The 54,417-nt window shown below is 72.5% G+C and carries 55 protein-coding genes and 6 pseudogenes (1 of these 61 only partly in view); 31 read left to right on the forward strand and 30 right to left on the reverse strand.

Annotated elements, in window-relative coordinates:
- From ACWC9T_RS13600 to ACWC9T_RS13610, 3 genes are all read left to right on the forward strand, one after another.
- Positions 1–495: TetR family transcriptional regulator C-terminal domain-containing protein (locus ACWC9T_RS13600; protein ID WP_449821208.1), on the forward strand; the 495-nt coding region annotated here is incomplete at its 5' end.
- 36 nt (positions 496–531) lie between these two features.
- Complete coding sequence (locus ACWC9T_RS13605; protein ID WP_449821209.1) at positions 532–1,578, forward strand: TIGR03617 family F420-dependent LLM class oxidoreductase; 1,047 nt, start codon at positions 532–534, stop codon at positions 1,576–1,578.
- 578 nt (positions 1,579–2,156) lie between these two features.
- Positions 2,157–2,354, forward strand: a complete 198-nt coding sequence (locus ACWC9T_RS13610) for a hypothetical protein (protein WP_449821210.1) — start codon at positions 2,157–2,159, stop codon at positions 2,352–2,354.
- A 113-nt stretch (positions 2,355–2,467) separates the two neighbouring features.
- On the opposite strand, the gene ACWC9T_RS13615 is transcribed toward ACWC9T_RS13610, so the two are convergent.
- Both ACWC9T_RS13615 and ACWC9T_RS13620 read right to left on the reverse strand, forming a co-directional pair.
- Positions 2,468–3,343 carry a class I SAM-dependent methyltransferase gene (locus ACWC9T_RS13615; protein ID WP_449821211.1) on the reverse strand — a complete coding sequence of 292 codons (876 nt, stop codon included), beginning with the start codon at positions 3,341–3,343 and terminating at the stop codon, positions 2,468–2,470.
- 222 nt (positions 3,344–3,565) lie between these two features.
- Complete coding sequence (locus ACWC9T_RS13620; RefSeq protein ID WP_449821212.1) at positions 3,566–4,093, reverse strand: PadR family transcriptional regulator; 528 nt, start codon at positions 4,091–4,093, stop codon at positions 3,566–3,568.
- 184 nt (positions 4,094–4,277) lie between these two features.
- Between ACWC9T_RS13620 and ACWC9T_RS13625 the strand changes: the two genes are divergently transcribed.
- On the forward strand, positions 4,278–5,606 hold the full coding sequence (locus ACWC9T_RS13625; protein ID WP_449821213.1) for an MATE family efflux transporter: 1,329 nt from the start codon (positions 4,278–4,280) through the stop codon (positions 5,604–5,606).
- A gap of 14 nt (positions 5,607–5,620) precedes the next feature.
- On the opposite strand, the gene ACWC9T_RS13630 is transcribed toward ACWC9T_RS13625, so the two are convergent.
- Complete coding sequence (locus tag ACWC9T_RS13630) at positions 5,621–6,094, reverse strand: flavodoxin family protein (protein WP_449821214.1); 474 nt, start codon at positions 6,092–6,094, stop codon at positions 5,621–5,623.
- Between ACWC9T_RS13630 and ACWC9T_RS13635 the strand changes: the two genes are divergently transcribed.
- Entirely contained in the window at positions 6,093–6,440 is a 348-nt protein-coding gene (locus tag ACWC9T_RS13635) for a YrhB domain-containing protein (RefSeq protein ID WP_449821297.1), read from the forward strand. The two genes, ACWC9T_RS13630 and ACWC9T_RS13635, sit on opposite strands and share 2 nt — an antisense overlap.
- A gap of 238 nt (positions 6,441–6,678) precedes the next feature.
- Here ACWC9T_RS13635 and ACWC9T_RS13640 read toward each other — a convergent pair whose 3' ends face one another.
- Complete coding sequence (locus ACWC9T_RS13640) at positions 6,679–6,918, reverse strand: hypothetical protein (RefSeq protein ID WP_449821215.1); 240 nt, start codon at positions 6,916–6,918, stop codon at positions 6,679–6,681.
- Positions 6,919–7,265: 347 nt separating this feature from the next.
- A complete protein-coding gene (locus ACWC9T_RS13645) occupies positions 7,266–7,856 on the reverse strand; it encodes a TetR/AcrR family transcriptional regulator (protein WP_449821216.1) in 591 nt (196 codons plus the stop codon).
- A gap of 73 nt (positions 7,857–7,929) precedes the next feature.
- Between ACWC9T_RS13645 and ACWC9T_RS13650 the strand changes: the two genes are divergently transcribed.
- Entirely contained in the window at positions 7,930–8,124 is a 195-nt protein-coding gene (locus tag ACWC9T_RS13650; RefSeq protein WP_449821217.1) for a hypothetical protein, read from the forward strand.
- A 9-nt stretch (positions 8,125–8,133) separates the two neighbouring features.
- Here the strand turns inward: ACWC9T_RS13650 and ACWC9T_RS13655 are convergent, their stop codons facing one another.
- Positions 8,134–8,310 (reverse strand): antitoxin, encoded by a 177-nt coding sequence (locus ACWC9T_RS13655; RefSeq protein ID WP_449821218.1) that lies wholly within the window; start codon positions 8,308–8,310, stop codon positions 8,134–8,136.
- 289 nt (positions 8,311–8,599) lie between these two features.
- On the opposite strand from ACWC9T_RS13655, the gene ACWC9T_RS13660 reads away from it, so the two are divergent.
- Both ACWC9T_RS13660 and lpdA read left to right on the forward strand, forming a co-directional pair.
- Positions 8,600–10,096, forward strand: coding sequence for a M28 family peptidase (locus tag ACWC9T_RS13660; protein WP_449821298.1), 1,497 nt, complete (start codon positions 8,600–8,602; stop codon positions 10,094–10,096).
- Positions 10,097–10,364: 268 nt separating this feature from the next.
- Positions 10,365–11,771 (forward strand): dihydrolipoyl dehydrogenase, encoded by a 1,407-nt coding sequence (gene lpdA / locus ACWC9T_RS13665; RefSeq protein WP_449821219.1) that lies wholly within the window; start codon positions 10,365–10,367, stop codon positions 11,769–11,771.
- A gap of 58 nt (positions 11,772–11,829) precedes the next feature.
- Here the strand turns inward: lpdA and ACWC9T_RS13670 are convergent, their stop codons facing one another.
- Together ACWC9T_RS13670 and ACWC9T_RS13675 are read right to left on the reverse strand one after the other, a co-directional pair.
- Complete coding sequence (locus ACWC9T_RS13670) at positions 11,830–12,561, reverse strand: sigma 54 modulation/S30EA ribosomal C-terminal domain-containing protein (RefSeq protein WP_449821220.1); 732 nt, start codon at positions 12,559–12,561, stop codon at positions 11,830–11,832.
- 174 nt (positions 12,562–12,735) lie between these two features.
- Positions 12,736–12,945: a hypothetical protein gene (locus ACWC9T_RS13675; RefSeq protein WP_449821221.1), complete on the reverse strand. Its 210-nt coding sequence runs from the start codon at positions 12,943–12,945 to the stop codon at positions 12,736–12,738.
- A gap of 23 nt (positions 12,946–12,968) precedes the next feature.
- Here ACWC9T_RS13675 and ACWC9T_RS13680 point away from each other — a divergent pair, with 23 nt between their 5' ends.
- Positions 12,969–13,112: a hypothetical protein gene (locus ACWC9T_RS13680; RefSeq protein ID WP_449821222.1), complete on the forward strand. Its 144-nt coding sequence runs from the start codon at positions 12,969–12,971 to the stop codon at positions 13,110–13,112.
- 69 nt (positions 13,113–13,181) lie between these two features.
- Here ACWC9T_RS13680 and ACWC9T_RS13685 read toward each other — a convergent pair whose 3' ends face one another.
- The gene (locus tag ACWC9T_RS13685; protein ID WP_449821299.1) at positions 13,182–13,496 is read right to left on the reverse strand and encodes a zinc-binding dehydrogenase; all 315 of its coding nucleotides are present in this window, start codon (positions 13,494–13,496) and stop codon (positions 13,182–13,184) included.
- The gene (locus tag ACWC9T_RS13690; protein WP_449821223.1) at positions 13,379–14,155 is read right to left on the reverse strand and encodes a quinone oxidoreductase family protein; all 777 of its coding nucleotides are present in this window, start codon (positions 14,153–14,155) and stop codon (positions 13,379–13,381) included. The genes ACWC9T_RS13685 and ACWC9T_RS13690 overlap by 118 nt, the downstream gene beginning before the upstream one ends.
- A 132-nt stretch (positions 14,156–14,287) precedes the next feature.
- Between ACWC9T_RS13690 and ACWC9T_RS13695 the strand changes: the two genes are divergently transcribed.
- Positions 14,288–14,884, forward strand: coding sequence for a TetR/AcrR family transcriptional regulator (locus ACWC9T_RS13695; RefSeq protein ID WP_449821224.1), 597 nt, complete (start codon positions 14,288–14,290; stop codon positions 14,882–14,884).
- Positions 14,885–15,164: 280 nt separating this feature from the next.
- Positions 15,165–15,722 carry a SpoIIE family protein phosphatase gene (locus ACWC9T_RS13700; protein WP_449821225.1) on the forward strand — a complete coding sequence of 186 codons (558 nt, stop codon included), beginning with the start codon at positions 15,165–15,167 and terminating at the stop codon, positions 15,720–15,722.
- A gap of 118 nt (positions 15,723–15,840) precedes the next feature.
- Here the strand turns inward: ACWC9T_RS13700 and ACWC9T_RS13705 are convergent, their stop codons facing one another.
- The gene (locus tag ACWC9T_RS13705) at positions 15,841–16,233 is read right to left on the reverse strand and encodes a DUF302 domain-containing protein (protein WP_449821226.1); all 393 of its coding nucleotides are present in this window, start codon (positions 16,231–16,233) and stop codon (positions 15,841–15,843) included.
- An 88-nt stretch (positions 16,234–16,321) separates the two neighbouring features.
- Complete coding sequence (locus tag ACWC9T_RS13710; protein WP_449821227.1) at positions 16,322–17,575, reverse strand: threonine/serine exporter family protein; 1,254 nt, start codon at positions 17,573–17,575, stop codon at positions 16,322–16,324.
- A gap of 323 nt (positions 17,576–17,898) precedes the next feature.
- Here ACWC9T_RS13710 and ACWC9T_RS13715 point away from each other — a divergent pair.
- Positions 17,899–17,961, forward strand: a pseudogene (locus tag ACWC9T_RS13715) (hypothetical protein); the annotation flags it as partial.
- Between the two features lie 14 nt (positions 17,962–17,975).
- Here ACWC9T_RS13715 and ACWC9T_RS13720 read toward each other — a convergent pair.
- A pseudogene (locus ACWC9T_RS13720) lies at positions 17,976–18,794 on the reverse strand (YhjD/YihY/BrkB family envelope integrity protein); the annotation flags it as partial.
- A 400-nt stretch (positions 18,795–19,194) separates the two neighbouring features.
- On the opposite strand from ACWC9T_RS13720, the gene ACWC9T_RS13725 reads away from it, so the two are divergent.
- From ACWC9T_RS13725 to ACWC9T_RS13735, 3 genes are all read left to right on the forward strand, one after another.
- Positions 19,195–19,611: a hypothetical protein gene (locus ACWC9T_RS13725; protein ID WP_449821228.1), complete on the forward strand. Its 417-nt coding sequence runs from the start codon at positions 19,195–19,197 to the stop codon at positions 19,609–19,611.
- 265 nt (positions 19,612–19,876) lie between these two features.
- A complete protein-coding gene (locus ACWC9T_RS13730; protein ID WP_449821229.1) occupies positions 19,877–20,395 on the forward strand; it encodes a hemerythrin domain-containing protein in 519 nt (172 codons plus the stop codon).
- Between the two features lie 808 nt (positions 20,396–21,203).
- Positions 21,204–21,515 (forward strand): helix-turn-helix transcriptional regulator, encoded by a 312-nt coding sequence (locus ACWC9T_RS13735; protein WP_449821230.1) that lies wholly within the window; start codon positions 21,204–21,206, stop codon positions 21,513–21,515.
- A 27-nt stretch (positions 21,516–21,542) separates the two neighbouring features.
- Here the strand turns inward: ACWC9T_RS13735 and ACWC9T_RS13740 are convergent, their stop codons facing one another.
- Complete coding sequence (locus tag ACWC9T_RS13740) at positions 21,543–21,776, reverse strand: gas vesicle protein GvpG (protein ID WP_449821300.1); 234 nt, start codon at positions 21,774–21,776, stop codon at positions 21,543–21,545.
- A 125-nt stretch (positions 21,777–21,901) separates the two neighbouring features.
- Between ACWC9T_RS13740 and ACWC9T_RS13745 the strand changes: the two genes are divergently transcribed.
- Positions 21,902–22,057: a CsbD family protein gene (locus ACWC9T_RS13745; RefSeq protein ID WP_449821301.1), complete on the forward strand. Its 156-nt coding sequence runs from the start codon at positions 21,902–21,904 to the stop codon at positions 22,055–22,057.
- Between the two features lie 245 nt (positions 22,058–22,302).
- Here ACWC9T_RS13745 and ACWC9T_RS13750 read toward each other — a convergent pair whose 3' ends face one another.
- On the reverse strand, positions 22,303–22,911 hold the full coding sequence (locus ACWC9T_RS13750) for a CHAD domain-containing protein (RefSeq protein ID WP_449821231.1): 609 nt from the start codon (positions 22,909–22,911) through the stop codon (positions 22,303–22,305).
- Here ACWC9T_RS13750 and ACWC9T_RS13755 point away from each other — a divergent pair.
- The 3 genes and pseudogenes from ACWC9T_RS13755 to ACWC9T_RS13765 form a co-directional block, all read left to right on the forward strand.
- Positions 22,880–23,458 (forward strand): annotated as a pseudogene (locus ACWC9T_RS13755) (PHP domain-containing protein); the annotation flags it as partial. The gene ACWC9T_RS13750 and the pseudogene ACWC9T_RS13755 overlap by 32 nt on opposite strands.
- Positions 23,459–24,076: 618 nt before the next feature.
- Positions 24,077–24,598 carry a DUF6328 family protein gene (locus ACWC9T_RS13760; protein WP_449821232.1) on the forward strand — a complete coding sequence of 174 codons (522 nt, stop codon included), beginning with the start codon at positions 24,077–24,079 and terminating at the stop codon, positions 24,596–24,598.
- A 301-nt stretch (positions 24,599–24,899) separates the two neighbouring features.
- Positions 24,900–25,586 (forward strand): HAD family hydrolase, encoded by a 687-nt coding sequence (locus ACWC9T_RS13765; protein WP_449821233.1) that lies wholly within the window; start codon positions 24,900–24,902, stop codon positions 25,584–25,586.
- Here the strand turns inward: ACWC9T_RS13765 and ACWC9T_RS13770 are convergent.
- Positions 25,565–25,720: a hypothetical protein gene (locus tag ACWC9T_RS13770; RefSeq protein WP_449821234.1), complete on the reverse strand. Its 156-nt coding sequence runs from the start codon at positions 25,718–25,720 to the stop codon at positions 25,565–25,567. The genes ACWC9T_RS13765 and ACWC9T_RS13770 overlap by 22 nt on opposite strands.
- Before the next feature lie 790 nt (positions 25,721–26,510).
- Positions 26,511–26,576 (reverse strand): annotated as a pseudogene (locus ACWC9T_RS13775) (DUF6328 family protein); the annotation flags it as partial.
- A gap of 357 nt (positions 26,577–26,933) precedes the next feature.
- On the opposite strand from ACWC9T_RS13775, the gene ACWC9T_RS13780 reads away from it, so the two are divergent.
- The 3 genes from ACWC9T_RS13780 (at position 26,934) to ACWC9T_RS13790 (ending at position 29,270) form a co-directional block, all read left to right on the forward strand.
- Positions 26,934–27,425: an ATP-binding protein gene (locus ACWC9T_RS13780; protein ID WP_449821235.1), complete on the forward strand. Its 492-nt coding sequence runs from the start codon at positions 26,934–26,936 to the stop codon at positions 27,423–27,425.
- Positions 27,426–27,859: 434 nt separating this feature from the next.
- The gene (locus ACWC9T_RS13785; protein ID WP_449821236.1) at positions 27,860–28,309 is read left to right on the forward strand and encodes a DedA family protein; all 450 of its coding nucleotides are present in this window, start codon (positions 27,860–27,862) and stop codon (positions 28,307–28,309) included.
- Positions 28,310–28,811: 502 nt separating this feature from the next.
- A complete protein-coding gene (locus ACWC9T_RS13790) occupies positions 28,812–29,270 on the forward strand; it encodes an SRPBCC family protein (protein ID WP_449821237.1) in 459 nt (152 codons plus the stop codon).
- A 1,064-nt stretch (positions 29,271–30,334) separates the two neighbouring features.
- Here ACWC9T_RS13790 and ACWC9T_RS13795 read toward each other — a convergent pair.
- A complete protein-coding gene (locus tag ACWC9T_RS13795) occupies positions 30,335–30,817 on the reverse strand; it encodes a carboxymuconolactone decarboxylase family protein (RefSeq protein ID WP_449821238.1) in 483 nt (160 codons plus the stop codon).
- A gap of 198 nt (positions 30,818–31,015) precedes the next feature.
- Between ACWC9T_RS13795 and ACWC9T_RS13800 the strand changes: the two genes are divergently transcribed.
- Positions 31,016–31,918, forward strand: coding sequence for an RNA polymerase sigma-70 factor (locus ACWC9T_RS13800; protein WP_449821239.1), 903 nt, complete (start codon positions 31,016–31,018; stop codon positions 31,916–31,918).
- Between the two features lie 57 nt (positions 31,919–31,975).
- On the opposite strand, the gene ACWC9T_RS13805 is transcribed toward ACWC9T_RS13800, so the two are convergent.
- The 3 genes from ACWC9T_RS13805 to ACWC9T_RS13815 form a co-directional block, all read right to left on the reverse strand.
- The gene (locus tag ACWC9T_RS13805; protein WP_449821240.1) at positions 31,976–32,269 is read right to left on the reverse strand and encodes a hypothetical protein; all 294 of its coding nucleotides are present in this window, start codon (positions 32,267–32,269) and stop codon (positions 31,976–31,978) included.
- A 213-nt stretch (positions 32,270–32,482) separates the two neighbouring features.
- Entirely contained in the window at positions 32,483–34,330 is a 1,848-nt protein-coding gene (locus ACWC9T_RS13810) for a phospholipase C (protein WP_449821241.1), read from the reverse strand.
- 232 nt (positions 34,331–34,562) lie between these two features.
- Complete coding sequence (locus ACWC9T_RS13815) at positions 34,563–35,207, reverse strand: TetR/AcrR family transcriptional regulator C-terminal domain-containing protein (protein WP_449821242.1); 645 nt, start codon at positions 35,205–35,207, stop codon at positions 34,563–34,565.
- Positions 35,208–35,293: 86 nt separating this feature from the next.
- Here ACWC9T_RS13815 and ACWC9T_RS13820 point away from each other — a divergent pair, with 86 nt between their 5' ends.
- Positions 35,294–36,745 (forward strand): FAD-dependent monooxygenase, encoded by a 1,452-nt coding sequence (locus tag ACWC9T_RS13820; RefSeq protein ID WP_449821302.1) that lies wholly within the window; start codon positions 35,294–35,296, stop codon positions 36,743–36,745.
- Between the two features lie 53 nt (positions 36,746–36,798).
- Here ACWC9T_RS13820 and ACWC9T_RS13825 read toward each other — a convergent pair.
- From ACWC9T_RS13825 to ACWC9T_RS13845, 5 genes and pseudogenes are all read right to left on the reverse strand, one after another.
- Positions 36,799–37,239: pseudogene (locus tag ACWC9T_RS13825) on the reverse strand (aminotransferase class V-fold PLP-dependent enzyme); the annotation flags it as partial.
- A gap of 37 nt (positions 37,240–37,276) precedes the next feature.
- Positions 37,277–37,660: pseudogene (locus ACWC9T_RS13830) on the reverse strand (Crp/Fnr family transcriptional regulator); the annotation flags it as partial.
- A complete protein-coding gene (locus tag ACWC9T_RS13835; protein ID WP_449821243.1) occupies positions 37,657–38,028 on the reverse strand; it encodes a hypothetical protein in 372 nt (123 codons plus the stop codon). The gene ACWC9T_RS13835 and the pseudogene ACWC9T_RS13830, both read right to left, overlap by 4 nt.
- Positions 38,029–38,688: 660 nt before the next feature.
- Positions 38,689–39,987 (reverse strand): MFS transporter, encoded by a 1,299-nt coding sequence (locus tag ACWC9T_RS13840; protein ID WP_449821245.1) that lies wholly within the window; start codon positions 39,985–39,987, stop codon positions 38,689–38,691.
- A complete protein-coding gene (locus ACWC9T_RS13845; RefSeq protein ID WP_449821246.1) occupies positions 39,984–41,219 on the reverse strand; it encodes an aminotransferase class V-fold PLP-dependent enzyme in 1,236 nt (411 codons plus the stop codon). Before ACWC9T_RS13845 ends, ACWC9T_RS13840 begins: the two co-directional genes overlap by 4 nt.
- Between ACWC9T_RS13845 and ACWC9T_RS13850 the strand changes: the two genes are divergently transcribed.
- Positions 41,218–42,633 (forward strand): aminotransferase-like domain-containing protein, encoded by a 1,416-nt coding sequence (locus ACWC9T_RS13850; protein ID WP_449821247.1) that lies wholly within the window; start codon positions 41,218–41,220, stop codon positions 42,631–42,633. The genes ACWC9T_RS13845 and ACWC9T_RS13850 overlap by 2 nt on opposite strands.
- Before the next feature lie 7 nt (positions 42,634–42,640).
- Here the strand turns inward: ACWC9T_RS13850 and ACWC9T_RS13855 are convergent, their stop codons facing one another.
- On the reverse strand, positions 42,641–43,138 hold the full coding sequence (locus ACWC9T_RS13855; RefSeq protein WP_449821248.1) for a signal peptide protein: 498 nt from the start codon (positions 43,136–43,138) through the stop codon (positions 42,641–42,643).
- 519 nt (positions 43,139–43,657) lie between these two features.
- Here ACWC9T_RS13855 and ACWC9T_RS13860 point away from each other — a divergent pair.
- The gene (locus tag ACWC9T_RS13860) at positions 43,658–45,076 is read left to right on the forward strand and encodes an APC family permease (protein WP_449821249.1); all 1,419 of its coding nucleotides are present in this window, start codon (positions 43,658–43,660) and stop codon (positions 45,074–45,076) included.
- A 41-nt stretch (positions 45,077–45,117) separates the two neighbouring features.
- Positions 45,118–46,755, forward strand: coding sequence for an amidohydrolase (locus tag ACWC9T_RS13865; RefSeq protein ID WP_449821250.1), 1,638 nt, complete (start codon positions 45,118–45,120; stop codon positions 46,753–46,755).
- 107 nt (positions 46,756–46,862) lie between these two features.
- Here ACWC9T_RS13865 and ACWC9T_RS13870 read toward each other — a convergent pair whose 3' ends face one another.
- On the reverse strand, positions 46,863–47,567 hold the full coding sequence (locus ACWC9T_RS13870; protein ID WP_449821251.1) for a TetR/AcrR family transcriptional regulator: 705 nt from the start codon (positions 47,565–47,567) through the stop codon (positions 46,863–46,865).
- Between the two features lie 470 nt (positions 47,568–48,037).
- Between ACWC9T_RS13870 and ACWC9T_RS13875 the strand changes: the two genes are divergently transcribed.
- The 3 genes from ACWC9T_RS13875 to ACWC9T_RS13885 all read left to right on the forward strand — a co-directional run bounded on the left by ACWC9T_RS13875 (position 48,038) and on the right by ACWC9T_RS13885 (position 53,469).
- Positions 48,038–50,833: an SdrD B-like domain-containing protein gene (locus ACWC9T_RS13875; RefSeq protein WP_449821252.1), complete on the forward strand. Its 2,796-nt coding sequence runs from the start codon at positions 48,038–48,040 to the stop codon at positions 50,831–50,833.
- Positions 50,834–50,940: 107 nt separating this feature from the next.
- On the forward strand, positions 50,941–51,729 hold the full coding sequence (locus ACWC9T_RS13880; protein ID WP_449821253.1) for a hypothetical protein: 789 nt from the start codon (positions 50,941–50,943) through the stop codon (positions 51,727–51,729).
- 192 nt (positions 51,730–51,921) lie between these two features.
- A complete protein-coding gene (locus ACWC9T_RS13885; protein WP_449821254.1) occupies positions 51,922–53,469 on the forward strand; it encodes a DUF6296 family protein in 1,548 nt (515 codons plus the stop codon).
- Positions 53,470–53,499: 30 nt separating this feature from the next.
- On the opposite strand, the gene ACWC9T_RS13890 is transcribed toward ACWC9T_RS13885, so the two are convergent.
- Positions 53,500–53,658 (reverse strand): hypothetical protein, encoded by a 159-nt coding sequence (locus ACWC9T_RS13890; RefSeq protein ID WP_449821255.1) that lies wholly within the window; start codon positions 53,656–53,658, stop codon positions 53,500–53,502.
- On the reverse strand, positions 53,655–54,197 hold the full coding sequence (locus tag ACWC9T_RS13895; RefSeq protein WP_449821256.1) for a CGNR zinc finger domain-containing protein: 543 nt from the start codon (positions 54,195–54,197) through the stop codon (positions 53,655–53,657). The genes ACWC9T_RS13890 and ACWC9T_RS13895 overlap by 4 nt, the downstream gene beginning before the upstream one ends.
- Before the next feature lie 93 nt (positions 54,198–54,290).
- Between ACWC9T_RS13895 and ACWC9T_RS13900 the strand changes: the two genes are divergently transcribed.
- Positions 54,291–54,417, forward strand: the start of a protein-coding gene (locus ACWC9T_RS13900) for an FAD-dependent monooxygenase (protein ID WP_449821257.1). The gene runs 1,412 nt beyond the window's last position; only the first 127 of its 1,539 coding nucleotides appear in the window; its start codon is at positions 54,291–54,293; its stop codon lies off the right edge, out of view.

A 54,417-nucleotide genomic window follows, 5' to 3' on the forward strand; every position in this document is an offset into this window, starting at 1 on the left:
ACCCTCGTCCCCCACCCGACCCCCTTCCGTTCTGCCTCCGCTTTGTACCTGGCCGGGGAGCAGAGCGCGCTGCGGGTCGGCCGGGCGCTCGCCGGGCTCGGCGAGCGCCCGCACCCGCGCCGGGTGCTGCGGGCCATGCTGGTCGAGCTGCTGCCGCTGCACGCCGACGCGCGGGCGACCAGCCGGATGAGCGCCGCCTACGTGCTGGAGGCGTTGCACGACGAGGAGGTCCGAGCGCGGGCGCGGGCCGCCCTGCTGCGCGGGCGGGCCATGGTGGAGCAGGTGGTCCGGCAGGCGATCGCCGACGGCCTGATCGCGGCGGACTGCGACCCGGTGGTGGAGACGGACCTGCTGCTCGCGCTCACCGGGTTCACCACGCTGCTGGAGCTGAACGTGGTCGAGCCGGCTGCCGCGCTCACCGCCGTCGACCGGCACCTGGACCGGCTGTTCGCGGTCGGGGTGGCACGGAGCGGCGTTGACGGCGTGGCAGGCTAGCCGGTAGCACCGCAGCCCGCGACCAGGAGCACCACCATGGACCGACCCGCCCCCCTCCGCCTCGACGCCACCGCCTCCGGGCACCCGGCGGGCATCCTCGACGCCGCCGAGCAGGCCGAACGCCGGGGCATGGACCGGCTGGTGGTCGCCGAGACGGCGTACGACCCGTTCCTCCAGCTCGCCCGGGCCGCCGACCGCACCGAGTCGATCGAACTGGCCACCGGCATCGCGGTGGCCTTCGCCCGTACCCCGATGACGCTGGCCTACCAGGCGTGGGGCCTGCACGCGGCCTCCGGCGGACGGGCCGTCATCGGGTTGGGGTCGCAGGTCAAGCCGCACATCGAGAAGCGCTTCGGGATGCCCTGGGACCGTCCGGCCGCCCGGATGCGCGAGTACGTGCAGGCGGTGCGGGCGATCTGGCACAGCTGGCAGACCGGTGAACGGCTGTGCTTCCGGGGCGAGTTCTACACCCACACGGTGATGACGCCGGTGTTCTCGCCGGACCCGATCCCGGCCGGGGTGCCGCGGATCCTGCTCGCGGGCGTCGGGCCGCTGATGACCCGCACCGCCGGGGCGGTGGCCGACGGCTTCCTCAGCCACCCGTTCTCCTCGACCGCCTACCTGTCCGAGCAGGTGCTGCCCGGGCTGACCGAGGAGCGCCAGCGAGCCGAGGCCGAGGGTGCCGGGTGGACGCAGCGGCCGTTCGAGGTCGTCGGCAATGTACTCACCGCCACCGGCCGCACCGAGGAGGAGCTGACCGCGAACCGGGCCGCGGTGCGCGAGCGGCTCGCGTTCTACGCGTCGACCCCCGCGTACCGTCCGGTGCTGGCGCAGCACGGCTGGGAGGCGCTGCAGGAGGAACTGCACACCCACTCGGTGCGCGGGCGCTGGGCGGAGATGGCCGCGCTGATCGACGACGAGGTCTTCGACGCCTTCGCGGTGTCCGGCTCGGTGGAGGAGGTCGCGCGGGAGATCCACCGCCGCTACGCGGGGCTGGTCACCCGGCTGTCCGTCAACCTGCCCGAGGACGCGGATCCGGGGCTCGGGCTGGATGTGCTGGCGGAGGTGCGGGCGCTGGGCTGAGCGGATTCGATCATCGGGCGGGCATCGCAACAGCCGTATCGATCGGGACTCGGCCAAGACCGGGCGAATTCAGGCAAGTGGTTCCCGGCGGTGCGCCCGGCTGCTAGCCCGGCGCGCCGACATGGACGACTCGGGGGGGGGGGGGGGGGAACCGCGGGATGGACGACGTCGAGGCGCTCAAGCACCTGCACCACCCCGGGGACTACCGGAGCCTGGCTCTGGGGCCTGTCTTCAAACTCGCGCCTGCGGGGCGGACGACGGGAGCTCGAAGACAGGCCCCAGCGGACCTCGAACCGGACGTCCTGCGCCAACTGGCCGGGGCGATTACCCGTTCGTCTGGCACGAGATCGCCCGCAACGCCGCCGCGCCCACCGACCTGCTGGTCTCGCTGTCCGTCCGGCGCAACACCACCTGGAACGACAACTGCCTGCTCCAGCTGGTCGCCGCCCATCCCGCCCACCCCGCCCTCACCGGCGAGGCGCTGGACGGGCTGGTCGACCTGGTGGCCGGAGTCCTGCGGGAGGGCGACCGCCCGTACGGGGCGGTGGTGGAGCTGGCCGGGCGGCCGGAGCTGCCGGTTGAGCGGCCTGGTGCTGACCGGCGTCGGCGTGGGCCTGATGGGCCCGGCCATGGGCGCCGCCGTGTTCGCGGCACTGCCCCCGGAACGGGCGGGCGTGGCCGCCGGGGCCATGACCACCTTCCGTCAGCTGGGGCAGACCCTCGGGGTCGCGGCCTTCGGAGTGCTGTTCCAGCAGGGCGGTGCCGCGCCCTTCTAGGGGCTGGACCGGGTGCTGCTCGCGGCTGCCGCGGTCGGCTGCTCGGCTCGGTGCCCGCCTACGTCCTCGTGCCCGAGCCGAATGCGCCCGAGCCGGGGCCTGCCCGCTGGGGCTCAGGCGTTCGGCGTCGGCCGGACGGTGCGGCGCTCGCGCAGCGTCCGCAGCACCCGGCGGGTCGCCCGGGTGGCGACCGGGGGCAGCAGGTCCAGCGCCAGCCGGCGCGGGGTGGAGCGCTGGACGGACGCGGGCGTCTTGACCCGGTAGTTGAGCCGCAGCACGCGCTGTCCGGCGATGGTGTCCTCGTCAACGGTGTAGCCCTCGGCCTGCCAGTCGCGCTCCAGCAGGACCTGCCGGGCGGCCGCGGCGTCGCCCCAGGTGCCGTAGAACTTCATCGGGGTGAGCAGCACCGGGCGCAGGCCGCCGGTGAAGACCGCTTCCCAGACCGCCGCCGAGACGCCCGGGGTGTGCTCGGAACGGTAGTCGTCCAGCGCGACCAGGCAGTCCTCGGCGAGTGCGGCCTTGGCCACCGCGATGTCCCCGGCGACGTGCTCGTACAGGTGGGAGGCGTCCACGTGGACGAACCGGCAGCTGCCGGCCGGGATCCGGCCGTCGGCCAGCACCGAGGTGGGCGCCTGGACGATCTCGGGCAACTCGGCGTGGAAGGCCAGGTAGTTGGACTCGAAGGCGCTGCGGGTGAGCGTTTTCCGGTAGGACATCGCCATCTCGGCGGCGTTGTCGGCATCGCCCGCCTCGGAGTCGAACAGGTCGCAGACGGTCAGCCGCTCGCCGGTCCGCAGGTGGTCGCCGAGCAGTACGGCGCTGCGGCCGAGGTAGCTGCCGAGCTCCAGGATGTCGCCCTTGACCCCGGCCTCGCTCTGGCGGGAGAGCAGGTGCGCGAAGGCGGCCCGGTCCAGACCGAAGAACCAACCGGGGATGTCGTCCAGCCTCAGCGGGACGGGAGGGACGGCTGCGGTCACTTGACTGGGCACGGCTGCCTCCAGGAGACGCGCGGAGCGCGGTGGTGGATCACGCCGCGGAGGGGCGCCGAGGTCGTGAGACAGGTCATCATAGCGACGCGGGGGTCGGGTGGGGCCAGCTATGGAGAGGCCTAATTCCGCTCCGTCGTCCTGCTGTTCGGCCGGGTGCGCCGACAGGCCGTGGGGCCCGGCAAAGATCTGTGGGGGAGGCCCTGACCTCACCGGACGGAACACCTAACGCTCCAGCTCGGCAATGGTTCCGGTCAGCCAGGCCCGCTCGGCGGCGCCGGAGGCCCGGGCGACCAGCAGCATGCCACGCCGGAACGGGTTCGACTCGCGCTCGGCGGTGACCGGGCCGCCGTCCCGGTCGTAGAAGAAGCTGCTCGGCGCCTCCAGGAAGGCCAGGCGGCGGCGCAGGACGGCGGCCTGGCGGGGCGGGTCGGCCAGATGGTGCAGGAAGGCGGCGAGCGTGAAGAAGCGCACCTGGTCGGTGATCTCGGCCTGCTCCGGGTCGGCCAGTCGGCGCAGCAGCTCGACCCGGCCCTCCTCGGTCAGTTCCAGGGTCTGACGCGGCGCCGCCCCGCTGCCCGGCTCGGTGCGGCGGTTGAGCAACCCGGCCTTCTCCAGCCGGGTGATGGCGGGGTAGAGCGCGCCGTCGCTGACCGGCCGGACGTGGCCGGTCAGGCCGGTGATCCGGGACTTGAGCTCGTAGCCGTGCAGCGGCTGGTCGTACAGGAAGCCGAGTATCGCGAGGGTCAGCACGGTTGAGGCCCTTTCGTCGGAGTGCGCCCCGTGGATCGGTCATGATACCTCTTGCAGAGATAGATCGTTTCGATGTATCTCTGTTTCGGTATAGCTCGAATCGATGCAGTAAATGTCACTGATGTCGTCGATGTCGTCGGGGGCGTCGCCCCGCGTCGGCGTGGGCGACGGAACAGGGGGAAGCATGCGTGGGCAACCGTCCCAACCGTCCCAACTAGCCGCACTGGCCGGACCGGTCTACGTCGAACTGCTGTCCGGGGTGATCGCCTCGGTGATCGGCACCCTCTGGGTGGCCTGCCTGGGCGGCACCGCCGTCGCCGCCGTCACCCTGGCCGGCACTGTCGAGAACCTGCTGCTCGGACTCGTCCTGGTGGTCGCCTCCGGCACCAGCGTCCGGCTCTCCCACGCCCTCGGCGCCGGCGACCATGACGAGGCCGCCCGCACCACCCGTGCCGCCTGGCGCCTCTGCGCCGTCGGCGGCGTCGCCCTCGGCGTGCCAGGCTTCCTGCTGCGCGACCGGCTCGCCGCCGCCTTCCTGGACGGTGAGGCCGCCGCCCGGGCCGGCGAGTACCTCACCGTCGCCTTCCCGGCCTTCGCCCTCTTCTTCGCCCAGCGCGTCGCCGACGAACTCTTCAAGGGCGCCGGCGACACCCGCACCCCGATGCGGATCGCCCTGCTCTCCAACGCCCTGCTGCTGGTGCTCGACCCGCTGCTCATCCTCGGCCCCGGCCCGCTGCCCGCCCTCGGCGTCACCGGTGCGGCTCTGGCACTGGCGGCCTCCCGGGCGGTGGCCTTCGCCGTCACACTGCGCCTGCGTCCGCGCACGGGCGGGGCGGCTTGGGGCGTCGGCTCGGCGGCGCTCCGGATCGTCCGTGCCGGTGCGCCCTTCGGCCTGGACTTCTCCGCCCGGATGGCGGTCGGTACGGCCCAGCTCGGCCTGGTGGCGGGCTTCGGCGTGGCGGCGGTGGCCGGGTACGGGATCGGCTACCGGCTGCTGCTGGTCGTCACCATGGCCTTCTACGCCGTGCGCCAGGCCGCCGCGCTCCGCGCCGCGCACCTCGCGGGCGCCGGTGCCCGCGCCGCCCTGGGCGCGCTCCGGCGTGCCACCGTCCGTTTCGCCGCGCTGCTCGGCGCGGGGGCGGCGGTGCTGTCCGCCTCCTTGGCCGGTCCGCTGACCTCGCTCTTCACCGACGACCAGGCGGTGGCCGCCCAGTCCGTCGGCTTCCTGCGCATGGCGGCGCTCTACCTGCTGCCGTACGCCCTGGTGGTCGCCCTCGGCGGCGTCCACCAGGCGACCGGCGCCGGGCGGCCGCTGGTGGCCTCGGTGCTGCTCGGCCTCGGCGCCCAACTCGCCTCGTCAGCCGGGCTGTCGGGACCGCTGGGGGTGAACGGCGTGTGGCTGGGCCAGGCGGTCGGGGCGGTGACGCAGCTCGCCCTGATGCTGGTTTTTACCCGCCGCCGGTCCGCGCCGACGACGGTGTGTCAGACGCGGGCCCTCCAACCCGTCGAGTGACCGGCCCGGCCAGGTCAGGACGCCGTGCCGGGCCGGGGCCGCAGTCCTTCGGCGAACACCCGGGCCGCCGCCAGATCGCCGGCGTCCGGCCGGTGCCGGTTGATGCCGCCGACGAGCCTGAACGGGAGCCAGGTGTCGTACCCTCGCGCCGTGAAGGTGTCGACCACCTCGAAGCCCTTCGGTTCGAGGAGTCGCACCAGGGGGCGGGTGGAGGGCCGGAACCGGGGGGCGGGCAGTCCGCTGGTGGCGAAGACGAACGCCCGGCGGGGTGTCGCCGGCGGGATCGAGCGGACGAAGCTGCGCAGCCTCGGGTGGACCGTCCCGGTGAAGATCCCGGAGCCGAAGCCCACCAGGTCGTAGGCGGCGAGTTCGGCCGGATCCAGCTGTTCGGGTTCGACCACCGGGGCGGCCAGGGCCCGGCCCATGGCCTCGGCGATCCTCCTGGTGTTGCCGTGGGAAACCGAGACGCACACGATGACAGCCTTCATGGCGGTGCTCCCTTCGCTCCGTGCTCGCGGTGGTGCGGAACGGCCGCACCTGTCAGGTGGACAGGGCAGCGCGGGGGAACGTGACATCGGCGGGCCGGCGATCTCCAGGGGCAGTGCCGTCGAGCGTGTCGAGTCCCTGCTGGCCGGAGAACGGCTGGCGTGGGCGAGGCCGGTTCCGGAGTCGGCCGTCCAGCGCGTGGAGGAGCGTAAGGTCGGCCGGCTCGTCTTCTGGGATGCGGCGAGGTGTGCCCGTACCCGCTATCGGCGCGACAACCTTGTTGGCAGCGGCCCCTACCTGGTTGATCGGCACGACGGGAGCATCCACCACGTCCCTGTCACCACGTGATGGAAGAGGACTGGGAGAAGCTCTGCCTCCGGCAGATCAAGGGCACCAGGACGCCTGACCTGCTGGCCTCCTCTGTTCGCGGGCTCCCGGACTCCGCGGGGTTGTAGCCGCGATGAGCCACCTGCGAGAGCAGGCTCCGCGTTCGTCCCGCGAGCGCCGCGGCGCCGTCCTCACGACGGCAGGTCGGTGCCCGCCGCAACGAGCTCGACGAGTCTCGTGCACAGCCGCCGGTGCGAGCTCAGCGGCAGCGCCGCACCCAGTAGGCGTAGGTGACGGCCAGCAGCAGCGGACCCCACAGGACCATCAGGGCCTGGCAGCACACTGCCAGTACCCGCCACGAGTCGTTGGGGTAGTGCAGGCCGGGGATGATGCCGAGGATCCCGAGCGACCACTCGACCAGTACGCCGGTCAGCACCAGCCCGCCGAGGGCCGCCGGCACGATCGCCGCGGCCGGCGCTACCCGCCGGCCGCCGATCACCGGGACCCAGCCGGGAGGCCGCGGGCACGGCGCCGAGGGCGTGGACGCCGGTGCGGCTGGCGCGGTAGACCGCTGTTCCGGCGGCCAGGGAGATCCGGGTGAACTCGGTGTCGGAGCGGAGGTTCTCCGGCTCGTCCTGCCAGCGGAGCGGGCCCGTCGCGAGGTCGTCGCTCCGCCGGGGCTCGTGCTGCGTTGCGTCGGAGTTCACATCCGACATGACCCCGCACACCGACCAGGTGGTTGCACCGGCGCCGGAAGCGGGGTTGCGACGCAACGGGCCCGATCGCCGTAGCCGGGCCGGAGGGTCGCCGGGCTCGCCGACCTTCTGCGGGCGGGCGTGGACTGCGTCACCGGGTGGCCGGGCCGAGGTGGGCGTCCAGGGCGGCGCGCAGCAGCGGGTCGATGTCGTCACCGCCGGCGACCAGCCGCAGGCTGCCCCAGGCGCGCAGCTGGGCGAGGCCGTGCAGGTTGGCCCAGAGAGCGGCGGTGGTGGCGGTCGGATCGTCGCACTGGGGGTGGACCTCGGCGACCAGGCCGGCGAAGGTCAGGAACAGCGGCAGGGTGGTGCGGCGCAGCTCGGCGGCGCTGCCCTCCAGGAGGTCGTGACGGAACATCAGCTCGAACATGCCGGGATTGGCCGCCGCGAAAGCGAGGTAGGTGCGGGCCAGGGCGGCGAGGCGGGTGCGCGCGCCGGCGCCGGTGCTGGCGGTGAGGGCGTCGGCGCCTGCCAGGGCGTCGGTGAGCTTGCCGAAGCCGTGCCGGGCGATGGCGGCGAGCAACTCGCGGTGGGTGGGGAAGTAGCGGCGCGGCGCTCCGTGCGAGACCCCGGCGTGGCGGGCGATCTCGCGCAGGCCGAGCGCGTTGACGCCGTCCCGGGCCACCAGTTCGACGCCCGCGGCCACCAGTCGGGCGCGCAGGTCCCTGTCCTGATCAGTCATGGACACTGTCTACCAGTCGGCTGTAGACAGTGTCTACTCGCGCTCCCGGCGCTGCTCCGGGCAGAATCGGGGCATGGACGAAGGCGGCGAGTCGGCCTGTTGGCTGGACCGGGTGTGCCCGGAGTGCGGGCGGCTGCGCGAGCGGCCCGGCCCGGGGCCGTGCGAGAACTGCGGCGCGGGCGGGGAGGCCGACGGGGAACCGGAACAGCGGCCGGACCGGGGTGGCGGTTCGATGACGCCGACGCCCGGCCCGGCCGACCGGCACTGACGCCGCGCGCTACTGCGGCGGTTGGTCGCGGAACTGGTCCTTGACGTGCTCCTGGGTTGCGTCGACCTGGTCGCTGTACTTGCCCCGGGTGTGCTCGTCGACGGTGTCGCCCGCCTTGTCGACGCCCTTCTCGGCCTGCTCCTCGTGCCCCTTCAGCAGGCTCTTGAGCTTATCCAACATGGACATGCGGTCACCCTCCTGGATGAGAGGCCCCCACCTCCAGGATCACCGCGGATGCCGTCCTCCGCATGTCGCGGCCGCGCGGCGGGCTTGGCAAGGCGGTTCCGGTCCTGTCAAATCGTGAGTTCACGGACCGTCGGAAGGAGTCGCCTTGCAACTGCGCAGCCATCGTCAGACCTCCCCGTTCGACCGTTCCGCCCCGTTCGACCACGCCACCCCGATACCGCGCCCGCGCACCGTCCGTCACCGGAGCCGCGCGGGCGCCGTGCTGACCGTCGCCGCCCTCGTCACCCCGATGCTGCTGGTCGGCACCGGCAGCGCGAACGCCGACGCGGACCCGGCGCGCCGGGGCGCGAAGCTCGCCGAGCGCCTGGTCGAGGCCAGCAGCGCCGAGGACGCGCACGAGACGCTGGCCGCGCTGCAACGCTTCGCTGACCGCAACGGGGGTACCAGAGCCGCCGGTTCGAAGGGGCACGACGAGTCCGCGCGGTACATCTACGAGCAGGCGTGGCGGGCCGGGCTCAAGGTGTCCAGGCAGGAGTTCGAGTACACGTTCTTCGAGGCACGTTCGGAGCGCCTGGACGTGGTGTCCCCGCAGGCGGAGTCGGTGCCGGTGATCGCCATGACGTACTCGGTGAGCGGCCCGGAGGCGGGTCTGACCGCCGACCTGGCCGTGGCACCGGTCAGCGCCACCACCGGCTGCGCACCCGCCGACTACCCGGCCGGCGCCGTCACCGGCCGGATCGCGCTGATCCGGCGCGGCGGGTGCGGCTTCGCCGAGAAGCAGGCCGCCGCCGCGGCGGCCGGTGGCGTCGGCGCGATCATCTACAACAACGCCGACGGCGACCTCAACGGGACCCTGGGTGAGCCGAGCGCCGGGAAGGTCCCGACTGGCGGGATCACCAAGGCCGCCGGGGAGGCGCTTGCCGCGAAGGCCGCCGCCGGGCCGGTGCGCATCAAGCTCGACCTCCGCACCGTCATGGAGCCGCGCAAGACCTGGAACGTCATCGCCGAGACCCGCGGCGGCGACCCGGGGAACACCGTGATGATCGGCGCTCACCTGGACTCCGTCCCGGCCGGGCCCGGCATCAACGACAACGGCTCCGGCTCGGCCGGCATCCTGGAGGTCGCCAAGCACCTCGGCGTCCGTCCGGTGAAGAACAAGGTCAGGTTCGCCTGGTGGTCCGCCGAGGAGTTCGGCCTCCGGGGCTCCGAGGCGTACGTGAGGTCACTCGCCGAGGCGGATCGGAAGAGGATCCGGCTCTACCTCAACTTCGACATGATCGCTTCCCCCAACTACGCGCAGTTCGTCTACAACGGCTCCGGCAGTGCCGGCGGCGGCGCCGGCCCCGAGGGCTCGGCGCAGATCGAGCGGGACCTGACCGAGTACCTGGACGGCCGCGAGCTGCCACACGACCCCTCCGCCTTCAACGGCCGCTCCGACTACGGACCGTTCATCGACGCGGGCATCCCGGCCGGCGGCACCGACACCGGCGCCGAGGTGATCAAGTCCCCGGAGCAGCAGGCCCGTTACGGTGGCACGGCGGGCACCGCCTTCGACGTCTGCTACCACAAGGCCTGCGACGACCTGGACAACATCGACATGGACGCCTTCGACGTCAACATCGGCGTGATCGCCCACGCCGTCGGCACCTACGCCTGGGACCTCTCCTCGCTGCAGCGGCCCGTACCGGCCCGGCGCCCGGGCGCTCAGACCGCGGCCGGCGCGGGTATGAGTGGTACGGAAAGTGGTTCCGGCGGAGGGGCCGGCGCCCACGAGGTGACCGCCTGACGCCAGGGTGGGCCCGCTGCCGTCCTCGGGCGGCGGGCCCACCCGCCTGCCGTGCGCATACCGTCCATCCGGAGCCTCCCCTCCGACATCGCCCCTGGTGGGGCCGAGTGCGAGCCACCGTAGCGGACACCACTGACAATCCGGGCCCGCGCCCTGTACGGTGCCGCGCGGAGCGCATCCGCCGAGACCCGGTGGGTGCGCCGAGCCCGGTCCTGACACCATGGGACCGAGATCACGACACCGTGACACCCTCGGAGGAGTCAGCAACATGAGCACGCACTACGACGTCGTCGTCCTCGGCGCGGGCCCCGGCGGCTACACCGCCGCCGTCCGCTCGGCCCAGCTGGGCCTGAAGGTCGCGGTCATCGAGGCCAAGTACTGGGGCGGCGTCTGCCTCAACGTCGGTTGCATCCCCTCCAAGGCCCTGCTGCGCAACGCCGAGTTGGCCCACATCTTCACCAAGGAGGCCAAGACCTTCGGCATCAAGGTCGAGGGCCAGGTGACCTTCGACTTCGGCGAGGCCTTCCGCCGCAGCCGCTCGGTGGCCGACGGCCGGGTCAAGGGCGTCCACTACCTGATGAAGAAGAACGGCATCACCGAGTACGACGGCTGGGGCACCTTCGTCGACGACCACACCCTGCAGGTCGCGCTCAGCGGCGGCGGCTTCGACGTCGTCACCTTCGACCACTGCATCATCGCGGCCGGCGCCACCACCCGCCTGCTGCCCGGCACCAGCCTGAGCGACCGCGTGGTCACCTACGAGGAGCAGATCCTCACCGAGCAACTGCCGGAGAGCATCGTCATCGCGGGCGCCGGCGCGATCGGCGTCGAGTTCGCCTACGTGCTGCACAACTACGGCGTGAAGGTCACCATCGTCGAGTTCCTGGACCGCGTGGTCCCGCTGGAGGACGTCGAGGTCTCCACCGAACTCGCCAAGCAGTACCGCAAGCTGGGCATCGAGGTGCTCACCTCCACCCGGGTCGAGTCGATCGACGACAGTGACCCGAACGCCAAGGTCCGCGTCACCGTCACCAAGGACGGTCAGCAGCAGGTGCTGGAGGCCGACAAGGTGCTCCAGGCGATCGGCTTCGCGCCGCGGGTCAACGGCTACGGCCTGGAGAACACCGGGGTCAAGCTGACCGACCGCAACGCCATCGCGGTGGACGGCCGCGGCCGAACCAGCGTCGACCACATCTTCGCGATCGGCGACGTCACCGCCAAGCTGATGCTGGCACACGCCGCCGAGACCATGGCCGTGATCGCCGCCGAGACCATCGGCGGGGCGGAGACCATGGAGGTCGACTTCGCCATGATCCCGCGCGCCACCTACTGCCAGCCGCAGATCGCCTCCTTCGGCTACACCGAGGCGCAGGCCCGCGAGCTGGGCTACGACGTCAAGGTCGCCAAGTTCCCGTTCACCGCGAACGGCAAGGCGCACGGCCTCGGCCACCCGATCGGCTTCGTCAAGGTCATCAGCGACAACAAGCACGGCGAGCTGCTCGGCGCCCACCTGATCGGCCCCGAGGTCACCGAGCTGCTGCCCGAGCTGACCCTGGCCCAGCAGTGGGACCTCACCGTCCACGAGGTCGCCCGCAACGTGCACGCCCACCCGACCCTGGGCGAGGCGGTCAAGGAGGCCATCCACGGCCTGGCTGGTCACATGATCAACATGTGACGGCAACAGATCCGACGCCGTGCCCCACCGGGATCCCGCCCGGTGGGGCACGCGTGGCTCAGACCCGGCCCGCGATCAGACCCAGCTGGCCGTCGAAGCGCCGGTAGAGCACCCGGCCCCGGCCGCCGACGGGGTGGGCGAAGAACAGGAACGGCAGCTCGGCGGCCTCCAGCCGGTCGACCGCCTGCTGCTCGGTCAGCAGCGGCGCGCCGTGCGGGCTGAGGGTGATCGGCGCGGTGCGGCGGCCGAACGGACCGGCCGGGAGCGTCCGGGCCAGCCGGTAGCCGGTCGGCCCGACCCGGTAGACCACGGCGTCGGTCTCGGTCGCCGGGTCGGTGAACAGGTGGATGTCGTAGTCCATCGCGTCCATCGTCCGGGCCGCCGCCTCGGGCGAGCACCACACCAGCGAGGGCTGCTTGCGCCGGACGATCCGGCGACCGCCCGTGGGCGGCACCGGGGGAGTGGGGGGCGTCTGCGCCGACCACGGGCGCGGTGCCCAGGCACTGGTGACGGCCCGGATCCTGCCGCGCAGGGAGTCGGCCACCCGGTCGAGCGAGTCGCCCAGCCCGGCCGCCGCCTGCTGCACCCGGATCCGCCGCCCGTCCACCTCGGCGTTCACCTGCGCCAGCACCCCACCGGCCCCACCGGCCAGCCTGACCCGGAGCGACTCCACCAGCGTCCCGGCCCCGGAGGCGAGCGCCGCGGCCGCCGCGACCCGCGCCCGGGCCTCGGCCAGCGCCTCACCCGCCAGCCCGCCCTCGAACGCTCCCACCGTGACCAACTCGCCCATCGCCCAGGCCCTTTCGCTGCCGTCCGCCGCGTCCCTTCGGCGCGACCGGCGACCAGGATCGCGGCCGGTCCGGGCCCCCGGCCAGGGCCCAACGACCCCACCACCAGGGCCGGCCGGTCCGAGCCCCCGGCAAAGATCCGCAGGACACGCCCCGGGGCCGGGCGGACCACCTGCTCACCGGTGGGCCGCCTCCCGCAGCGCCCGGTGGGTGAGCACCGCCCCCGCCGCGGACAGCACGGCGAGGACGACCCCCCAGGACGTGCAGGGCCCCGGTGAACCCGGCCGCGAGCGCCTCACGTCGGCCCGGGTGAACGCCAGCCCCATCCCGGCCCCGAAGGGCAGCAGCGGAACCGTCAGCGCTGCCCAGGAGGCGTCGCCGTGCACGGTGAGCAGCAGCAGGGCGCCCGGTGCGATCAGCGCCGAGGCGGCGGTTCCGCGCCCCGGGCGCCGCGCACCAGCTGCTGGTGGTCTACACGGCCGCGCCCGGGAGCCGTGCCGAGGAGGCGCTGAGCCTGCTCGGCACGCTCGCCGCCGAACCCGCCGGCCGGTGAGGAGAGCTGTTGCCGCGGGCCCGTACGGGCGTTCGGCGCGGGGTCAGGGCAGCCCCGGCGCCGTTCGGGTCAGGGCAGCAGGAGGATACGGCCGAGCTGCGAGCGCTCCTCCAGCAGCCGGTGGGCGGTGACCGCCTCGGCGAGCGGGAGGCGGGTGTGCACCGCGGTGCGCACCCGGCCGGACGCGAAGTGCTCGGCGGACTCCTCGATGTCCCGGCGGGCGAGTTCCGGTCGGGCCGCGCGCCAGGCGAGCAGCGAGAAGCCGGTCACCGCGTGGAGGCCGAACAGCCGCAGCACCGGCACGCTGCCCGGCTCGCCGTCGGCTGCGCCGTACACCACCACCCGGCCGAGCGGGGCCAGCACCTCGAAGCTGCGTTGCAGGATCTGACCGCCGACCGAGTCCAGGACGACGTCCACGCCCTGCACGCGGCCGCGCGCACCTGCTCGGGCCAGTCGGGGGCGGCGTAGTCGACGGCGACGTCCGCGCCGAGTTTCCGGACGAAGTCGAGTTTGGCCGCCGAGCCGGCGGTGGCGATCACGGTGCCCGCGCCGAGCACCTTGGCGAGCTGGACGGCCAGGTGGCCGATCCCGCCGGCGGCGGCGTGGACCAGCACGGTCTCGCCGGGGGCGACGCGGCCGGTGCGCAGTGCGCCGAGCGCCACCGGGGCGCCCATCGGCAGCATGCTGGCCGCACCGAGGTCGAGCCCGTCGGGGATCGGGGCCAGCCAGGCGGCGTCGGCGAGGACGAACTCGGCGAAGGCGTCCTCGGCCAGCGCCGCGACCCGCCGTCCGAGCAGCTCCTCGCCCGTGCCGGGGCCGACCGCCTCGACGGTGCCGACGACATCGCCGGTCAGGATGCCCGGCAGCGGCCGGTGGAAGACCGATCCGGCGGGCGCCCCGCGCCGGAACCTGGTGTCCACGAAGTTCGCCCCGATCGCCTCCGTGCGCAGCAGGACCTGGCCGTGCCCCGGGGTCGGGGTGTCGGCCTCCTCCTCCGTCAGGACCTCGGGGCCGCCGTACCGGTGGTACCGGACTCGTCGCATGGTGCCTCCCTGGTCGGGGCCGGCCCGGGATTAACTGGACCGGCGGTCAGCTTCCACCGGGGACCGTACTGGACCGCTGGTCCAGTTGTCCACGGGTACGATCCACGGGTACGAGACGACGAGGGGCAGCCCATGGCCGAGGGCCGACGCGAACGCGCCGACGCGATCCGCAACCGGCGCGCGATCCTGCGGGCCACCGAGGAACTGCTCGCCGGCCACCGGCCCGAGCAGATCTCGATGGAACAGGTCGCGGCCGCCGCCGGGGTGGGCAAGGGGACGGTCTTCCACCGCTTCGGCAGCCGGATGGGCCTGATGCTCGCGCTGATGCAGGAGCGGGCGCTCGACCTGGACGAAGCCCTGCGCAGCGGGCCGCCGCCGCTCGGGCCCGGCGCCCCGCCCCGGGTGCGGATGCTCGCCTTCCTGGACGCGATGGTCGCCGTCGTCGCCCGGAACAAGAGCCTGCTGGCCGCGCTCGGCCACGCCGCTGCCACCGCCCCGAGGCCGCCCGACCAGGGCCCGCCCGGCGACCACCCGGTCTACCGGTCCTGGCACGGCCACCTGAGCGCGCTAATCGCCGAACAGCGCCCTGACCTGGACGCCGAACTGCTCGGCCACCTCCTGCTCGGCTCCCTGCAGAGCGACCCGATCCTGCGGCTGATGGAGCGGGGCGAGGGGCAGCGGCTCGCCGACGGGCTGCGGGAGCTGGCCACCTCGCTGGTCGACCGCTGACGTCCGCGGATCGACAGCTCACGTCCGCTCGGTGATCCGGGTCCGCCGACTGGGCCGAACGTGCGACAGCCAGGGGCGCGAGGCCGTTGCGCGCCCCTCGACGGGCCGCGCCCCCTCGGGCGTGTCTGACAACTCCCGCCGGGCGCGCGACGGACCGAGGACTTCCTGCTGGTGATCGCCGGGGCCGTCCTGGCTGTGCCGATCAGGGTCTTCCGCGCCCAGGCCGCCGCCTGGGTATATGGACATCGAGGCCCGGGTGGGCGGTGACTTCTAGGACGCCGTGGCCACCCCCGTCGGCGCCAGGGTCATCCTCGGCGACGTCCAGGGCAAGGGACTGCCGGCCGTCTCCATGGCGGCGGCCGTGGTCGGCTGCTTCCGGGAGGTCGCCTTCCACGAGGAGGACCTGGCCACCGTCGCCTCCCGGCTGGAGGAACGGCTGCTCCGGCAGAACCAGCTCGCGGCCCAACTGGGCGGGCGGGAGGAGCGGTTCGCCACCGCGGTGGTCATCCGGTTCCCCGACGACGTGCCGGACCGGGGTACGGCAGTTGCCGCCGGGCAGTGGTGCGCCGATCGGCCCCGCCCAGCTGGCGGGCGGGCTCCCGGAAGTCCGGCGGTGCGGTTGGCGGAGGACGAGACGGCGCTGATCGCCGGCGGGGTGACCGAGGCCTCGACCGGCAGGGCGCCTTCTTCGGCCTCCGCGCACACCTGGAACGCCTGGCCGGCCTGCCCGGCGGACGGCGAGCAGCGCGGTGTCGTCCGTCCGGCGACCGCCGGTGTGCCGGACGACGGCGGCGGCGAGTTCGTCCACCAGGCGCTCGGGGTCGGCGGCCCCCTCTGATCGCTGCCGGACTGAGCGCCGCACCGGTCTTCCATCGGGGCCCCGGCGCGGCTTCCGCCCGGTCGGCTCCAACAGGTGAGCCCCGAGCCGTGAGTCCTGAGCCTCAGCCGTGCTGGCCTCAGCCGTGCAGCGAGGCGAGGGCCGCGCCCAGCCGGCGGGCCGCCTCGTCCGCGACCTTGCCCAGCCCGCCGCCGGAACCGGCGAGGGTGACCAGCGTCTGCGGGTCGACGGCCTCCACCACGGTGGCGTCGCCGTCCGTGCGGACCACCACGTTGCAGGGCAGCAGCAGCCCGATCCGGCGGTCAGCCTGGAGCGCCCGGTGGGCCAGTGCGGGGTTGCAGGCGCCGAGGATCAGGTACTCCTCCAGCTCCTCGCCGAGTTTCTCGCGCAGGGTCGCCTGGACGTCGATGGTGGTCAGGACGCCGAAGCCCTGTTCCTTCAGCGCGGCGGTGACGGCCTCCACCGTCTGCCGGAACGGCCGGTCGAGCCGGACGCCGAGCCCGTAGTCCACGATTCCTCCTCGGAGCACCTTCTCGGGATCCCGCCCAGTATCGGCGGCGCCGGGGCCACCCGCCTCCCCGGCGCCGCCTTCGGCCGGGTCAGGCCCGCAGCTGCGCCACGGCGAGCGAGGGGCGGGGGATCCGGCTGATCACCGAGCCGATCAGGGTGCCGATCGAGACCCCGAAGACCGCCGACACGGCGGCCAGTACCGACTGCGCGCCGTTGCCGACCTCGATCTGCGCGGTGTTGAGCAGGCCGAAGGAGCCCGGCACCACGACCCAGAACGCCGGGAGGTAGAGCACCTGCCAGAGTGGGCCGCCGGGCAGCCAGTGCACCACGGTGGCTGCGACCGCGGCGCTGACCGCCCCGGCCAGGCCGCCGATCGCCGCGCCGTGGACCGAGCCCACCACCACCTGGACGGTGACGCTGACCGCGATCACCACGACGATCCACGGGATTGCCGACGGCGGGGTGTTGACGTTGACCACGAGGCCCGCCACCGCGAGTGCCAGCCCGAGGGCGATCACCCACCAACTGGGCTTGGCCACCTGGATGTTGGCCAGGGCTGAGGCCGGCATGCCGATCGCGGTCGCGGCGGCGGCCACCCCGGCGAGGAAGAGCGCCAGCTGTACCGCGCCGGACACCAGCCGGGCCGTGCCGGCGCTGGCGGCGCCCGCTGCGATCTCGGAGAGCCCGGTGACCAGCAGTCCGCCCGGCAGCAGGATCGCCAGGGTGGCGACGATGGTGCGCAGCGGGCCGTCCAGCAGTGAGGCCTGGGCGAGCGAGAGGACGAGCAGCGCGACCAGGAACCCGGCCGTGACGGGCAGCAGCGGCCGCAGCCGGGGTCGTCGGCGGGCCAGCATGGTCAGCCCGACCACGATCAGCGAGCCGGCCCCGGCGGCCAGCACGTTCGCCGTCACCGGCTGGAGGAAGATGCAGACCCCGACCCCGACCGGCAGTGCCCCGAGGTCCGCGACCCAGGTGGGCCAGCGGGCCGGGGCCCGGCGGATCCGGTCCAGCTCGGACAGTGCCTGGTTCCCGTCGACCTCGCCGGCGCGCAGCCGGTGGACCAGGTGGAGGACGTCCGCGGTCTGCTCGAACCGCAGGGCGGCTCCGACCGGCTGGAACCGGGTGCCCTCGTCCGTGTCCAGGGCGACGAACAGCCCGTTGGTCAGGGCGGCGACCTGTACGTTCGGAGCCCCCATCGCCCGCCCCAGACCGTGGAGTTCCTCCTCGACGTCGTGGACGGGAAGGCCGCCGCCCAGGAGGGCTTCGCCTAGGTCGAGCAGCAGGCGGTGGAGCGGGTCCGGTGGGGCCTCGATGCCCCGGACCGATGGAGACTTGCTAGACATGGCAGGTATCGTCCCATCCCGCCCGAATCGGTCCGACTGTGCCCCGGTCTGTTCGCAGCCACGGGGCACAGCAGGGGCACACGGCCGGGATCGGACGGGTCAGTTGAAGTAGACTGCCGGGCCGCCGGGCTGGGTGGTGTCGGTGACCGGGCCGTAGCTCGCGGAGAAGTACCCGTCGGCGGGGCAGAGGCCGGATCCGCCGCTCTCGGCGAAGTGTGGGTCAGGTGTCGTTTCGGTGCGGCGGCCCGTCTTCGGGGGAGGTGCTGTCATCTTCGAAGTCGACGTCGACGTGCTGCTCGGGGCGGCGTTCTTCCTGGTTCGCGATGGATCCCAGGACTTTCTCGTCTGCCTCGGTGAGCGGTGGCTGCAGAATGCTTCGCGGCCACAGGCGCCGGTGCAGAACCACGTTGGTCTCGGCCGCGTACACGGTGATCGTGGCGGCCAGAGCGAGCCAGGAGAGCAGGCCGATCACGGTTGCGAAGAACCCGTAGACGGCTGTGGCGTGGCGCAGCTGGTGGGCCACGAGGAGGGCACCGAAGGCCTGCAGGACGGTGAACAGTGGCCCGGCGATCGCGCATCCGGGCAGCAGGGCGCGGGTGGAGATGGTTTTGGGGGTCAGGATGCGGAAGCAGGCCAGGCACAGGCCGGTGTTGAGCAAGGCGGACAGGACGAGGGCGCCGATGTGGGCGGCCGGCCCGCCAAGAGTGGTGGCTACGAGGGTGGCGGCGGCGGTGGCGAGTAGCAGGCCCACGCCGAGGGTGGTGAACAGCAGCAGGCTGCGGGCCAGGCGCGGGAAGTAGCCGGGGCGGACCACGCCGGGCACGTTCCAGACCTCGGCCATGGCGTGCTGAAGGACCTGGGCGATACCGAGCGCGCCATACACCAGGCCGAGGAGGGCAACCACGAGGGCGAGGCCGCTGCCCTGGATGGTGTGGACGTTCTGGCGGAGCTGGTCGCCGATGATGGGGAAGTCGACGAGCGCGGAGTTGACGATGGCCTTCTGGGCGCCTGCGTGTCCGTCGAGGGCGAAGCTGAGAATGGTGCTGAGCAGGAGCAGCAGCGGGATCAGGGCCATGAACCCGTAGTAGGCGATGAGGGCTGTGAGCAGACTGCCGCGGTCGTCTCCGTACTTCTTGATCACGCCGACGACCATTCCCGGGACAGTGTGGTGCTGCTGGGCGCGGTCGAGAGCGCGGATTGTGCGTTCGACGGGGTTCATGCCTGGGCCTTCTTGTCGTCCGCTCCGCAAGGCAGGGCGTTATCCCACAAGTGTCTACCCCGCCGCGCGGCAGGCTACCGGTCGACCCGGGGCCGGTCGGCGGGGCGAGGCCGCGGCTCGCCCGACACACCTGCGCCACCCACCGGGATGCCGATCGATCCGCTCCACGGCCGCTGCCACCGCAGGTCCCCGCCGGGGGTCCGGGCCGGAACAGTCGACGACCCCTTCCAATCCGTCCTTCGTCCTGGTGAAGGTGGTCGGTCGGTTTGGTACGAGGGTTCGCGCCTGTGGCGGGCCGCTGGTTGTTCTGTGAGTCCGGCGAAGCCGTCCGCGCCGACCCGGAGCCGAAATGCAGAACAGGAGACTCGGCCGCCGAAGGCAGTCACTATTGTGGGGCTGCATGGACATGCGGACGATCGTCGCGAGCCTGGCCGAGGAAGCCGAGCGCCAGATCCACAAGCACGTATGGGAACTGGCCCCGGGTGATCGTGCCCTCGCTCTCCAAGTCGAAGCCGGCCTGCGCGACGCCGTCGGCCGGCCGAACGCCCAGGAGGCCCTGCCGCAGATCGAGCGGCTCGAATGCCTGCGGGAAGCGCTCGCTGTCCTGGCGATCGCCCTCGCCCGCACTCACGGACGCCTGGCCTGGTTCCTCTCCGGCGCCATCACCGCGCTCGCACCCGCCCTGCAATGGCGCGCCCTGCCCGCCGGCCCCGGCGGCACCTTCGGTGCCGTCCTCGCGAGCCCCCAGCAGTACACGGAAGCCGAGGATGCCGTCCGCCGCCTCCAGGACGCCCTTGCCCGCATCACCACCGAGTGACACTGCACCTGGCGGCCGCGCCGGGTCCCCGTAGGCACCAGGGGCGCTTACTGCGGAACGGTCGGTACGGGTTCTGCGAGGTACGCCATGCTCCTGCGGGTTGCCGCGAGCCGTCCGAGGCGATCACCTCGGTGTCGAGGGGCGGAGGCCGGTGTGTCCGGATCCGGCTACTGGCTGTGGGTCCTTGCCCGTGGCGGCGTTTGGTCTGGGGGCCGCCTGGGGACACGCTCTGCCGGACGGGGAGACGTCGAGAAGGAGTACAGCGATGTCGAACGATGCCATCGTCCTGCTGCGTGAGGACCACAAGGAAGTGCGCCGGCTGTTCCGCCAGTACCGCGAACGGACCGACGGGGACGGCGACGACAGAGGCGACGGGAAGGCCCGGGGCGAGACGGTCCAACGGATCGTCGAGGCGCTGACCGTCCACACCTACCTGGAGGAGGAACTGGTCTACCCCACGGTCCGCCGGGAGGTACCCGACCTCGCCGAGGACATGGACCGCGCCCGCCAGCAGCACCACGTCGCCGACCTCCTCTGCGAGGAGCTGAGCCGCATGACCCCCGACGACGAGGGTTACGAAGCCAAGGTCGTCGTGCTGATCGACGCCGTGGAGCGGCACATCTCCGAGGAGGAGGACGACTGGTTCCCGCGCATCCGTGCCGTGCTCGGCCGCAAGGAGCTTCAAGAGATCGGCGAGCGGATGCGGGCCGTCCGGGAAACGGCACCCCGCCAGCCGACCGGCGGCGGAATGCTGCACCGGATCGCGGACGTGCTGGAGGGCTGACCGCTGACGGACGAGGACGTCGGAGCGGATCAGTTCGCGCATCCGCTTGTCCCAGGTCCGGTCCGCGGGGCCGTCGGCCAGCTCGGCCAGGACGCGGCTGGTCCCCGGCGAAGCGTGCGTTCGCGCCTTACGGATGGCCAGGTGGCCCGGGACCTGTGGGACGTGTGTCGTGCCGACCCCGGCGGACCGAACGGAATGACGGACGACCGCGAACCTTGCGGGGTGCCGGAGCCGGGGAGCGGGCGAGCCAGCCCACCTCGTGGTCGACCAGCAGGGCACCGGTCCGCGGCGGTCTCGCGCACCGCCTGACAGTGGGCGGGCAGCCGAGAACAGCGCGTCTGGCCCGCCTGACCATGAGAGGCATATCGCAGCACGCGCATCGACTCCTCGAACTCGGCGAGGCCGTCCGGCCTGGCGTTTTGGCGGACCGCGCGGATCACCGCGCCGACCCGGACGCAAGTTCCACGGCGACGAGCTGGGTGTCGTCCTCGAACCGGAGGCACAGGCAGGAGGCGTGCGCGGTGAGTGATGCCGCAGGGCGTCCAGGCGGACGCGATCCGCCCAGGCCCCGCCACAGGGCCTGTTCGCGCGGCCCCACCGCAGTGCGGTTGCCTGCCTCGACCGCGCTGAGATGGGCGACTGCGGGTCCACGCGCACCATCTCCAGACGAGGGCCGCAGGGATCCGCCGTCGAGGCGTGCGGGCAGCTTTTCTTTGCACTGTTCGCTCATTTGCCGGACATGTCAGCCATTGCGCGAATATGCTGTCGTGTTTCGGCGGCCGTGAAACCGTCGTCCTATCATGGAGGTATGGACAACGGTACGGCGACCGAGCGGCAGTGGACCTTCCTGACCAACCACGCCCGCGTGCTGGTCCAGATCGCCCGCGACCCGGGGATCCGCGTCCGCGACATCGCCATCCGCTGCCTGCTCACCGAACGCGCCGTCCAGCGCATCATCACCGATCTCGAACAGGCAGGATACCTCAGTCACGAACGCCGCGGCCGCGCCAACCACTACAGCGTCATCGCCAGCAAACAACTGCGCCACCCCGCCGACGCCGGCCCCACCGTCTCCGAACTCCTCGCCACCCTCCTGCGCCGCTCCGCCAACGGACAATGAAGCAGACGGCTGGCGCCGGGGTTTGTGCTATTGCCCGGTCCGGCATAGCTGGTGCGCTCTAATCTCTTCGAGCCGCTGCAACAGCTGTTCTGCGTGAACTCCTCCTCGTTGATACGCCCCTCCTCTCTCCAATTTGGTGAGCTCCTCCTGGACCGGGCCGGGATCGTAGACCTCCTGCTCGGCCGCCTGCACGACCTTGCCGAGCACGCAACCGACGTCCCACAGCGGAGCGGCGGGCAGCAGGACGATCGGACCGTCCAGATACGGTCATGGGCCGCCACCGCGCTAAATTCCATAGATTTCGAGCATGAATGTATTGACATGGGGCAGACGCAACGCACGACACCGAGCTCATGAGGAGGATGGTCGTGGGCGCAGGTAAGAAGATGGAACACACGGCAGAGACCGTTAAGGGCAAGGCAAAGGAAACCATCGGTAAGGCCGTCGGAAACGAGAGCCTCACGGCCAAGGGAAAAGCCGAGCAGGTCAAGGGCGACATGCTCCAGGCTGGCCAGAAGGCAAAGGATGCCCTCAAGGACTGACCAAACACTGAAGGTAAGTCCGCCTCCCGGCACTAGTGTTGGGGGACGGACTTCGCTTGTGTTTGCACGGGTGCTCGTCGAGGTTTCCAGGCGAGCCGGCCGTTGCGCAGGGCGATGTCCCCCGAACCGCCCGCTGCCAACCGGCGGCGATGGTTCACCACCGGGGCCGGACCGAGTTCGGTCGCGCCTCCAGGCGCCCGCTGGGGGAAGCTCGGGTCATCCGAACGACTCGTGCGGCGCGCTGGTCAGGGCAGCCGGGTGAGCTTGCGGCGACCGGCCCGGCGGCGCAGTTTCGGCAAGTGCTTCTGTGCGGCTTCGGCGGTGTGCCGCTGTCGTTCGTAGAGGACACCGTAGGCGAAGGCGTGCCGCTCGTTGCTGCCGGTGTCCTGGCTTTCGAGGGCGATCAGTTCCTGTAGGGTCACCACGCTGTCCTGGTGGGCGCCCAGCACCTTGTGCAGCTTCTTCATCCGGGCGCCGAACCTCGCTGCTCGTTTCGCCGTGCGGCGCGGAATGTGGGATTGGGCGTGATCTGCGGTGTAGCGGGCGCGTTTGGCGGCCTTGCGGGCGCGGTGCAGCGCTTGGTCGCGGTGCGGGCCCGGCTCGGTGCGCAGGGCGCGGTCGAGACGTTTCAGGGTCCTGCGCTGCTCGCGCCGCAGGGTGCCGGACAAGTATCCGCGCGCCTTTCGGTTCGCTCGGTGGCGTAGTGGCGGGTCGGTGGCGAAGGCGTCGAGGCCGTCCAGGAGGGCGAAGTAGCGTGCGCCGTCGAGTTCGGCGACCGCCTGCTGCCAGGCCTGCCGGTAGCTCTCGGCGTAGCGCCCAGGCTTTCGGCTGCTGACCGGAATCGAGTGCGACATCCTCCAGGACGGCTCGCTCGACCAGGAGGAGGACCTGCTCGCGCGGCTCGACGTGGTGGTGGCCTCCGTACACTCCAAGCTCCGCTCAGAACCCGGGCCGATGACCGCCCGCCTGGTGGCGGCGGTGCGCAACCCGCACACCGACGTACTCGGGCACTGCACCGGCCGAATCATCACCGGCCGGGGCCGACCGCAGTCGCCGTTCGACGCCGAGGCTGTCTTCGCCGCATGCGCCGAGGCCGGCACGGCGGTCGAGATCAACTGCCGGCCCGAGCGGCGCGACCCACCCGACGACCTCCTGCTGCTGGCGGCCGAGGCGGGCTGCCTGTTCGCCGTGGATACCGACGCCCACGCCCCCGAGCAACTGCACTGGCAGTCCACCGGGTACGCCCGCGCCGCGCGGGCCGGTCTGGGCCCGGAACGACTGGTGACGACCTGGCCGATCGGTCGGCTGCTGAGCTGGACCGCAGGGCGCACAGCCGCGGGGCCTGCTATCGCCCGGCCCGGCCGGACCCCGGCCGGACGCTCCACCTTGGGGCAGACGTGACACGGCTCACGCTGCCTGCAGGTGGGCGCCTACACTGACGGCCACGAGCGGGGCAGCGTGGCCCCGCACCGAGCAACTCGTGCACCGACTCGGCGGTCGAACCACGGCCTAGCCCGCTTCTGAGGAACCAATCGCCGCGCCCATCGTCCTGACTCTCCTCATCGCCGCCTCCACCCGCTGGCGCTGACCGCCCATCCGCCCCGGCGGGATCCCTCAGCCGCGCGCTGGTCCACGCCCAGGCCTGGCGGCAGCCCACCATCCTCGACGCAGCCTTGCGCTACCCGCCACCAGGGACGTCCAGCTGCTCCTGCTCGCCCCCAGCGGATCCGACCGGTGCGGACACCGCTGGTCACCGAGGGAGCTCACGGCATCGTCCTCCTCCCTGCTATTGCTCGCCCGCCGACGGCGGGAGGTACCAGGCGACTGCCCGGCCACCGGATCTCAACCGGTGGAGCAGGCCGGGGCGGGCGTTGGCCATCGACGTGGCTTCGGTCCCAAAAGGCCTCGGTCCGATCGAAGGGCGCACACCACCCACAGCGCGCGGTTGACCGCGCACGGGTGGGGGCGATGGCGAATCATGGACGGAAGGACAGGTACGGCGAAAGGACTACGGGAAAAGTGGGCGAGAACGGGAAGGACGGGAAGGAAGAGTCGGAGGAGAAGGCGGACCGCAAGTGGGAGGAGATGCTCCAGGAGGTGCGCGTCGCTCAGACCGGCGCGCAGATCCTCTTCGGGTTCCTGATCAGCGTGGTGTTCACTCCCCGGTTCACCCAGATCAGTCCCGCAGATCGGACGCTGTACGACGTCACGGTTGTCCTGGGTGCGGTCGCCACCGGCACGCTGATCGCCCCGGTCGCCTTCCACCGCTTCCTGGCCGGACACCAGATGATGCCCGAACTCGTCCGCGCCGGCGCCAAGATGATCGTCCTGGGGCTGGTTCTGCTCGGCGTCACCGTCGGCGCCGCCCTGGCACTGCTCCTGCACGTCGCCACCGGATCGGCGACCGCTTGGGCGGTCGCGGGCGGGGTGGTGTTCTGGTTCGCCGTCTGCTGGCTCGTGCTGCCCTGGATCGCACTGCGCGCGGGCAAACGTCGAGCAGCACCACCCGAGGGTCACGGCAGTGGGACGGCGTGCAGGTAAGTGTCTTGTTGGCCCTATCCGGAGGCAACGGCCAGCGGCCGCGCAACCTCCGGCCATGCCGGGAGGAGATGAGCGGAAGGTTCAGCGCACGGGACGGCGGCCGGGCGTAGACGCGCCGCCCGGGCTGCCCTCGGCGCAGATAGCGAGGATCGGCCTATTCTGGCCGGTGCCAGGGATTCAGAGGCGACGCGGGCCGCGTCCTTCGGCGCTTCCCACTGCACTCAGGACGCCGCTGGGGGTGCGCTCCGCTGCCGGTGAGGCGAAGGTAAAAGCTAAGGCGTGAGCGATGAGGAGGCGGCTGATGCCGGCCACGGCGCTGTTCGATGTTGACGGAACCCTGCTGGACACCAGCTACTGGCACACGATCGCCTGGACCGAGGCACTCGCCCAGTTCAGCCACCACCCGGTGATGGCGCGCATCCACGGGGCGATCGGTATGGGTGGCGATCAGCTCCTGGACCATGTGCTCGGCGACGACCGGGACCGGAGCGAGGACGTGGCGATCAGCGCGGCACACCAGGCGCTGTTCGCCCGGCTGTGGCCCGGCCTGCGGGCCTTCGACGGCGCCGCCGACCTGCTGCGGGAGCTGAAGCGGCGCGGCTGGAGCATCGTCCTGGCCTCCTCCGCTTCCGCGCGGGACCTGGCGGTGATGCGCCGCGTCCTGGACGCCGACGACGTGATCGACGCCGCGACCAGCGCCGACGACGTGGATGCCAGCAAGCCTGCCCCCGACCTCGTCCACGCCGCCCTCGACAAGGCCAGCGTCGGACCGCAGCAGGCGCTGTTCGTCGGCGACACCCCGTGGGACGTGCAGGCCGCGGCCCAAGCCAAGGTTCCCTGTATCGCGGTGCTGTCCGGCGGATTCGGCGAGCGGGCCCTGCGCGCGGCCGGCGCCCTCGAGGTCCACACCACGGTGGCCGAACTGCTCACACGTCTTGACGGCAGCGCGCTTGCCGACCCGAACCGCTATACGGCCGGATCCCGGTAGAGCGCGTCGGGGTGGACGGCACGATCGGAGAGGAGTACGCGGTCACGGTCGAGTTCTACGGTCTGCCGCAGGCCGAGACCGAACGCCGCCAGGCCCGGCGGCGCTTCGCCGATGCCGCCGGCCGTGTCCAGCACGGGATCCTCGACACCGGTTCGGGCACTGGCATCGTCAGGTCCTGCTCGACGCCAGCGCCGCGGCCGTCCACGCCGTCGCGCCCCCGCCGTGATGCGCACCGCGCTGCTGATCCGCGTGGCCATTCTGGGCGCCGACCGGCGTGCCCGGCTCGCCTTCCATCCCGACCAGCCGAGGCTGCGGGACTTCCTCCGTGGGCCGGGGGCGTCCCTCCGTCGGTCAACCGGGACACGGGTCTCGACGTGCATCGGCGGCTCGGGTCTGCGGCCCCGCTCCTCGCGGACGCGGGGGACCCACCGGGCCGCTAGGGTTTGCGACCGATCGCTGGGAGCCCACTTGGTGCCGGAGCAGCGGCTGATGCCCGCCCCTGGACGAACCCGCGCATGGGGAGGCGCCAGCTTGGCGCCGACTCGGAGCAGTTCGGGGACCTGGCGGGACGGGCCACGTACGCGGTCTTCGAAATCTCCCCGATCGGTTCTGAGCGGCCGCCGTTTGACGGGTATGCAGGCAGGACCGAAGGTGAACAGGTACCGGGCAGCGAAGCGATCCTGGCCGGGCGCTGGCCGACGCTGCGTGCGCTGACTGGAGAGGGACTGGTCGACGATGTCGGACAAGACAGCCAAGCAGATCGCCGAGTTCATCAAGCCGCTGCAGGCGAAGCCGGGGTCGGAGATCGATGTGGCCAAGGACCTCGATCCTCGCTACAGCGCTGGTATGAGGAAGCGCGATGGCGTCGAACTCCTGCGCACCGGTGTGGCGCTGCTGTCCGAGTACCAGGATCGGCTGGCCGCCTACGACGCTCAGCAGGAACCCGAAGAGAATCTGCGCGGTCTGGGCGACCCGCACCTCCTGGAGCAGGTCGCTCCAGCGCCGGTCCGCCCGTCCCCGGGTCGGGCGACTCCCGCCGACCGACCCGGGGACGGGGAACGCGGTCGTCGCGGCCGCTGTCCGGCGTCGCCGTGCTGATCGCCTCCGCCCTACGTGGGCGCGTGTAGCCACGATGGTCGGGGGCAAACGCGGGGCATGGACGAGGATCAAGTGGTGTACCCGGCCGCGCCCGGGACGGCGGGAACTCGCGGACCCGCGACCGATCGTGGCGCGGCTGTTCGCGGTCACCGGAGCCGACGGCGTGCGGCAGATCCATCCCGATCTCAAGTCGGCGCTGAACTCGACCGGCGGGCCGTCCCAGGACAGGGGCGAAAGCCCCGGACCGACATGAGCGGACCCAGCATGCACCGCCCTGGGCGAGCACCAGAAGCAACCGCCGGGCAGACGAAGCGGCTCGCGTTCGCCGGCAGCGAGGGCGCGGTTCAACGCAGCCGCGAGTTCAGCCGGGAGGCGCTGCGGTCCTGGCACTGGCTGCCCGCCGTCGACGACGAGGAGCGGGCCACCGCCGAGGACGTCCTGCTGATGGTCTCGGAACTGGTCACCAACGCCTGCCTGCACGCCCCCGGGGGACCGCGTGAACTGCGGCTGAACTGGAACGGCACCCGGCTGCGGGCGGAGGTTGTCGACGCCAGCCCGGTGGCACCGCGGCTGCGCCCGTCCGTCGACCCGGGGCGGCCGGGCGGGCACGGCCTGCGGGTGGTCGACCGGCTCTCCCGCACCTGGGGCAGCGCGCCCGAGGACGGCGGGAAGCTGGTCTGGCTGGAGGTGCCATCCCCGCTCGACCATCGCGGTGTCGACCTTCACGCGCAGTGGAGTTGACGGTCCGTCAGCGCTGTCCGGGGTGCGGTTCGGGTGGCGGTGCCGGATCGGGGTCCGGGTGGGGCTCGGGCGTGGGGAACGGCTCACCCGGATCCTGACCTCGTACGGGGTGCAGGTGCTGGAACGCACGTCGACCGTCGTCCGGGTGGACGGCTGGCTGGTCGGCGTCGCCGGGACGAAGGGTTTCGGCGGCGGATTCGCCGGCCGCAGCGGCAGCGAGTTCGGGGAACCCGAGATGAAGGCCTTCATCCGGCACAGCCGGGAATGCGCGGACGGTCTGCGCACCGCGCTCGACCGGCTGACGGCCCAGGCGTGCGATCTGCGGATCGTCCTGACCCGGAACGCACCGTCCCCTTCCCGCCCGACGGGATCGGCATGGGATAAGAATTACCTTAGGGCGAAAAAGAGGCACGATCGCCGACGAGGTGTGGCCGATGCACTCGATCACCGACTGGCTACGCGGCCTGTCCGGCCCGGTCGTGTACGCGGTCATCGGTGGCATGGTCTTCACCCGCCCGCTGCGACGCCATGCCAAGCAGGTCGGCACGGCGCAGGACCTGATCCGCCGGCGCGGGCCGGCCGCCGTCTTCGTCGGCCGTTTCATCGCCTTCTTCCGCCCGCTGGTGCCCTCGCTGGCCGGGATGTCCCGCATGCCGTACTGCCGGTTCCTCTTCTACAACGCCCTCGGCGGGGTCGCCTGGGGCGTCGGCTTCACCCTCCTCGGCTACTTCGCCGGAGTCGCCTACACCAGGGTGGAGGGAATGGTCGGCGGGGTCGCCGCCATCGCGATCGTCGTGATCATCGCCCTGCTGGTCTGGTACCTGCGGCGGCACCGCTCGCGGGATCACGAGCCGTCGGACGACAGCGGCGGACGAAATCCCTGAACCATGCGGCCCTGTCTCCTCCCGGAGTGCTCCCCGCGCGGCTGCCCCCGGCCGCGGGGCTGAAACGCCGGACGGTGGCGGCGGTCAACCGGCTCTTTCGCCGATCTCCTGTCGTCCGACGAGGTGCGCTGACCGGCCCTGGTGGCGGACCTCGCCTCGGCCGCCCCCGCCGACGGGATGCTGCGGAGTGTCTACGCCGCACCGCTTCACCTCGGGGCCTCCGGCATCGGCGTCCCGAGCCTCTACCGTTCGCAACCGGGTGTCCCCGGCGTCGTTCTCGGCCGCCACGTGCCACACCAGTCCGGGCGGTGACACCGCCAGGTCGTGTTCGGCCCACATCTCGTACACGGCGCCCTCCGGGGCTCGGGGCCCGGTCCTGCAACCCCGGGACGCCCCAGTCGGCCACCGGGCCGGACCCGGTGGGATGGTTACGCCGGCCACGGGCGGGCACACGCGCGGTCGGCCGGGAACGGCCCGGCCGCAGCACGCGAGGAGGCCTCAGATGAGCATGGTGAAGGAGTCCGTCGACGTCGACGTCCCCCTGCACGCCGCGTACAACCAGTGGACGCTGTTCGAGGAGTTCCCGCGCTTCATGGAGGGCGTCGACTCCGTGACCCAACTGGACGACCGCCACAACCACTGGCGGACCAGCATCGGCGGCGTCTCCCGGGAGTTCGACACCGAGATCGTCGACCAGCTGCCCGACGAACGGATCGCCTGGCGGACCATGGACGGCGATGTGGAGCAGAAGGGCGTCGTGACCTTCCAACGCCTCGACGACCGGCACACCCGCATCAACATGGCCATCGACTTCCGGCCCGAGGGCATGGCCGAGAAGGCCGCTGACGTCCTGGGTGTGGTCGACCGCCGGGTGAAGGGGGACCTGAAGCGGTTCAAGGAGTTCATCGAGCAGCGCGGCCGGGAGGCGGGCGGCTGGCGAGGCCGGATCACCCCAGGTTGAGTCCATCCCGGGCAGGCGTGCGGCTCCGATCCCCCGGGACCGTAGCCGCACGCCTGCCCGCGGGTACGGTCAGGGTCGTGGGCGGACCCGTCGACCGGGACCGCTGACGCGCCTACCGCGTCACACCGGACGGTTCGTCCCGCCCGGGCGGGGTAGGCGCGCTGCGTGGAGGCCAACGGACCCCCGGCGGACGGCTCGTCCGCCGACGACGATGTGGAAGCGTTCGACCTGTGCGACCACTGCGGCCGGGTCGTCGCCAGCCCGGGTCTGCTCAGCGCGCTTGGCCCGGCTGAGCGGCCTGTCCGAAGCTCAGGCGGAGCAGGGCGTGGAGTGGTACAACGCCCGCGCCCGCGAGGCCTCACCTCCCGCAACCGCGACGACCTCGAACACTTCCTGCGGGGCATCGACTCCGCACTGCGCGCCCGGGCGCGCGCATCGCCTGCCCCGCTTCGCTGACGTTGGCCGTCCCGGCGGTCGTTCCGGAACCGGGACGTGTCTCACGGCTGCCCCGGATCTGCGGCGGCAATCCTGTCGGCGGCCCCGCGTTTGGCCCCGGTCCGCCCGAGGACACGCCCGATCGGCGGGGGCCGCCGACGAGGAGGCCGATGATGTCGAACGATGCCATCGTCCTGCTGCGGGAGGACCACAAGGAAGTCCGCCGCCTGTTCCGCGAGTACCAAGGGCTCGCCAGGGCGACGGCGACGACCCGGGCCGGCCCGGCACAGGACGGCCCAACGGATCATCGTGGCGCTGACCGTCCACACCTACCTGGAGGACGAACTGCTCTACCCCAGGATCCGCCAGGACCCGGCACCAGCCCCCGACCGCACGGCCCGCCGACCGTCTGCCGCCGCCTGAGCGCCCACTGGTGGAACGGCTGCGGGACTTCCTGACCCCGGGCGGACCGCACGGACCGCACTGAGCCCGGGCGCACCCGGACAGGACGATGAGAGCCGGACGCCGGCGGATCGCCTTCGCGCTGCCGCAAGCTCCCCGAGTAACGGCGGCGCGCCCCGCCCGGGCCGGTGGTCCGGCCAGGGCGGGGCGCGCCGGCCGTGCGGCGGTCAGTCGAGCGCCGCGAAGGCGCCGGGCTCGAAGGAGCCGCCCAGGTTGTTCACGATCACGCCCATCCGGTTGGCCGCGTTGATCATCGCGACCAGGCAGACCAGTGCGCCGACCTGGTCGTCGTCGTAGTGCTCGCGCACCTCGGCCCAGGTCGCGTCGCAGACGCCGCCAGCGCCGTCCGCGAGCCGGGTGCCCTCCTCGGTGAGCGCCAGCGCGGCGCGCTCGGCCGAGGTGAACACGGTGCTGTGCCGCCAACCGGCGACCAGGTTGAGCCGCAACGGCGTCTCCCCGTGGCCCGCCGCCTCCTTGCTGTGGATGTCGATGCAGAAGCCGCAGCCGTTGATCTGACTGGCACGCAGCATGACCAGGTCCTGCAGGGCCTTGGGGAGCGTCGACTCCTGGATGGCCTGCGAGGTGCTGAAGAAGCGCTTGGCGACCTTGGCGGCGGTCGGGCTGGCGAGCAGGTTGAAGCGGGTTTCCATGGTGTCGTCCTCACTCGTTCGTCGTGCGCATCCGCGCCGGACGACCACAAGACGCCGACGGCCCGGCGCCCGTGACAGCGCGCGGTTGTGACGCACGCCACCGCGCGGGGGTGTCACAGGACGGCGCCGAGCGGTGTCCCGTGTGCAGCGGACCGGACACATCCGGGCGCGGCCGACAGCGAGTGACAGGAGCCGGGCATGAGCGAGTACCCCACCGGGGCCGGGCAGCCGGCGGACGCGGCGACCGAGGCGTTCCTCGCCCACCGCAACCTGCTGTTCACCGTCGCCTACGAGCTGCTCGGCTCGGCCGCCGACGCCGAGGACGTGCTGCAGGAGACCTGGCTGCGCTGGGTCGGCGTCGACCTCTCCACAGTCCGGGAGCACCGCGCCTACCTGGTGCGGATCACCACCCGCCAGGCGCTCGGCCGGCTGCGCACGCTCGCCAGACGCCGCGAGTCGTACGTCGGCCCGTGGCTGCCCGAACCGCTGCTGACCACGCCCGACGTGGCGGAGGACGTCGAACTGGCCGAGAGCGTCTCGATGGCGATGCTGCTGGTGCTGGAGACCCTCGCGCCGACCGAACGCGCGGTGTTCGTGCTGCGCGAGGTGTTCGGCCTGGAGTACGGGGAGATCGCCGAGGCCGTCGACAAGAGCCAGGCCGCCGTCCGCCAGATCGCCCACCGGGCCCGCGCCCACGTCGCCGCGCGCCGGCCGCGCGGGGCGGTCCCGGCCGCCGAGGCCCGGCAGGCGGTCGCGGCCTTCCAACGGGCCGTCGAGACCGGCGATCTGCGCACCCTGCTCGACCTGCTCGCGCCCGACGTCGTCCTGGTGGGCGACGGCGGGGGACTGGTGCAGGCCACACCGGCCCCCGTGGTGGGCGCCGAGCTGGTGGCCGGGCTGCTGTGCCGGATCACCCGGCGGGCGGTCTCGATCCGGGCGGAGCAGGTCAACGGCCACCCGGCGCTGGTGGTCCGGCTGGACGGCGAGGTGGACACCGTCCTGGCGCTGCGCCTGGAGGAGGGCCTGGTCACCGGCCTCTACGCGGTGCGCAACCCGGAGAAGCTGTCCCGGATGACCCGGGAGACCGCGCTGGGCCGCTGACCGGCGCCCGAGTGCTCAGCCGTCGGCCGCCTCCTGCCCCTGGGCGAAGGCGATCAGCTACTCGGTCGACCAGACCAGCCGGCCGGCGCGCAGGTCGTCCAGCACCGCGCCCAGCCAGTCGGCCTCCGCGCGGGTGGTGGCGCGCAGGTACTTCGTCTCCAGCAGGGTGATCCGGGGCAGGCCGATCCCGGCGCCCCGGGCGAGGCCCGCCTCCAACTGCTCCAGCGTCGCCCGCACCCGCACCAGCCGGTCGTCCAGCGCCCGGACGATCTCCTCCAGGGCCAGCAGCACGTGCGACAGCGCCGCCGGGAACTGCGGGAACTCCTGCTTGGGCGCGGCGAGCATCTCCACGACGACCTGGTCCTTGCCTACTGCTTGATCAGCCGCTGCACGCCGTACGGGTGCCGTCGTGGCGGGAAGGGTAGCCCGACTCCGCGGCGGGCGCTGCGGACAACCGAGTCGATGAGCGCCTGACCCGGATACGGCGACACCGCCGGGCCCTCGGTGAGGACCCGGCGGTGTCGGTGTGCTGTGCGACCGGTGTGCGCGTCAGACGTCAGACGGTCAGGCGCGGCGACCGCGCCTGCGGCGGGCGAGGAAGACCGTGCCGCCGCCGAGCGCCAGCAGCGCCACGGCCCCGGCCGCGATCGGCCCGGTGTTGGAGTCGGCACCGGTCGCGGCCAGCGCCGGGCCGCTCGCGCTGCTGGTGGCACCCGCGACGGTGGTGGAGCCGGTGCCGGTGCCGGCACCGTCGGTCGAGGTCACCGAGCCGGCCGGGGTGGTGGCCGAGGAGCCGCCGGTGGGCTGGCCGGACGGGGTGGAGTCGCCGCCGGCCGGCTGGCCGGTGGTCGGGTCCAGGATCAGGGTGGCGGCCTGGGCGTTCTTGAAGTCGAACATGCCCTCGATGGAGTCGGCGTGCTCGTCGAAGGAGAAGTCGCCGATCCGGCCGGTCTTCCAGTTGTCCTCGACGAAGCGCAGGATCGAGGACTGGTCGGTCTGGGTGTGGTCGACGAAGTTGGCCTTGGCGTACGGGGACGCCACCAGCAGCGGCAGGCGCGGGCCGAAGCCGCAGCGGTCGGCGTAGCCGCCCCAGCCGGCGTCCTTGCCGCACTGGCCGGCGCCGTTCAGGCTGTCATTGGCGGCGTCGCGCGAGCCGTTGACCGGCTCGGCGAACTTGTGGTCGTACCAGCCGTCCGAGTCGTCGTAGGCGATGACGACGGCGGTCGAGGCCCAGTCCTTGGACTTCTGCAGCTTGTTCAGGGTGTCGACGACGAAGTGCTGCTCGTCCAGCGGGTCGGAGTAGCCGGCGTGGCCGTCCTGGTAGTTGGCGGCCTTCAGGTAGCTGACGGCCGGCAGGTTGCCGTGCTGGAGGGCGGTGTCGAAGTCGGTCAGGTCGTACTGGTGGTTCGCCTGGCCGTCGTGGCCGATCTCGTCCGCGTCCTTCGGCGCCAGGTGCTTCGGGTTCGCCGTGGACTTGTAGTACTGGAACGGCTCATGGTGCGGGTTGTAGTCGGTCTGTGAGGCGCCGACGATGTTGTTGTGCGCGGCCTCGCAGACGGCCTTGCCGTCCTTGGTGCCGGTCGGCTTGAAACCGCCCTGGAACCAACCCCAGCTGACGCCCTTGTCGGTGAGCAGGTCGCCGACGTTCTTGCCGGTCATCACCAGGTGGTTGTGCTTGGGATCGGAGCACTCGTCATAGCCCGGGTCGGGGTCGTTGATGACCGTGCCGATGCCCTTGGCGTCCGGGGAGGCGACCACATAGGCGTCGGTGGTCTGCTGACCGGTCTTCGGGTCCACCGGGTAACCGCCGTGCAGCTGGCCGGAGACCAGGTTGATCGCGCCGGGGGTGGACGGGCCGTAGTTGGTTCCGAAGAAGTTGTCGCTCATCGCGAAGCGCTGGGCGTAGTTCCACAGGCCGGTGACGGTGTTGCCGTCGTAGTAGTCCATCACCAGGCCGGGCGCGGTGTACATCGGGGCCTTGCAGCTCTCGATGTCGGTGTGCTCGACGAACTTGTCCATCTTGCCGCCGTCGAAGGCGGCCTGCTCGTCCTTGTAGGTGTGGTCCTGGTCGCAGGTGACGGCCTGTGCCGGGCCCAGCCGCTGCGGGTTGGTCCGGTTCGGGTTCTTGTGGAGCAGGTCGTCGCTCAGACCGTCCACCTTGGGGGTGCCGGGCTTGGCGGTGAACTTCACCTTGTCGTCGGCGGTGTTGGCCGCGTTCGGGTAGGTGCCGAAGTAGTGGTCGAAGGAGACGTTCTCCTGGAATATCACCACAAGGTGCTTGATCGGCGTGGCGGTCTGCGGGCCGTCGGCCGCGAAGGCGGCGGGCGCGCCGCCGAACGCGGTCAGCGAGGCCGCGCCGATCAGACCGGCACCGTACCGGAGCCACCGCTTTCGGGTGGGAACTGCGTGCATGGTTGGTTCCTCGACGTCATCGTCATCTGTGTCAGAAGTTGGGGCCGTGACGCGCGTAGCACGACCGCGGCGGCTCGAAACTAGACACAGGAGGTGAACGCGGTCAACAGGTGCATGTAAACCCGAGGTTAACCGCAGTGGTACGGAACGATGCGTCAGGGCTGCGATTCTGCAGACAAGTCCGTCGATTGTCTGTCGAATGGGGCGATTACGGGATGCCCGCCCGGCGGTTTCACGTCAGGAGCGTCGCCTCCACTCCCGCCAGCACCGCCGCCAGGCCCTGCTCGAATCCCCGGTCGAAGTCCTGGAACATCACCCGGCCCGCCTCAGCGGCGAGCGGGTGGGCGGCCAGCCGCTCGGCGCGCGCGTCCAGGTCGTAACCCTCCTCGCCGTCGAAGGGGTTGGGGCCCATGGACTGCTCCTCGATGACGAAGCCGACGGTGTAGCTGTAGGCCGTGTACCAGGCCCGGGCGGCGGCCGCCGGGCTGAAGCCGGCCCCGGTCAGCAGTCGCAGCGAGGCCTCCAGGCCCGACGCGTACGAAGTGTCCGTGAACCGGGCGCCGCTGTAGACCTTGGCGCCGTCGCGGTAGCGCAGCAGCTGGGCGCGCAGGGTGCGCATGGTCGTCAGGTACGCCTCCCGCCAGTCTCCCGCCGTCGGCCCGGCCTCGGCCGTCATGCGGCGCATCATCTCGGTCGCCATCTCGTCGAGCAGCGCCTGCTTGTCCTTGAAGTACCAGTACAGCGCAGGTGCCTTGACGTCCAGTCGGGCGGCGATCGCACGCAGGGTGAGGCCGTCCAGGCCGGCCTCGTTCAGGAGGGTCAGCGCGGTGTCGACGACCTGGGCGCGGTCGAGCTTGGGGGTTCTCCGTGGCGTCACGGTTGACAGTTTAACGCCGTTAATTGCAGGCTGGGGGCAACGGCTGTTTAACAACGTTAAAGGGGGTTGCCGTGACCGACCACGGCATGTTCAAGCACGGTGCGTCCGACCACGGGACGGACCCCGAGGTCCTGATCGTCGGCGCCGGTCCCACCGGCCTCGCCCTCGCCCTCGACCTCGCCCGGCACGGCGTCGCCGCGCTACTGGTCGAGCGCGGTGCGGAGCTCTTCCCGGGCTCGCGCGGCAAGGGCCTCCAGCCGCGCACCCTGGAGGTCCTGGACGACCTCGGCGTGCTCGCCGAGATCCGCGCGACGGCCGGCCACTACCCGCCGAACCTGCTCTGGACGGCCGGCGAACCGCAGGGCGAGCACCGGATGTACGACCCGACCGAGCCCTCCGAGGCCGAGCCGTACACCGAAACGCTGATGGTGCCCCAGTGGCGCACCCAGCAGGTGCTGTACCGGCGGCTGCGCGAACTGGGCGGCGAGGTCGACTTCGGGCGCGAGCTGGTCGGCCTGACGCAGGACGAGCAGGGCGTGACCGCCGAGTTCGCGACCGGCGGCCCGGTACGGGCCCGCTACGCGGTCGCCGCCGACGGCGGGCGCTCGACGGTGCGTCGGCTGCTCGGCATCGGCATGACGGGGGAGACCGTCGACCCGGCCCCGATGCTGGTCGCGGACATCCGGCTCACCGGCCTCGGCCGCGAGCACTGGCACGTCTTCCGGGCCGAGCAGGGCCTGCTGGCGATCTGCCCGCTGGCCGGCACCGAGGAGTTCCAGCTCGTCGCCCAGTTCCCGGAGGGGACGGCCGTCGACCTCACGCTCGACGGCATCCGGGCACTGGTCGCCGAGCGCTCCCACCTGGCCGCCGAGCAGGTCGACGGGGTGCGCTGGGCCTCCGAGTTCCGGCCGCGCGCGGCGCTGGCCGACCGCTTCCGCTCCGGCCGGGTCCTGCTCGCGGGCGACGCCGCCCATGTGCACTCCCCGGCGGGCGCCCAGGGCCTCAACACCAGCATCCAGGACGCCTACAACCTCGGCTGGAAGCTGGCCGCCGTGCTCACCGGCCGGGCGGACGCCGCACTGCTCGACAGCTACGAGGAGGAGCGGCGGGCCAACGCCGCGGCGATGCTGGAACTGTCCACCAAGGTCCACCGCGGCGAGGTCCGCCGCGGCAGGGCCACCCAGCAACTCGGCCTCGGCTACCGGGAGTCCTCGCTCGCCGTGGACACCCGCCCGGCCCTGGCGCAGGACGCGTTGCGGGCCGGCGACCGCGCCCCGGACGGCCAGCGGGGCGGCACCCGGCTGTTCGACGCCTTCCGCGGGCCGCACTGGACGCTCCTGACGGTCGGCACCGAGGGCGAACTGCCCGCCCTCGACGTCCCCGTGGTGCGCATCCCGCCCTACGAGGCGTACGGCACCGGCGTGTTCCTGGTCCGACCGGACGGCTACGTCGGCTGGGCGGGGGCGACCCCCGAGGGCCTGACGCAGTACGCGGCCCGCTGCGGGGTCACCGGCTCCGTCACGGCGGTCGCCAGGTAGTCGTGGGGAATGCCGGGGGCGGGCACCGGCCCGGTGCCCGCCCCCGACGCCGGTCACCCGGCGGCGGTCTCCGCCTGGATGCCCCGGAGGGCGGCCAGCAGGGCGCCGACGTCCTGCACGGTGTTGTACAGGGCGAGCGAGGCCCGCGCCGCACTCCGCACCCCGTAGGCGGCGAGGGCGGGTTGGGCGCAGTGGTGGCCGGCACGGACCGCGATGCCCTGCTGGCCGAGCGCCCCGGCGAGGGCGATCGGATCCGTCCCAGCGACCAGGAAGGTGAGCACCCCGATCTTGCCCGGCGCGTTGCCGATCAGCCGGAGCCCGGGCACGGTGGCCAGCGCGGCCGTGGCGTACGCGGTGAGCTGCGCCTCGTGGACGGTGGCGGCCTGCCGGTCCAGCCCGGACAGGTACCGCAAGGCCGCCCGCAGGCCGGCGACCCCGGCGATGTGGCCCGTGCCTGCCTCCAGGCGGTGCGGGACGGGGGCATAGCTTGCGGGTGCGCACGCGCTGGGTCGGCACGACGTTGTTGAGCAGGCCGTACTCGGGGTGGTTGAGCATCTCCCGCTCCTGGCGCTCGCGCAGCGCCTCGACGGTCAGGCGGAGTTGGGCCCGGACCTGGTCGATGTCGGAGTTGTAGATGTCCGCGACGCGGGTGTGCACCTTGAGGACGGTCTGGGCGATGCTCAGCTCGTACTCGCGCGGGCTCTCGTCGTAGTCGACGAAGGTCTCCGGCAGGTACGGCTCGCCGGAGTGGCCCGATGGGAGGGCGATCGGGCGCTCGGGGTCGGCCGGGGCCCAGGCGGCGAACTCGGTCAGCTGGGTGCGCAGCGAGGGCTCCCGGTCGGCGAGTTCGACGAGAACGCGGCGGTCGAGGGAGAGCACGGTACAGCTGGTGACGGCCTTCACCCGGTACGTCATGGCGCTGCCGTTGGCCCAGGCGGCGGCGTCGAAGAAGTCCCCTTCGCCGAGCACGGCCGCAGGGCGTCGTCGCCGTACGCGCCGGTGGCTCGCTTCTCGGCGCGGCCGAACGCGATGATGTGCAGCTGCTCGGTCGGGGCGCCGGCGTCGACTATCAGCTCGCCGGGCGCGACCTCGCGCTCGACGAACCCGTCCGCCAGCGTGCTGAGCACCGGACTGTCGACCTGGCTGAGGAAGGCCAGCTCGCGCAGGTCCTCGGCGATGAGCCGGGTGGCGCCCGCGCCGTAGACGTACGTGCTGACCAGCCCGTCGCCGAGGATGAAGCCCCGGCGGCGGTTGACCCGGTAGACACCCGCCTCCAGGTCCACCCAGGGGAGCGCGCGCAGCAGGTAGCGGGGGTGATCCCGAGCATCTGCGGCACGGTCTTGGTGCTGGTGGCGAGGTCGCGGGCTGCGGAGGTACTGAGGCTCTGCTAGCTCGGCTGGTTCTGCGGAACGGCCTCGGTGGTCACGACTGGTCCTCTCTCCGGTATTTGAACAACCGGCGGGCCGTCAGATCGACTCGGTGATTGTTGCGCCTGGATCTGATGGGTGTGACCACGTTTGAACTCACCAGATAGCGGGCAAATGCTGCGCGAATACGGGACACGAGGCCGCCAAACTCGCTCGAACGGGTGACCTCTTCCATAAGTGGCGACGATGATCTCCCAAGTCGAACTTGGAAGCACAGGGGGCGGATTGAGGCGCGACACCAGGTGCGCCCGCGCGCCCGTCCCTGCCTCCGGCGACCAGCTGCTCCCGATCGCGGTGTGGCGATCGCGAAGTCCGGGTCCGGTCGGTCGAGCAACCGGCCGGGCCGACCAGGGGCCGTCGCATCGGTCGCCAACTCGGCGCGCCTGGCGACGAGTTCGTCCGCTAAGGTGCTGCCGCGGCCGATCACCCCGGTGAGCGCGGCCGGACGAGCCGCAGCACCGCCTGCGGCTGCTCGCCGCGCGGGGCGTCGCCGGAGGCCGAGGTCCGTCAGAACCGCTAGCCGGTGGTCGGTTCCGACGCGGTCGGCAATGCCCGGAGGCGGCTGACGGGGGAGAGCAGCAGCGCCGTGACGACGACGGCGGAGCCGGTCGCCGCCACGGTCAGGGCGCCCCGGGCGCCCAGTTGCCCGGTGAGCAGGCCGGCGGAAAGGCCGCCCAGCGATCCGCCGCCGAAGAGCAGCATCCGGAACGCCGCGGTCATCCGCCCCATCATCGACTGCGGTGTCACCGCCTGGCGGAGGCTGACGATGATCACCCCGGCCACGCCGAGGCCGAGGTAGGTGGTGAAGAAGGAGAGCACGAACATCCCGATCATCACCGGACGCGGCCCGGTGGCGGCGGGGATCAGGCCCGGGCCCAGCAGCAGCGCCGACTGGGCGACCAGGTAGACGCGGCCGAGTGGGAACCGCGCGATGACCCTCCGGGAGATCAGTGCGCCGATCAGTCCGCCGACGGAGGCGGTGGAGAAGACGGCGCCGATCGTCGCCGAGTCGAGGTGGAGGTCGGTGTGGCCGTAGAGCAGGAACATCGTCCACACGGTGATCATCGAGAAGTTGCAGCAGAAACCGATCAGCGCGAGCGAGCGCAGCACCCTGTCCCGGATCACCCAGCCCATGCCGTCCTTGAGTTCGCGCCACAGGTGCCGTTCAGCGGCCGTATCGGGGCGCGGCTCGGCCGTGCGGATCAGCAGCAGCGAGACCAGGGACGCCGCGTAGGAGCAGGCGTCGACCAGCAGTGCCACCGGCGCGCCGACCGCCGACACCAGGACGCCCGCAAGCCCGGGCCCGGCGACGTCGGCGGCGGAGGAACTGGTGCCCATCCTGGCGCTGGCCTCCACGTAGTGCTCTGGACTGCGCACCAGCACCGGCACGTAGGACATCCAGCTCACGTCGAAGACCACCGAGGCGATGCCGACCGTGCAGGCGATCACCATCAGCACCGGCAGGTTGAGCGCGTGCCACCAGTACAGCAGCGGTACCAGGCCGAGCAGGACCAGCCGGACCAGGTTGGCGGCGAGCATGACCGGCCGTCGGCGGTGCCGGTCCGCCCAGACGCCGATCACCAGGGCGAGCCCGAGGTAGGGGACGAGTTGCAGGAAGCGCAGCAGTCCGACCTGTTCGTCGCTCGCGCCGAAGGCGCCGATCGCGGTGAGCGGGAGGGCGAGGCTGGTCACCTGGGTGCCGAGCAGCGAGACCGTCTCGCCCACCCAGAATCTGAGGAAGTCGCCGTTGCGCCAGAGGCTCTGGGGAGCCGTCGGGGAGTCGACGGCGGTCGGCGTGGCTGAGGTCTGGGTCACCGTGCGCCCCCGGCGAGTTCGGCGACGGCGCCCGCCACCGCGTCGACCTCGTCCTCGGTGTTGTAGTAGTGCGGTGAGAGCCGCAGGCACCACTCCACCTCCTTGTCGGCGAAGTCGAACTGCGCGAACTCCCGGTAGCTGAGTGCCGAGTTGATGCCGCGCGCGTCCATCGCGGCCTTGAACGGCTCCGCCTCCCAGCCGTCGATCGCGAAGGTGACCAGCGCGGCCGGCGCCGGCCCGCCGTCGAGTGTCCGGACGCCGGGGACGGCGGCCAGCCGTTCGCGCAGACGCCCGGCCAGGGCCGGGGTGCGCCGCGCCACGGGCTCCAGGCCGACCCGCAGCGCGTAGCGCACGGCGGCGGCGCAGCCGAGGACGGTGGCGTACGGGAACTCCCACTCCTCGAAGCGGGCCGCCGTGTCGACCGGACGGTAGTAGCCGGGGGCGATCCAGCGCGCGCCGTGCATGTCGATGTACAGCGGCTCACCGCCGGCCGCCAGCACTCGGTCGGAGACGTACAGGAAGCCCGAGCCACGCGGGCCCCGCAGGAACTTGCGGCAGGTGGCGGTGAGCAGGTCGCAGCCGATCTCCTCGACGTCGACCGGGCTCTGGCCGACCGACTGGCAGACGTCGACCAGGTACAGCAGGTCGAGTTCCCGGCAGTGTCGGCCGATCTCGGCGACCGGCTGGACCAGTCCGGAGTTGGTGGGCACGTGCGTCACGGCCACCAGGCGTGGGCGGTGGACGCGCATCAGCGCGGCCATCGCGTCGACGTCGACGCCGCTGCCGTCCGGGTGATCGGGGGCGTGCACGATCCGGACGCCGTGCCGCTTGCGCAGCGCCAGGAAGGCGATCTGATTGGAGATGAAGTCGTTGCGGGTGGTGAGGATGACGTCCCCGGGGCGGAAGTCGATCGCAAAGAGCGCCTTGGTGTAGGCGTGGGTCGCGCTGGCGGCGAAGGCGAGGTTCCCGGGGCGGGTGCCGAGGAGTTCGGCGAGCGCGGCGTAGAAGTCGGCGACGTCGGCGGCGCGGGCGGCGGCGGCCTCGTAGCCGCCGATGCCCGCCTCCAGCCGCAGGTGGTCGACCATCGCCTGGAGAACCGGACGGGCCATCAGTCCGCAGCCGGCGTTGTTGAAGTGGATCACCGCCTCACAGCCGGGGGTGTCGGCCCGGAGGGCGGCGAGGTCCAGGAGCGGTTCCGTGCTGGAGGTGAAAGCGCTATTCTCATTCTTCATGTCTGACGGTAGCAGTATCGAGACCTTGGTGGCGATCCTCCGGACCGAGATCGCCCGACTCTCCCCGGGCGACCGCCTGCCCAGCAGCCGCGATCTGATCACGCGTCACACAGTCGGGCCGGTCACCGTCTCCAGGGCCATCGCCCTCCTGGCCGCCGAGGGCGTCGTCGTCACCCGCCCCGGCAGCGGCACCTACGTCGCCGCCCGCCAGCCGCGGACCGTCGGCGGCGAACCGGACACCTCCTGGCAGGCGGTCGCCCTGGCCGGCCGCCACTTCGTGCCCGAGCAGCCCGACGAGCAGCCGGGCACGGTGCCGGCCGGCACCGTGCCGCTGTCCGGCGGCTATCTGCACGAGAGCCTCCAGCCCACCCGGCTGCTCAGCGGAGCCCTGGCCCGGGCCGCCCGCCGCCCGGACGCCTGGCACCGTGCCCCGGCGGCGGGCCTGACGGCCCTGCGGACGATCTTCGCCCGGCAGGCCGGCGGCGACGTCGGCCCCGAGGACGTCCTGGTCACCGGGGGCGGGCAGGGGGCGCTGTCCATGCTGTTCCGCGCCATCGCGGGGCCCGGCAGCCCGGTCCTGGTCGAGTCGCCGACGTACTCCGGCGCGCTCGCCGCCGCGAGGTCCGCCGGACTGCAACCGGTGCCCGTACCGATGGACGACCAGGGGCTGCGCCCCGACCTGCTCGCCGACGCCTTCGCCATGACCGGCGCGCGTCTGCTCTACTGCCAGCCCACCTTCCACAACCCGGCCGGAGCCGTACTGTCCGGCGAACGGCGCCGCCAGATCGTCGACGTGGCACGCGCCGCCGGGGCGTTCCTGATCGAGGACGACTTCGCCCGCCACCTCGGCCACGGGCGGCCGGTGCCCCGCCCGCTGGTCGCCGACGACCGGGACGGCACCGTCATCCACCTCACCTCGCTGACCAAGCCCGCCTCGCCCAGCCTGCGGATCGGCGCGCTGATCGCCCGGGGGCCGGTGATGCGGAGACTGCTCGGGATGCGGCGGGTCGACGACTTCTTCATCGCGCGCCCCCTGCAGGAGGCCGCGGTCGAACTGCTCAGCACACCCGCCTGGGACCGCCACCTCCGCGGCCTGGCCACCGCCCTGCAACAGCGCTGCGCCGTACTGGCCGGCGCCCTGGCGCGCGAGGTGCCGGACTGGACGCTGCCGCGCGTACCGGAGGGCGGCCTGCACCTGTGGGTGCGGCTACCGTCCGGCCTCACCGAGGCGGCCGTCGCGGAGGCGGCACCGGCGCACGGGGTGTCCGTCAACCTCGGGCACCATTACTTCCCGGCCGAGCCGCCCGCCGGCCACCTGCGCCTGGGCTTCGCCGCGGCGGCCGAACCGGCCGAACTCGCCGAGGCCGCCGCCCGCTTGGGCGCCCTCGCGGCCGCGGGGGCGGCTGGGGCCTGACCGGCGCTCAGGCGTAGATCGCCACCCGGGGCTCGACCCTGCCCTGGGCAGGCCCCTTGAGGACCGTCAGCCGGTAGTGCTCGGTGAGCTTGTGGCGGCCGTGCAGGACGATCTTCGCGGGGATGAGCCCGGTGTACAGGGTGCCGGTCTGGCTGGCGAGCGGCACGGTGTTCCAGCGTCCGTCCGTTCCCAGCAGTTCGAGCCTGATCTGCGCCGGGTCGAGGAACGGGCCCTCATCGGGCGACTCGATCAGGATCTGCGGGGCGACCGTCTGGTCCGTCGACGCGGGGTTGCGGTAGGTGACGGTGATCTGGTGCGACGCGTGGTCGCTCGGCAGCGGGCTGTCAGGCAGGTCGACGAAGCTGACCGGGGCGGCGGGGGCCGTCGCCGCCGCGGGTGCCGAGTCCGCGCCCTCGGCGGGGGAGGTGAGCGCGGCGGTCGGCAGGGCGGCGAGGGCAACAGCGGTCAGCACCAGAACCCGACGGGGGATCGACCGGGCAAGCATGGCGCCTCCTTCGGTCGTAGGACGGCGGCTGGGGCGGGTTTCCCGGCGGACGGTGTCCCCAGTGCTACGGACGGTCGCCGACCGGGCGGGTTCGTACCTCTCCACCCTGCACGTGCCCGGCGGATGCCGCATCTGCCGGGCACGTGCGGGCCCTCAACGTGCCGCCGGGCGCCGTCAGCCCAGCGGGCGCCGGGACAGGGCGTCGGGGACGCCGCCCTGGGGCCAGCGCCAGGTGTAGGCGACGCCGGCCAGGTGCTCGTCGTCGGCGTACTGGCCCTTGTAGGAGCCGGGGGCCCAGTCGTCCTCGGGCAGGGCGCGTCGGCGGTAGGCAGAGCACCCTTCCCGGACGCGGCCGTGGAAAAGGGAGCCTTATGACAACGGCATTGACGTGTGAGGGCGCCGCCGGTTTCATGGCTGCACTTTCCCCCACCCCACCCCCACGACCAAGGCGGTGATCCGTTGGCATCCACGGTGAAGGACACGGGCGGCGGTCCGAGAACGGGCGCGAGTCACGGCGCCATGCACAAGTCCATCGGCCTGCTGGACGGCGCGGTGATCGCCGCCTCCAGTACGGCCGCCACCAGCAGCATCGGCATCGGCCTGGGCCTGATGGCCGGGGTCGTCGGCCTGCACCTGCCCGCGATCATGCTGCTGGCCTTCCTGCCCGTGCTCGCCATCGCGGGCGGATACGGACGGCTGAACGCCGTCGAGCCCGATGCCGGCAGCAGCTACTGCTGGGTGGGCCGGACCCTCAGCCCCTGGCTGGGCTTCCTCACCGGCTGGGTGAACACCGTCGGCACGGTGGTCTTCATGGCCTACACCACCACCGTCACCGGCTCGGCGATCATCCAACTCCTCGACGAGGCCCACCTGCGCAGCATCGCCGGCCTGCGACTGGACGCCGACTCCACCGTCCAGTGCACCCTGCTCGGCCTCGCCGTCCTGATCGGCGCCGCGCTGGTCGCCGTACGCGGCCTCGACCTCGCCGCCCGGCTGCAGAAGGCACTGCTGGTCTTCGAGTACGCGGTGCTGCTCGGCTTCTGCGGCTACGGGCTGTTCGCCGGCGACCAGCCGTTCTCCCTCCAGTGGTACGACCCCTTCGACATCCCCTCCTTCGGCGCGGTGGCCCAGGGCATGGTGCTGGCCGTTTTCTGCTACTGGGGATTCGAGTCGGTGTTCAGTGTCGGCGAGGAGGTCCGCGACCCGCGCGACGCCTCCCGCGGCGGCTTCCTCGCCCTGGTGGTGATGCTACTGCTCTTCCTGCTGGCCGGCACCGCCTTCCAACGGGTGCTACCGCTCGACGAGTTGGCCGACAACGGCGCACACGGGCTGACCTACTTCGGCACCAGGATCGCCCACCAGCCACTGGCCGCACTGCCGTTGATCGCGCTGATGCTCTCCGCGGTGGCCTCCCTGCAGTCCTCGGTGATCCCGACCGCGCGCGGGATGTACGCGATGGGCCGCGACGGCGTACTCGGCCCGGTCTGGACCCGGCTGCACCCCCGGCACGCCACCCCCGCCGTCGGCACCCTGCTGATCACCGGCGTCGCCGTCCTCCTCGCCCTCGCCTCGATCGCCATCCCCACCGTCAACGACCTCATCTCGGACGCCGTCAACGCGATCGGCATCATCGTCGCGCTCTACTACGCGCTCACCGCCGTCGCGGCCGCCGTCCGCTTCCGCCGCCTGCTGCGCACCGACCCGCTCCAGGGGCTGCGCGCGGTGGTCGGCCCGCTGCTCGGCGCGGCCGCCCTGCTCGCCGTCGGCGGCTACCTCGCCTGGACCTTCTACGACTCCACCGACCACTTCGAGCTCGCCGCCGACAACGGGTGGTTCGAGCTGACCGTGGTGGCGGCGATGGTCGTCACCGGACTCCCGTCCGCGGCCTGGGCCCGCTGGCGGCGCCGCGCGCCCTACTTCCTCGGCACGACCGACTGATCCACCGACAGCACGACGAACGAACGAACGGAGCACCACCCATGACCGAGGCCGATCTGGTCCTCACCCACGGCCCCGTCCACACCGGCGACGCAGCCCGCACCCGGGCGAGCAGCCTGGCCGTGACCGGCGAGCGGATCACCGCCGTCGGGCACGACGAGGTCCGCGAGCTGATCGGACCGAAGACCGAGGTCGTGGACCTCACCGGCAAGCTGCTGCTGCCGGGCTTCCAGGACGCCCACATCCACGCGGTGTACGGCGGCGTCGAGTTGGCCGCCTGCGACCTCACCGGCACGGTCGGCGTCGCCGAGTACCTGGAGCGCATCCGCGCCTACGCCGAGGCCAACCCCGGCCAGGCGTGGATCACCGGCAGCGGCTGGTCGCTGGAGAGCTTCGACGGCGGACTGCCGACCCGGCAGCTGCTCGACTCCGTCGTCCCGGACCGCCCGGTCTACCTCACCAACCGCGACCACCACGGCGCCTGGGCCAACACCCGCGCCCTGGAACTGGCCGGCCTCACCCGCGACACCCCTGACCCGGCCGACGGCCGGATCGAACGCGAGACCGACGGCACCCCGAGCGGAACCCTCCAGGAGGGAGCCACCAGCCTGGTCGCCCGACTGGTGCCGGCCACCACCACCGCGCAACGGCTGGACGGCCTGCTGCGGGCGCAGCGCCTGCTGCACTCGCTCGGCATCACCGGCTGGCAGGACGCGCTGCTCGGCGAGTTCAACGGCCAGCCGGACCCATCCGACGCCTACCTGGCCGCCGCCCGCTCCGGCGCGCTGACCGCCCGGGTGACCGGCGCGCTCTGGTGGGACCGCGACCGGGGAGCCGAACAGATCCCCGAACTGGTCCGGCGCCGAGCCGAGTTGAGCCACGGCCGGTTCCGGGCCAGCTCGGTGAAGATCATGCAGGACGGCATCGCGGAGAACTTCACCGCCGCGATGACCAGCCCCTACCTGGACGGCTGCGGCTGCGCCACCGCCAACTCGGGCCTCAGCTTCGTCGATCCGACCGCGCTGCGCGGATACGTCACCGAACTGGACGCGCTCGGCTTCCAGGTGCACTTCCATGCCCTCGGCGATCGCGCGGTCCGCGAGGCCCTGGACGCCGTCGAGGCCGCCCGCACCGCCAACGGCCGGCGCGACACCCGCCACCACCTCGCCCACCTCCAGGTGGTCCACCCGGACGACCTCCGGCGCTTCGCCCGGCTCGGCGCGATCGCCAACATCCAGCCGCTGTGGGCCGCGCACGAACCGCAGATGGACGAGCTGACCATCCCCTTCCTCGGCCCCGAACGCGCCGCCTGGCAGTACCCGTTCGGCGCGCTCCAGCGCGCGGGCGCCACCCTGGCGGCGGGCAGCGACTGGCCGGTGAGCAGCCCGGACCCGCTGGCCGGCCTGCACGTCGCGGTCAACCGGATGGAGCCGGATGCCGTCGACGGCCGGATCTTCCTGCCCGAGCAGCGCCTCGACCTCGCCTCCGCCCTCGCCGCCTACACGGCCGGCGCCGCCCATGTGAACGGCCACGACGCCGCGGGCACGCTGGCCGTCGGCCAGCTCGCAGACCTGGTCGTCCTCGACCGGGACATCCTGACCGGGCCCCCGGAGGAGATCGCCCGGGCCCGGGTCCTGCGGACCTACGTGGGCGGTGAGTTGGTCCACGCGGCCGACTGACCGCGCCCGCCCCGCCGCACTGTTCGCCGTCGCCGAGCCCACCGGGCCCGGCGACGGTCGGCTTTCGGAGCCCGCGCCCGTGCCCGCGCTGGCTCCCGTGCCCGCGCTCAGCCCAGCGTCGCCAGCCGGGCCTCGGCCGCGTCCAGGAGCAGGTCCAGGGCGTACGGGTAGCCACTGCGCCGCATGTCGGCGGTGAGCAGGTGGGCGGTGGCGGCGATGTGCGGGTGGGTGGCGGCGTCCAGGTGTGCGTAGGAGGCCTGCCAGACCTCCAGGTCGGCCCGTGCCGCGGCCGCCGGGAGGGCGAGGGCGGCGGCATCCAGGGCGGCGAACCCCAGGCTCTGGTCCACGAAGGCGTGGTAGATCCGCACCGCCTCCGGATCGGGGAAGCCCGCCCTTCGCAGGACCCCGAGGATCGCCTCGACGGCGGCGGTCTCGTGGGTGCGGCCGGTGGTGCGGTGAGCGGCGAGCACGGCGGCCTGCGGGTGGGCCTGGTAGGCGGAGTGGATCCGCAGGCCGATGGCCCGCAGGTCCGCCCGCCAGTCACCGGTGGGCTCCCAGCCGGCCTGGGCGCGCCCGATCAGCTCGTCAGCGACGGCCAGCAGCAGGTCGTCGGTGCTGTGGAAGTAGCGGTAGACCGCGCTGGGGTCGGCGCCGAGCGCGGCGCCGAGCCGCCGGACGGTGAGCGCGTCGGCCCCGTGCTGCCCGATCAGCCGTAGGGCCGTGTCGACGATCAGTTCCCGGGAGAGCATCACGCCCTGCTTGGTGGGCCGGCGTCGACGGCGCTCGGGCTCGGGGACTACGCGTTCGCTCATGCCCCCAGGCTATGTCAGCGAACTTGACGTAAGCCAGGGGTGGCAGGGCCCGCTGGGCCGGGACTTAGCGTTCGGTAGGGCCCCGAACGGTGGCTGTCGCCAGGACTGGCGGGTCGGAATGAGTCGTGCGCAATTCTGTGCGCGGTGTGCCGAATTGCCGAAGCATTCGTAGCAGCGTTCGAGCGGGGAGTCGCCCTGAACGGGTCGGGCGCCTTTGTCGACATGGCGCTTGTTTTCGGGCGGGGGAGTGTCCTGGGGCGGATTCATGCTGGTCAGCTGCCCCTTGTGTTCTGATGCTCCGTCAGTCAGCGCTTCCTGGATACGTCCGACAGGCCATCAAAGTTCCACGTTTTGCCACCCGCTTGGCCGAAATCCCTTTAAGCTCACGTTAACCATGGCGGATTCATGACGCGCTGTGGGCTCCCTCATGACGTCGGGTCGGATGGCCCTTCTGGACGATGAGAGCAGGGATGAAGAGAACGAAAGAACAGACGAACGGCGTCGCGCGCGGCCCGGATCGGCGACGGTCGGGCGTGCTCGGCCGCCGCTCGGTGGGTCGCCTCGCGGCGCTCGCGATCGTCGTCGGCAGCAGCTCGCTGGCGGCCGTCCCGTCGGCGGTCTCCCAGACGGGGGACGGATCGGTGACGGTCCGGGTGATCCGGGCCGTGGACACCAGCGGGGTGTGGACGCCCGCACTGGAGCCGGGGATGGCGGGCGTGAAGGTGACGCTCACCGACGTCGCCGGTGTCAGCATCGACGGCACCACGGCGGCGGACGGCACGGTCACGCTGGCTCCGGCGTCGACCAAGGCGACCGGCGGCAAGTACCGGGTGCAGGTGGTGAATCCGAAGCCGGGGGTGCTGTTCCCGGCCTTCGCCTCCCGCCAGGGGCTGGACGGCGCGCCGACCCAGCTGAGTTCCAACGAGGAGTTCGTCGACCTCTCCGGAGGCAAGAACGTCTCCTACACCACCGGGCTGTGGAACCCGGGCGACTACTGCCAGAAGAACGCCACCCTGGTGACCACCTGCCAGACCGCCACCTACCAGGGCGGGGCCCAGCGCACGCTGGTCTCCTTCCCGTACAGCGCGCGCGGCCAGGACGGCGTCACCGCCAACGCCACCAACATCGCCACCGACGCCGAGACCGGCACGCTGTACGGCATCGCCTGGAACAAGGCCGACAAGCGGGTCTTCTCCTCGGCGACGGCCAAGCGGACCACCGACTACGGCCCCGGCGGCTCCGGCGGGATCTACGTCACCGACCTGGCGCAGAAGAAGACGACGGTCTTCACCACCGTCCCGAACGCGGGCAGCACCGCGCACGGGCCGGGGACGGACGACGCCTTCCTCGACGTGCCCGGCAAGGAGAGCCTGGGCGGCATCAAGATCACCGACGACGGAAAGGACCTCTTCGTCGTCAACTTGAACGACCGCCAGCTGTACCGCTACGACGCCACGGCGGCGACGGCGTCGGCGCCGAAGGCCGTCTATGCGATCCCGGACCCGGGCTGCCCGGCGGCCGGGGACTGGCGGCCGTTCGGCCTCGGTCTCCAGGACGGCACCGGGTTCCTCGGCGGTGTCTGCTCCGGTCAGTCCACCGGCAAGCTCGCGGACGTGCGCGCCGTGGTCCTGCCGTTCGACCTCGGCACCGGGGCGTTCGGCAAGGCGGTGCTGAACCAGCCGCTGGACTACCCGCGCCGGTCCACCGTCGGTGGGGGCCCGTGCGACGGCGCGGGCTGGTTCCCGTGGACCAGCACCTTCCCGGGCTCGCAGAACGGCAAGGTGTGCGGCAACACCACCATCGCCTTCCCCGAACCGGAGTTGGGCGAGATCCAGTTCGAGACCGACGGCTCGATGCTGTTGGCCTTCCGTGACCGCTTCGCCGACCGCGGGCCGGGCGCCCCCGCGCCGAACTCGGCCACCGTCATGTCCGGCGGCGACCTGAACAAGGCCTGCCTGTCGAACGGCATGTACGTGATGGACACCAACAACGGCTGCGGGCTCTCCCCCCGGGGCACCCGGTTCTTCGCCACCGGCTGGGATGCGGTGGGGCACCACAACACGGCGCTCGCCGGCATGGCGCTCTCCAAGGTCGAGAGCACCATCGCGGTCTCCGCCTTCGACCCCGACCACACCCCCGTCGGCTACGGCACGTCGTTCCTGGAGCGCAAGGACGGCACGAACGACCCGAAGTTCGGCCTGCGGCTGACCCCGGCGGGGACCAGCTCCCCGTTCGGCAAGGGCGCCGCGATGGGCGACCTCGAAGTGCTCTGCGACCAGGCGCCCCTGCAGATCGGCAACCGGGTCTGGTACGACCCCGAGCGCAAGGGCATCCAGAACCCGGGCCAGACCCCGGTGAAGGGTGCCACCGTCAACCTCTATGACGAGTCGGGCAAGGTGGTCGGTACCACCAGGACCACGGCGCGCGGCGAGTACTACTTCGACGACAGCGACGTCACCGGCGGCCTCAAGCCGCACACCAAGTACACCATCCGCGTCGACAACCCGGCCGACTACGCCAAGGGCGGCCCCCTGTACCAGTGGGTGCCCACCGACCACGACGTCGGCGACAACCACTTCATCGACTCCAAGGGCATCGTCCCCGCCAACGCCAAGTTCCCCGAACGGGCGCTGACCACCGGCGGACCGGGCGAGAACGACCACACCTACGACTTCGGCTACCGTCAGCAGGAAGGCGCGCTGAAGCTGTTCAAGACCGACCAGGACGGCAAACCGCTGGCCGGGGCCAAGTTCCAGCTGTGGCACGAGACCAACGGCACCGACGGCCTCCAGACCACGGGCACCAAGCCGGACACGCCCGTCGGTGACCCCTGCACGACCGGTGCCGACGGCATCTGCCAGGGCAGCGGCACCGTGGGGACGTACTACTGGCAGGAGCTGAGCCCGCCGGACGGCTACTCGGCCCCGGACACCACGGTCTTCGGGCCGCTGGTGCTCACCGCCGACAACCTCGACGCCGGCGTCTCGGTGACGGCCGTCAACAAGCTGATCCCCACCCCGACACCCACTCCGACCCCGACCCCGACCCCGACCGGGTCGGCGATGCCCACCCCGGCTTCGACGACCCCGACCACACCCAGCACCCCGGCCCCGCCGGCCCCGCCGGCCCCGGAACCGGGCGGGCAACTGCCCCACACCGGCGCGAGTGACGGAACGCCGCTGCTGGTGACCGGCGCCGTGGCGCTCGTCATCCTCGGTGCAGCACTGTTCGTGCTGGCGCGCCGACGCAGGGCCCAGCATCGATAGCCATCCCGTCATGACGGGGTGACAGCCCGGCTCGGGCGGGTTCGCGGACCACGGGTTCGCGGACCCGCCCGAGTCCTGTGACAGAACAGATGGGAGAAGGCAACCGCATGGCCCGCAAGACGAAGACCGCCGCCCGTCCGCCTCGCCGGAAGGCCCGCTGGCTGGGGGCGCTGATCGCGATCGCGCTCTGCGGCGCCGTGGCGGGCGGTGTCGTCGCCTACCGGACCGTCTCCGACGAGGCCTCGGAGCGCCCGGTCACCACGGACGAGGCGTCCCGGCTGGCGCTGTCCCGGCTGAACCTCTACCAGGCCAGCCCGGTGGGGGTGGTACTCACCGCCTCCGAGGGCGGGGGAGTGCAGGTCCGGGTCGAGGGGGTCGTCGACTACCGCGCCCACCGAGGTGCCGGCCGCTACCGGACCAGCGGCGCGAGCGGCCAGCTCGACCACGGCCTGGTCGTCTGGGACACCGGCGGCCTCGGCCTGGCCCCCGAGCCCGCGGGCGATGCGGCCCCGCCCTGGCAGCAGGCCGAACACGTCCCCCGGGCCGGCTGGTCCCCGCGCTCGTACACCGCGGACCCGCTGGACGCCGGCCTCCAACTACTCATCCAGGTCGGCGCCGACCGCCCGGACAACCCGCTGCTGCTCGCCCAGTCCGGCGCCCGCTGGCTGGGCCGCGACCGGATCGGTGACCGCGGCTACGACCGCTTCGCGGGCCCCCGCGCCCAGGGCTCCGCCCCGGACGGCGCGCGCTCGCCGCTGACCTACTGGGTGGACGGCGACGGCACGCTGGGCCGGGTGACCATGCAGATGGCGGGCCTGGGCACACCGACCACGGTGGACTTCTCCGGGCGGAACGCCGACGCCAAGCTCCCCGAGGCGCCCTGGCTCACGGGCTGAGGTCGGCTGGCCGTCGGAAAGCACACGGAGCGACACTTTTCGTAGTGGAGTGTGTGCAAACCGCAGCCGGATGGCCCGGGTCGTGCGTTCTTCAACCTCCGAACGGATGACGGAGTTACTCCACCCCGGCCGGGTGTCCCCCGCCCGCAACCGGGTAGGCGTCCAATAGCCCACCGATTTCGGGAGGCCGCCATGGACCTCGCGTTCCTCACCCCGCTGCTCGACCGGCCCGGCCCCTGGGCCTCCGTCTACCTCGACACCTCCCGCGCCACCGAGGACGCCGCCCAGCGCCGGGCGCTGATCGACCGCGCGGCCGTGCACCGGCTGGCCGGGCTCGGCGTCGACGACCGCACCTGCGCCGCCGTCCGCGAGCGGCTGGCCGCCGAACCGGCCGAGGGCTCTCCGCCGGGGCGGGCACTGTTCGCCGCCGACGGAGAGGTCGCGGTCGACACGCCGTTGGCCGGCTCGCCGCCCGACGTGGCCGTGACCTGGGCGCCACTGCCGCACACCGCCCCGCTGCTCGGGCTGCTCGACGACGCCGTGCCGCGCTGCCTGGTGGTGGCCGTCGACCGGACCGGCGCCGAACTGGAGCGCCGCGAGCTCGGCGGCGCCGCGCGGATGGGCACCGTCGAGGGACGGCAGTGGCAGAGCCGCGGCCACCGCGCCCCGCCCGCCGACCGGCACGAGTGGCACTACCGGCACCGCGTGGAGGACGCCTGGGACCGCACCGCCGGGATCATCGCCGACCACCTGGCCCGGGTCTGGCCGGGCAGCGGCGCCGGTCTGCTGGTGCTCACCGGCGACGTCCGCGAGCGCAGGGCCGTCCGGGAGCTGCTGCCGCAGCAGCTGTGGCCGGACACCGTCGAGGTGGACGGCGGCGGCAGGGCCGACGGCATCGCCCGGGAGGCCTTCGACCAGCGGATCGAGACCGCCTGGAACGCTCACCGGACCCGCCACCTGGACACCGTGCTGAACGCCTTCCGCACCGGCATCGGCCGCCCGGGCGAGCACGGCACCGACGCCACCGGCACCGAGACCGCACCCGGCGCCGCCGCCCAGGGCGTGCCCGCCGTGGTGACCGCCGCCCGGCAGCACCAGCTCGCCGCGCTGCTGGTCCAGCCGAGCGGCCACGACCCGGAGCGCCCGGTGTGGACCGGCCCGCAGCACGAGCACATCAGCGGTCCGACCTGCGGGCCATGGGCGTCGCCGAGCCGCAGCAGGCACCGGCGGCCGACGCCCTGTTGCGCTGCGCGACCGCCGTCGGCGCGGAGGCCCTGCTGGTGCCGGAGGCCGTCCCCGGCCCGCCCGGCGGCCTGGGCGCCGTCCTGCGCTGGTCCGCCTGAGCCCGATCACGGCGCGGGGGGCGGCCACCGTTCGTGTACAACGGCATCCGCGCGGAGGAGAATCGACAACGCGAGCGGGGGGCAGCTGAGGAGGCCGGCCATGAAAATGCTTGAGCGCCGCTATGCGGTGACCCTGCCGGGATCGATCGGCGGGCACGCCCCACCGGCCGTCGTGGTGGTCCACGCCACCGAGGCCGTGGGCCCCGGCGGAACCCTGGTCTGGGAGAGCGTGGAGGGCGACCTCCGGGTGGAGATCACCGGCGAGGTGGCCACCGTGCTGGCAGCCCCGGCCGGAGTGCCGCAGCACCCGTGCCTGCACGCCGTACCGCTGTCGGCAGGCCCCCTGGACATCGAGCGCACCCAGGCATCGAACCCGTCCCGGGCGATGAACCCGTGACGCGCTCCGGCGGATGACCGCTCCTGCCGATCACCCCTCACCGCCCTCCCCGGCCGCATCCCCGTTGCCGTCCACCAGGGCGGACTGCAGGAACACCCGGTAACCGCGGGTCGGATCGAACCGGTGGATCTCCTTGGTGTCCAGGGCGTCCATGAAGTCCAAGATGTCGTTGCTGAACTTCTCCGTCACCCGCCGGCGTGTTGGGCCCGGTGGGCGGCGACCCGGACGCGGGTGGCGCAGCGGGGGCTGCAGTAGCGCTGGGGGGTGCGGCGGCCGGTGTCGATGAAGTGGCGGCCGCAGCCCGGGGCGGCGCACCGGCCCCAGGCGCAGCTGCCGCGTTCGCTGAGCCACATGCCGAGGGCGAGGGCGGCGGTGGAGAGCAGCCAGTGGGTGAGACCGGCGTCGTCGGCGGCCCGGGTGTGCAAGGACCAGGGGCGGCCGGGGAGTTGGACGAGGCGGGGGCGGGGCGGGTAGCGGTCGAGCAGGGCGTTGATCGCCTCGGCCGCCCGGTTGACGTCGCCGGTGTCGAGGACGGCGATCACGGCGGTGGTGGCGCCGCGCAGTTCGCGGGCGTCCGCGTCGGTGAGTCGGAAGGGCGGGCCGCCGTGGCGTTCCAGCACGCCCTGGAGCTCGGCTGCTCCCACCTCGGGGTGCTCACCGACGGTGTTCGCGAGTTCGGCGAGGAAGTGGAGGCCGCGGGGGTTGCCGCCGTCGGGGGCCTGGGTCATGGGCTCACATTTCTCTTGATCGGGTCCCCTGATCGGGTCCGCCGCCGCCATGGTAACGTCAAATTCATCAAGTAGGCGTTACGAAGGGGTGGCATGCGATTCCCGGCAACGACGTCCGTGCTCATCGTCGGCGGCGGCCCAGTCGGCCTGACGATGTCGCTCCTGCTGTCCGAGTACGGCGTGCGGCACCTGCTCGTCGAGGCACACCCGGGCACCTCGA

This window comes from Kitasatospora sp. NPDC001159, assembly GCF_053598235.1.

Coding starts and splice junctions, on each gene's coding strand:
- ACWC9T_RS13605 (WP_449821209.1), top strand. CDS start 532: ATGGACCGACCCGCCCCCCTCCGCCTCGACGCCACCGCCTCCGGGCAC.
- ACWC9T_RS13625 (WP_449821213.1), top strand. CDS start 4,278: ATGCGTGGGCAACCGTCCCAACCGTCCCAACTAGCCGCACTGGCCGGA.
- ACWC9T_RS13635 (WP_449821297.1), top strand. CDS start 6,093: ATGGCGGTGCTCCCTTCGCTCCGTGCTCGCGGTGGTGCGGAACGGCCG.
- ACWC9T_RS13630 (WP_449821214.1), bottom strand. CDS start 6,094: ATGAAGGCTGTCATCGTGTGCGTCTCGGTTTCCCACGGCAACACCAGG.
- ACWC9T_RS13645 (WP_449821216.1), bottom strand. CDS start 7,856: ATGACTGATCAGGACAGGGACCTGCGCGCCCGACTGGTGGCCGCGGGC.
- ACWC9T_RS13650 (WP_449821217.1), top strand. CDS start 7,930: ATGGACGAAGGCGGCGAGTCGGCCTGTTGGCTGGACCGGGTGTGCCCG.
- ACWC9T_RS13655 (WP_449821218.1), bottom strand. CDS start 8,310: ATGTCCATGTTGGATAAGCTCAAGAGCCTGCTGAAGGGGCACGAGGAG.
- ACWC9T_RS13660 (WP_449821298.1), top strand. CDS start 8,600: ATGCTGCTGGTCGGCACCGGCAGCGCGAACGCCGACGCGGACCCGGCG.
- lpdA (WP_449821219.1), top strand. CDS start 10,365: ATGAGCACGCACTACGACGTCGTCGTCCTCGGCGCGGGCCCCGGCGGC.
- ACWC9T_RS13670 (WP_449821220.1), bottom strand. CDS start 12,561: ATGGGCGAGTTGGTCACGGTGGGAGCGTTCGAGGGCGGGCTGGCGGGT.
- ACWC9T_RS13690 (WP_449821223.1), bottom strand. CDS start 14,155: ATGCGACGAGTCCGGTACCACCGGTACGGCGGCCCCGAGGTCCTGACG.
- ACWC9T_RS13695 (WP_449821224.1), top strand. CDS start 14,288: ATGGCCGAGGGCCGACGCGAACGCGCCGACGCGATCCGCAACCGGCGC.
- ACWC9T_RS13710 (WP_449821227.1), bottom strand. CDS start 17,575: ATGTCTAGCAAGTCTCCATCGGTCCGGGGCATCGAGGCCCCACCGGAC.
- ACWC9T_RS13725 (WP_449821228.1), top strand. CDS start 19,195: ATGGACATGCGGACGATCGTCGCGAGCCTGGCCGAGGAAGCCGAGCGC.
- ACWC9T_RS13730 (WP_449821229.1), top strand. CDS start 19,877: ATGTCGAACGATGCCATCGTCCTGCTGCGTGAGGACCACAAGGAAGTG.
- ACWC9T_RS13735 (WP_449821230.1), top strand. CDS start 21,204: ATGGACAACGGTACGGCGACCGAGCGGCAGTGGACCTTCCTGACCAAC.
- ACWC9T_RS13745 (WP_449821301.1), top strand. CDS start 21,902: ATGGAACACACGGCAGAGACCGTTAAGGGCAAGGCAAAGGAAACCATC.
- ACWC9T_RS13750 (WP_449821231.1), bottom strand. CDS start 22,911: ATGTCGCACTCGATTCCGGTCAGCAGCCGAAAGCCTGGGCGCTACGCC.
- ACWC9T_RS13765 (WP_449821233.1), top strand. CDS start 24,900: ATGCCGGCCACGGCGCTGTTCGATGTTGACGGAACCCTGCTGGACACC.
- ACWC9T_RS13780 (WP_449821235.1), top strand. CDS start 26,934: ATGAGCGGACCCAGCATGCACCGCCCTGGGCGAGCACCAGAAGCAACC.
- ACWC9T_RS13785 (WP_449821236.1), top strand. CDS start 27,860: ATGCACTCGATCACCGACTGGCTACGCGGCCTGTCCGGCCCGGTCGTG.
- ACWC9T_RS13790 (WP_449821237.1), top strand. CDS start 28,812: ATGAGCATGGTGAAGGAGTCCGTCGACGTCGACGTCCCCCTGCACGCC.
- ACWC9T_RS13795 (WP_449821238.1), bottom strand. CDS start 30,817: ATGGAAACCCGCTTCAACCTGCTCGCCAGCCCGACCGCCGCCAAGGTC.
- ACWC9T_RS13800 (WP_449821239.1), top strand. CDS start 31,016: ATGAGCGAGTACCCCACCGGGGCCGGGCAGCCGGCGGACGCGGCGACC.
- ACWC9T_RS13810 (WP_449821241.1), bottom strand. CDS start 34,330: ATGCACGCAGTTCCCACCCGAAAGCGGTGGCTCCGGTACGGTGCCGGT.
- ACWC9T_RS13820 (WP_449821302.1), top strand. CDS start 35,294: ATGTTCAAGCACGGTGCGTCCGACCACGGGACGGACCCCGAGGTCCTG.
- ACWC9T_RS13850 (WP_449821247.1), top strand. CDS start 41,218: ATGTCTGACGGTAGCAGTATCGAGACCTTGGTGGCGATCCTCCGGACC.
- ACWC9T_RS13845 (WP_449821246.1), bottom strand. CDS start 41,219: ATGAAGAATGAGAATAGCGCTTTCACCTCCAGCACGGAACCGCTCCTG.
- ACWC9T_RS13855 (WP_449821248.1), bottom strand. CDS start 43,138: ATGCTTGCCCGGTCGATCCCCCGTCGGGTTCTGGTGCTGACCGCTGTT.
- ACWC9T_RS13860 (WP_449821249.1), top strand. CDS start 43,658: ATGCACAAGTCCATCGGCCTGCTGGACGGCGCGGTGATCGCCGCCTCC.
- ACWC9T_RS13865 (WP_449821250.1), top strand. CDS start 45,118: ATGACCGAGGCCGATCTGGTCCTCACCCACGGCCCCGTCCACACCGGC.
- ACWC9T_RS13870 (WP_449821251.1), bottom strand. CDS start 47,567: ATGAGCGAACGCGTAGTCCCCGAGCCCGAGCGCCGTCGACGCCGGCCC.
- ACWC9T_RS13875 (WP_449821252.1), top strand. CDS start 48,038: ATGAAGAGAACGAAAGAACAGACGAACGGCGTCGCGCGCGGCCCGGAT.
- ACWC9T_RS13880 (WP_449821253.1), top strand. CDS start 50,941: ATGGCCCGCAAGACGAAGACCGCCGCCCGTCCGCCTCGCCGGAAGGCC.
- ACWC9T_RS13885 (WP_449821254.1), top strand. CDS start 51,922: ATGGACCTCGCGTTCCTCACCCCGCTGCTCGACCGGCCCGGCCCCTGG.
- ACWC9T_RS13895 (WP_449821256.1), bottom strand. CDS start 54,197: ATGACCCAGGCCCCCGACGGCGGCAACCCCCGCGGCCTCCACTTCCTC.